General features: G+C 70.4%; 55 protein-coding genes (2 of these 55 only partly in view). 32 read left to right on the forward strand and 23 right to left on the reverse strand.

Annotated elements, in window-relative coordinates; all coding sequences use genetic code 11:
* Positions 1–1332, reverse strand: the 5' portion of a protein-coding gene (locus ACFXP5_RS10980) for an aminomethyl transferase family protein (RefSeq protein WP_394544639.1). Its footprint begins 33 nt before the window's first position; 1332 of the gene's 1365 nt are visible here — the first part of the coding sequence; the start codon lies at positions 1330–1332; its stop codon lies beyond the left edge, outside the window.
* A 272-nt stretch (positions 1333–1604) separates the two neighbouring features.
* Between ACFXP5_RS10980 and ACFXP5_RS10985 the strand changes: the two genes are divergently transcribed.
* Genes ACFXP5_RS10985 through ACFXP5_RS11005 form a run of 5 tightly spaced genes read left to right on the forward strand, consistent with a single transcriptional unit; the run spans position 1605 to position 6238 of the window.
* Positions 1605–2384: an ABC transporter ATP-binding protein gene (locus ACFXP5_RS10985; RefSeq protein WP_394528574.1), complete on the forward strand. Its 780-nt coding sequence runs from the start codon at positions 1605–1607 to the stop codon at positions 2382–2384.
* On the forward strand, positions 2371–3081 hold the full coding sequence (locus ACFXP5_RS10990; RefSeq protein WP_394528573.1) for an ABC transporter ATP-binding protein: 711 nt from the start codon (positions 2371–2373) through the stop codon (positions 3079–3081). Before ACFXP5_RS10985 ends, ACFXP5_RS10990 begins: the two co-directional genes overlap by 14 nt.
* Positions 3082–3084: 3 nt before the next feature.
* Positions 3085–3966: a branched-chain amino acid ABC transporter permease gene (locus ACFXP5_RS10995; protein WP_394528572.1), complete on the forward strand. Its 882-nt coding sequence runs from the start codon at positions 3085–3087 to the stop codon at positions 3964–3966.
* Positions 3966–4979 (forward strand): branched-chain amino acid ABC transporter permease, encoded by a 1014-nt coding sequence (locus ACFXP5_RS11000; protein WP_394544640.1) that lies wholly within the window; start codon positions 3966–3968, stop codon positions 4977–4979. Before ACFXP5_RS10995 ends, ACFXP5_RS11000 begins: the two co-directional genes overlap by 1 nt.
* Complete coding sequence (locus ACFXP5_RS11005; RefSeq protein ID WP_394528570.1) at positions 4976–6238, forward strand: ABC transporter substrate-binding protein; 1263 nt, start codon at positions 4976–4978, stop codon at positions 6236–6238. The genes ACFXP5_RS11000 and ACFXP5_RS11005 overlap by 4 nt, the downstream gene beginning before the upstream one ends.
* Positions 6239–6772: 534 nt before the next feature.
* Here the strand turns inward: ACFXP5_RS11005 and ACFXP5_RS11010 are convergent.
* Positions 6773–7429: a GntR family transcriptional regulator gene (locus ACFXP5_RS11010; RefSeq protein WP_394544641.1), complete on the reverse strand. Its 657-nt coding sequence runs from the start codon at positions 7427–7429 to the stop codon at positions 6773–6775.
* Between the two features lie 129 nt (positions 7430–7558).
* On the opposite strand from ACFXP5_RS11010, the gene ACFXP5_RS11015 reads away from it, so the two are divergent.
* Positions 7559–8740: an acyl-CoA dehydrogenase family protein gene (locus ACFXP5_RS11015; RefSeq protein WP_394544642.1), complete on the forward strand. Its 1182-nt coding sequence runs from the start codon at positions 7559–7561 to the stop codon at positions 8738–8740.
* Positions 8741–8747: 7 nt separating this feature from the next.
* On the opposite strand, the gene folE is transcribed toward ACFXP5_RS11015, so the two are convergent.
* From folE to ACFXP5_RS11040, 5 genes are all read right to left on the reverse strand, one after another.
* Positions 8748–9326, reverse strand: coding sequence for a GTP cyclohydrolase I (gene folE / locus ACFXP5_RS11020; protein WP_394544643.1), 579 nt, complete (start codon positions 9324–9326; stop codon positions 8748–8750).
* Complete coding sequence (locus tag ACFXP5_RS11025) at positions 9323–9919, reverse strand: PadR family transcriptional regulator (protein WP_394528566.1); 597 nt, start codon at positions 9917–9919, stop codon at positions 9323–9325. Before ACFXP5_RS11025 ends, folE begins: the two co-directional genes overlap by 4 nt.
* Positions 9920–10028: 109 nt before the next feature.
* Positions 10029–11432: a vanillate/3-O-methylgallate O-demethylase gene (ligM, locus tag ACFXP5_RS11030; RefSeq protein ID WP_394528565.1), complete on the reverse strand. Its 1404-nt coding sequence runs from the start codon at positions 11430–11432 to the stop codon at positions 10029–10031.
* A 54-nt stretch (positions 11433–11486) separates the two neighbouring features.
* Positions 11487–12362 (reverse strand): formyltetrahydrofolate deformylase, encoded by an 876-nt coding sequence (gene purU / locus ACFXP5_RS11035; RefSeq protein ID WP_394528564.1) that lies wholly within the window; start codon positions 12360–12362, stop codon positions 11487–11489.
* 35 nt (positions 12363–12397) lie between these two features.
* Positions 12398–13204 (reverse strand): methylenetetrahydrofolate reductase, encoded by an 807-nt coding sequence (locus ACFXP5_RS11040; RefSeq protein ID WP_394528684.1) that lies wholly within the window; start codon positions 13202–13204, stop codon positions 12398–12400.
* A gap of 387 nt (positions 13205–13591) precedes the next feature.
* Between ACFXP5_RS11040 and ACFXP5_RS11045 the strand changes: the two genes are divergently transcribed.
* From ACFXP5_RS11045 to ACFXP5_RS11065, 5 genes are read left to right on the forward strand one after another with little or no spacing between them, the layout of a single operon-like run.
* The gene (locus ACFXP5_RS11045; RefSeq protein WP_394528563.1) at positions 13592–14584 is read left to right on the forward strand and encodes an ABC transporter substrate-binding protein; all 993 of its coding nucleotides are present in this window, start codon (positions 13592–13594) and stop codon (positions 14582–14584) included.
* Between the two features lie 59 nt (positions 14585–14643).
* Positions 14644–15489, forward strand: coding sequence for an ABC transporter permease (locus tag ACFXP5_RS11050; protein ID WP_394528562.1), 846 nt, complete (start codon positions 14644–14646; stop codon positions 15487–15489).
* Positions 15486–16310: an ABC transporter permease gene (locus tag ACFXP5_RS11055; RefSeq protein WP_394528561.1), complete on the forward strand. Its 825-nt coding sequence runs from the start codon at positions 15486–15488 to the stop codon at positions 16308–16310. Before ACFXP5_RS11050 ends, ACFXP5_RS11055 begins: the two co-directional genes overlap by 4 nt.
* A complete protein-coding gene (locus ACFXP5_RS11060) occupies positions 16303–17103 on the forward strand; it encodes an ABC transporter ATP-binding protein (RefSeq protein WP_394528560.1) in 801 nt (266 codons plus the stop codon). Before ACFXP5_RS11055 ends, ACFXP5_RS11060 begins: the two co-directional genes overlap by 8 nt.
* A gap of 1 nt (position 17104) precedes the next feature.
* Positions 17105–17944: a PaaX family transcriptional regulator gene (locus ACFXP5_RS11065; protein WP_394528559.1), complete on the forward strand. Its 840-nt coding sequence runs from the start codon at positions 17105–17107 to the stop codon at positions 17942–17944.
* Positions 17945–17956: 12 nt separating this feature from the next.
* Here the strand turns inward: ACFXP5_RS11065 and menE are convergent, their stop codons facing one another.
* Genes menE through ACFXP5_RS11085 form a run of 4 tightly spaced genes read right to left on the reverse strand, consistent with a single transcriptional unit; the run spans position 17957 to position 21876 of the window.
* Complete coding sequence (menE, locus tag ACFXP5_RS11070; RefSeq protein ID WP_394544644.1) at positions 17957–19480, reverse strand: o-succinylbenzoate--CoA ligase; 1524 nt, start codon at positions 19478–19480, stop codon at positions 17957–17959.
* A 42-nt stretch (positions 19481–19522) separates the two neighbouring features.
* Complete coding sequence (locus ACFXP5_RS11075; RefSeq protein WP_394544645.1) at positions 19523–19975, reverse strand: MaoC family dehydratase; 453 nt, start codon at positions 19973–19975, stop codon at positions 19523–19525.
* A gap of 32 nt (positions 19976–20007) precedes the next feature.
* A complete protein-coding gene (locus ACFXP5_RS11080; protein ID WP_394544646.1) occupies positions 20008–20892 on the reverse strand; it encodes an amidohydrolase family protein in 885 nt (294 codons plus the stop codon).
* Positions 20893–20949: 57 nt separating this feature from the next.
* Complete coding sequence (locus tag ACFXP5_RS11085; protein ID WP_394528555.1) at positions 20950–21876, reverse strand: SDR family NAD(P)-dependent oxidoreductase; 927 nt, start codon at positions 21874–21876, stop codon at positions 20950–20952.
* 90 nt (positions 21877–21966) lie between these two features.
* Here ACFXP5_RS11085 and ACFXP5_RS11090 point away from each other — a divergent pair, with 90 nt between their 5' ends.
* Positions 21967–22425 carry a MarR family winged helix-turn-helix transcriptional regulator gene (locus ACFXP5_RS11090; RefSeq protein ID WP_394528554.1) on the forward strand — a complete coding sequence of 153 codons (459 nt, stop codon included), beginning with the start codon at positions 21967–21969 and terminating at the stop codon, positions 22423–22425.
* A 38-nt stretch (positions 22426–22463) separates the two neighbouring features.
* Here ACFXP5_RS11090 and ACFXP5_RS11095 read toward each other — a convergent pair whose 3' ends face one another.
* Both ACFXP5_RS11095 and ACFXP5_RS11100 read right to left on the reverse strand, forming a co-directional pair.
* On the reverse strand, positions 22464–23729 hold the full coding sequence (locus ACFXP5_RS11095) for an MFS transporter (RefSeq protein WP_394544647.1): 1266 nt from the start codon (positions 23727–23729) through the stop codon (positions 22464–22466).
* A gap of 8 nt (positions 23730–23737) precedes the next feature.
* A complete protein-coding gene (locus tag ACFXP5_RS11100) occupies positions 23738–25237 on the reverse strand; it encodes an aldehyde dehydrogenase family protein (RefSeq protein ID WP_394528552.1) in 1500 nt (499 codons plus the stop codon).
* Between the two features lie 254 nt (positions 25238–25491).
* On the opposite strand from ACFXP5_RS11100, the gene ACFXP5_RS11105 reads away from it, so the two are divergent.
* Positions 25492–26979 (forward strand): aldehyde dehydrogenase family protein, encoded by a 1488-nt coding sequence (locus ACFXP5_RS11105; protein WP_394544648.1) that lies wholly within the window; start codon positions 25492–25494, stop codon positions 26977–26979.
* Between the two features lie 20 nt (positions 26980–26999).
* Here the strand turns inward: ACFXP5_RS11105 and ACFXP5_RS11110 are convergent, their stop codons facing one another.
* Positions 27000–28190: a 4-hydroxybenzoate 3-monooxygenase gene (locus ACFXP5_RS11110; RefSeq protein ID WP_394544649.1), complete on the reverse strand. Its 1191-nt coding sequence runs from the start codon at positions 28188–28190 to the stop codon at positions 27000–27002.
* 135 nt (positions 28191–28325) lie between these two features.
* Here ACFXP5_RS11110 and ACFXP5_RS11115 point away from each other — a divergent pair, with 135 nt between their 5' ends.
* The 10 genes from ACFXP5_RS11115 (at position 28326) to ACFXP5_RS11160 (ending at position 37173) form a co-directional block, all read left to right on the forward strand.
* The gene (locus ACFXP5_RS11115; RefSeq protein WP_394544650.1) at positions 28326–29090 is read left to right on the forward strand and encodes an IclR family transcriptional regulator; all 765 of its coding nucleotides are present in this window, start codon (positions 28326–28328) and stop codon (positions 29088–29090) included.
* A gap of 79 nt (positions 29091–29169) precedes the next feature.
* Complete coding sequence (gene pcaH, locus ACFXP5_RS11120; protein ID WP_394544651.1) at positions 29170–30096, forward strand: protocatechuate 3,4-dioxygenase subunit beta; 927 nt, start codon at positions 29170–29172, stop codon at positions 30094–30096.
* Entirely contained in the window at positions 30096–30680 is a 585-nt protein-coding gene (gene pcaG / locus ACFXP5_RS11125; RefSeq protein ID WP_394528547.1) for a protocatechuate 3,4-dioxygenase subunit alpha, read from the forward strand. Before pcaH ends, pcaG begins: the two co-directional genes overlap by 1 nt.
* Positions 30670–32031: a lyase family protein gene (locus ACFXP5_RS11130; protein WP_394544652.1), complete on the forward strand. Its 1362-nt coding sequence runs from the start codon at positions 30670–30672 to the stop codon at positions 32029–32031. The genes pcaG and ACFXP5_RS11130 overlap by 11 nt, the downstream gene beginning before the upstream one ends.
* Entirely contained in the window at positions 32028–32816 is a 789-nt protein-coding gene (locus tag ACFXP5_RS11135) for an alpha/beta fold hydrolase (RefSeq protein ID WP_394544653.1), read from the forward strand. Before ACFXP5_RS11130 ends, ACFXP5_RS11135 begins: the two co-directional genes overlap by 4 nt.
* Entirely contained in the window at positions 32813–33238 is a 426-nt protein-coding gene (pcaC, locus tag ACFXP5_RS11140; protein ID WP_394544654.1) for a 4-carboxymuconolactone decarboxylase, read from the forward strand. The genes ACFXP5_RS11135 and pcaC overlap by 4 nt, the downstream gene beginning before the upstream one ends.
* Complete coding sequence (locus ACFXP5_RS11145; RefSeq protein ID WP_394544655.1) at positions 33235–33987, forward strand: 3-oxoacid CoA-transferase subunit A; 753 nt, start codon at positions 33235–33237, stop codon at positions 33985–33987. Before pcaC ends, ACFXP5_RS11145 begins: the two co-directional genes overlap by 4 nt.
* The gene (locus tag ACFXP5_RS11150) at positions 33984–34631 is read left to right on the forward strand and encodes a 3-oxoacid CoA-transferase subunit B (protein ID WP_394544656.1); all 648 of its coding nucleotides are present in this window, start codon (positions 33984–33986) and stop codon (positions 34629–34631) included. The genes ACFXP5_RS11145 and ACFXP5_RS11150 overlap by 4 nt, the downstream gene beginning before the upstream one ends.
* Positions 34632–34636: 5 nt before the next feature.
* Positions 34637–35806 (forward strand): thiolase family protein, encoded by a 1170-nt coding sequence (locus ACFXP5_RS11155; RefSeq protein ID WP_394544657.1) that lies wholly within the window; start codon positions 34637–34639, stop codon positions 35804–35806.
* A gap of 50 nt (positions 35807–35856) precedes the next feature.
* Positions 35857–37173 carry an MFS transporter gene (locus ACFXP5_RS11160; RefSeq protein WP_394528540.1) on the forward strand — a complete coding sequence of 439 codons (1317 nt, stop codon included), beginning with the start codon at positions 35857–35859 and terminating at the stop codon, positions 37171–37173.
* Positions 37174–37182: 9 nt separating this feature from the next.
* Here the strand turns inward: ACFXP5_RS11160 and ACFXP5_RS11165 are convergent, their stop codons facing one another.
* Positions 37183–38484: a condensation domain-containing protein gene (locus ACFXP5_RS11165; protein ID WP_394544658.1), complete on the reverse strand. Its 1302-nt coding sequence runs from the start codon at positions 38482–38484 to the stop codon at positions 37183–37185.
* Between the two features lie 64 nt (positions 38485–38548).
* Between ACFXP5_RS11165 and ACFXP5_RS11170 the strand changes: the two genes are divergently transcribed.
* Both ACFXP5_RS11170 and ACFXP5_RS11175 read left to right on the forward strand, forming a co-directional pair.
* On the forward strand, positions 38549–39370 hold the full coding sequence (locus ACFXP5_RS11170) for an alpha/beta fold hydrolase (RefSeq protein ID WP_394544659.1): 822 nt from the start codon (positions 38549–38551) through the stop codon (positions 39368–39370).
* A gap of 4 nt (positions 39371–39374) precedes the next feature.
* Complete coding sequence (locus ACFXP5_RS11175) at positions 39375–40067, forward strand: GNAT family N-acetyltransferase (RefSeq protein WP_394544660.1); 693 nt, start codon at positions 39375–39377, stop codon at positions 40065–40067.
* Between the two features lie 3 nt (positions 40068–40070).
* Here ACFXP5_RS11175 and ACFXP5_RS11180 read toward each other — a convergent pair whose 3' ends face one another.
* Complete coding sequence (locus ACFXP5_RS11180) at positions 40071–40259, reverse strand: multidrug transporter (protein ID WP_394528536.1); 189 nt, start codon at positions 40257–40259, stop codon at positions 40071–40073.
* A 26-nt stretch (positions 40260–40285) separates the two neighbouring features.
* Positions 40286–41098, reverse strand: a complete 813-nt coding sequence (locus ACFXP5_RS11185) for an SDR family oxidoreductase (RefSeq protein WP_394528535.1) — start codon at positions 41096–41098, stop codon at positions 40286–40288.
* 156 nt (positions 41099–41254) lie between these two features.
* Between ACFXP5_RS11185 and menC the strand changes: the two genes are divergently transcribed.
* From menC to ACFXP5_RS11200, 3 genes are all read left to right on the forward strand, one after another.
* Positions 41255–42388, forward strand: a complete 1134-nt coding sequence (menC, locus tag ACFXP5_RS11190; RefSeq protein WP_394544661.1) for an o-succinylbenzoate synthase — start codon at positions 41255–41257, stop codon at positions 42386–42388.
* A complete protein-coding gene (locus ACFXP5_RS11195; protein WP_394528533.1) occupies positions 42385–42888 on the forward strand; it encodes a hypothetical protein in 504 nt (167 codons plus the stop codon). The genes menC and ACFXP5_RS11195 overlap by 4 nt, the downstream gene beginning before the upstream one ends.
* Positions 42889–42951: 63 nt before the next feature.
* Positions 42952–44337: a glycine--tRNA ligase gene (locus ACFXP5_RS11200; protein WP_394528532.1), complete on the forward strand. Its 1386-nt coding sequence runs from the start codon at positions 42952–42954 to the stop codon at positions 44335–44337.
* A 59-nt stretch (positions 44338–44396) separates the two neighbouring features.
* Here the strand turns inward: ACFXP5_RS11200 and ACFXP5_RS11205 are convergent, their stop codons facing one another.
* The 3 genes from ACFXP5_RS11205 to ACFXP5_RS11215 all read right to left on the reverse strand — a co-directional run bounded on the left by ACFXP5_RS11205 (position 44397) and on the right by ACFXP5_RS11215 (position 46891).
* Positions 44397–44747: a hypothetical protein gene (locus ACFXP5_RS11205; protein ID WP_394544662.1), complete on the reverse strand. Its 351-nt coding sequence runs from the start codon at positions 44745–44747 to the stop codon at positions 44397–44399.
* A 48-nt stretch (positions 44748–44795) separates the two neighbouring features.
* The gene (locus ACFXP5_RS11210; RefSeq protein WP_394544663.1) at positions 44796–46241 is read right to left on the reverse strand and encodes an MFS transporter; all 1446 of its coding nucleotides are present in this window, start codon (positions 46239–46241) and stop codon (positions 44796–44798) included.
* A gap of 86 nt (positions 46242–46327) precedes the next feature.
* On the reverse strand, positions 46328–46891 hold the full coding sequence (locus tag ACFXP5_RS11215; RefSeq protein ID WP_394528529.1) for a TetR/AcrR family transcriptional regulator: 564 nt from the start codon (positions 46889–46891) through the stop codon (positions 46328–46330).
* Positions 46892–46952: 61 nt separating this feature from the next.
* On the opposite strand from ACFXP5_RS11215, the gene ACFXP5_RS11220 reads away from it, so the two are divergent.
* Positions 46953–48080: a hypothetical protein gene (locus tag ACFXP5_RS11220; protein ID WP_394544664.1), complete on the forward strand. Its 1128-nt coding sequence runs from the start codon at positions 46953–46955 to the stop codon at positions 48078–48080.
* 57 nt (positions 48081–48137) lie between these two features.
* Entirely contained in the window at positions 48138–48689 is a 552-nt protein-coding gene (locus ACFXP5_RS11225; protein WP_394528527.1) for a hypothetical protein, read from the forward strand.
* Positions 48690–48781: 92 nt separating this feature from the next.
* Here ACFXP5_RS11225 and ACFXP5_RS11230 read toward each other — a convergent pair whose 3' ends face one another.
* The gene (locus tag ACFXP5_RS11230) at positions 48782–49357 is read right to left on the reverse strand and encodes an HhH-GPD-type base excision DNA repair protein (protein ID WP_394528526.1); all 576 of its coding nucleotides are present in this window, start codon (positions 49355–49357) and stop codon (positions 48782–48784) included.
* A 136-nt stretch (positions 49358–49493) separates the two neighbouring features.
* Between ACFXP5_RS11230 and ACFXP5_RS11235 the strand changes: the two genes are divergently transcribed.
* Positions 49494–50516 carry an ATP-binding cassette domain-containing protein gene (locus ACFXP5_RS11235; protein ID WP_394528525.1) on the forward strand — a complete coding sequence of 341 codons (1023 nt, stop codon included), beginning with the start codon at positions 49494–49496 and terminating at the stop codon, positions 50514–50516.
* Positions 50513–51334 carry an ABC transporter permease gene (locus ACFXP5_RS11240; protein ID WP_394544665.1) on the forward strand — a complete coding sequence of 274 codons (822 nt, stop codon included), beginning with the start codon at positions 50513–50515 and terminating at the stop codon, positions 51332–51334. The genes ACFXP5_RS11235 and ACFXP5_RS11240 overlap by 4 nt, the downstream gene beginning before the upstream one ends.
* An 11-nt stretch (positions 51335–51345) precedes the next feature.
* Here ACFXP5_RS11240 and ACFXP5_RS11245 read toward each other — a convergent pair whose 3' ends face one another.
* Together ACFXP5_RS11245 and ACFXP5_RS11250 are read right to left on the reverse strand one after the other, a co-directional pair.
* Positions 51346–54222: an ATP-binding protein gene (locus ACFXP5_RS11245; protein ID WP_394544666.1), complete on the reverse strand. Its 2877-nt coding sequence runs from the start codon at positions 54220–54222 to the stop codon at positions 51346–51348.
* A gap of 44 nt (positions 54223–54266) precedes the next feature.
* Positions 54267–55557, reverse strand: the 3' portion of a protein-coding gene (locus ACFXP5_RS11250) for a glutamyl-tRNA reductase (RefSeq protein ID WP_394544667.1). 47 nt of this gene lie beyond the right edge of the window; only the last 1291 of its 1338 coding nucleotides appear in the window; the start codon falls outside the window, past its right edge — the gene reads right to left on this strand; it ends in the stop codon at positions 54267–54269.

A 55557-nucleotide genomic window follows, 5' to 3' on the forward strand; every position in this document is an offset into this window, starting at 1 on the left:
GTACGGCGCGGGGGCGACGGTCGCGCGGATGCGCACCTGTCGGTGGTCCTGGTCGACCGAATCCTTGCGCGAGATCGGATCCTCGCCCCACACCACCTCGACCTCGGTGCCGTCGGCGAGGTCGACGTCGACCGTCGCGAGCGACATGTACAGCTGGTCGTAGGCGATGTAGCCCGCGTCGGTCGAGATGCCCACCAGCGCATCATCGAGTCGCACCTCGTCCATCTGGTAGAGGCCGTAGCGCGACTTCGGGAAGTCGAGGAACTTGGCGGGCGTACCGGGCTCGAGCTGCGAGCGCACGACGGATGCGACATCCTCGGCGTTCCACAGCAGGGTCACCTTGCGGCGCCGCGGCGCCTCCGCGTGGCGCTCCAGCGCCGCCCGGCCGTGGAAGTCGTGGTCGAAGCGCACCGAGCGGCCGAGGCCGAGGTCGTACGGGGTCAGGTAGAAGTCGCGGATGTCGTCGGAGTACAGCGAGCCGGCGACCGAGCCGATGCGGGCGGCCGGGAGCCAGTCGCGGTAGTCGGCGAGGTCGTCATCGAACACGGCCGGGAACGGTGTGGGTACCCAGCCCGATTCGAGCGGGGTGGCCGAGTAGGCCTTGGCGCCGACCCGGCGGATGTCGAACTCCGCGCCGGCGTCGAGGATCGCCTCCAGCACGGCCTCGTTGTCGGCCCACGGTCCGAAGAACTCGAACCCGGGCTGTCCTGCCATGCCGTGGCGGAGACCGCTCACGGTGCGCCCGGCGATCTGGAATCCGCCGATGTGGAAGAACTTCACCTCGGGCGCCGGGCCGCCGAAGAGCTTCTCCATGACCTCGTTCGCGCGCGGCCCCTGCAATTCGTACCGGTAGAACGTGGGCGGGCCCTGGCGCATGTGCGAGTTGGGCTCGAGGCGGTGGTGCACGTCCTTGCCGGCCGCTTCCGCCTTTTCGACGTTGTAGCGGATCCAGTCGATCAGGATGTGGTGGCCCACGAGCACGAGGCCCTCCGGCCCCTCCGCGTTGTAGAACAGGATGCCGTCGCCGATCAGGTACCCGGCCTCGTTGACCGCGATCAGCTGCTTCGCGACACCGGGGCGGAAGGTCGCGAAGGTGTTGGGTGACAGCGATGCGAGCACGTCGAGCAGGTCGCTCCCGTCGAGGAACAGCTGCGTCATGTGGTGGGACTGGTCCATGAGCGCCACGGTCGTGCTCCACGACCGCTGCTCATCCCGCCAGTTCGTGAACTCGGGTGCCACCGGGAAGGTGAACGCCGGCCAGTTCTGATTGCGCATCAGCTCCACGGGGGAGCCGGCACGGGTGATCGCCTCGGAGAGGGATTCGGATGTCATCGTCGACTTTCCTTTCGTCATCTCCGATCGTGCGCGCGTCGAGACGGACCGAGCCGCTGACTTCCGATGAACGGAAATCGGATGCTGTCGCCTCGCCGCTCTGCCATCGTGAACGCAGGCTCGGAGCCAGGCGCCCGCGACGTTTCCATCACATTCCCGAAGTGCGCGCCAAAATCGTTGACAATCGGTGAGCGAATCCGTACCGTCCCAGGAAGGGCGCACAACGCCCGGTCTGTCGTAGGCGAAGAAGCAACGACGCGAAAAGGTGAGCAATGGCGGCTCGACTGACTCTGCAGGATGTGAACCTGCGCTTCGGTGGCATCACCGTGCTCGACGACGTCGGGTTCACGGTCGAACCGGGCCAGATCTTCGGCCTGGTGGGCCCCAACGGCGCGGGCAAGACCTCGCTGTTTAACTGCATCAGCGGGCACTACCGCCCGAGTTCCGGCTCGATCCTCATCGACGACGACGAGATGCTCGGCTCCTCGCCCGCCCGCCTCGCGCACCGAGGACTCGCCCGCACGTTCCAGCATCCTGCCCTGCAACTGCACGCCACGGTGCTCGAGAACGTGCTGCTGGGGGCGCACACCCGGTTGCCGGGCGGACCGCTGGAGTGGTCTGCGCGCGCGCCGCGCACCGTTCGCTCCGAGCGCGAACTGCGCGCGGAATCGATGGTGCTGCTCGAACGCGTGGGGCTGGAGTGGGCGGCGGATCTGCCCGCCGACGAGCTGTCGCATGGGCTGCACAAGAGCATCGAACTCTGCCGCGCGCTGCTGTCCCGCCCTCGCCTGCTGCTTCTGGACGAACCGGCCGCGGGGCTCCCGCACTCGGAGGTCGAACAGCTCATCGCGACCGTGCGCACCGTTCGCGACGACGACATCACGGTGATCGTGGTCGAGCACCACATGGGCCTGATCGCCGCTCTCACCGACCGGGTGGTGGTGCTCGATCACGGCCGCAAACTCATGGAGGGGACGGCTGCGGAGGCGCAGAAGGATCCCCGCGTCATCGAGGCCTACATCGGTAAGGACGAGGTCGATGGCGCTGCTTGAACTCGAGAACGTCACGGCGTTCTACGGACCGGTCCAGGTGCTCGACGGCGTCTCGCTGTCGGTGCCCGAGGGGGGCGCGGTCGGAATCCTCGGCGCGAACGGCGCGGGAAAGACCACGACCCTGCGCGCGATCAGCGGAGTCGTTCGGGCCGGCGGCAGCATCCGATTCGACGGCGCCGACATCCGAGGGATGCGCACCGACCGCGTCGCGGGAATCGGTATCGCGCACGTCCCCGAGGGGCGCGGCACGCTCGGCTCACTCACGGTGCGCGAGAACCTGAAGGTCGGCGCGTACCTGCGCAAGGACCGCAAGGCCGTGCAGTCCGACATCGACTACCTCCTCGAACTCTTCCCGAACCTGAAGGAGCGTTACCGCTCCCATGGCTCGGCCCTCTCCGGCGGCGAGCAGCAGATGCTGGCCGTCGCCCGCGCGTTCATGGCGCGGCCCCGGCTGCTGCTGCTCGACGAGGCCTCGCTCGGGCTCGCGCCCAGCACCGCCAGGAACGTCTACGACGCGATCGCCCGCCTCCGCGTGGAATCCGGCATCGCGATGCTCGTCGTCGAGCAGAATGCCAACCTCGCTTTCCGTCTCGTCGACACCGCGACCGTGCTCGAGACGGGGCGCAGCGTTCTGACCGGCACCTCGGCCGAGCTCAAGGGCATGGACGAGATCCGACGCGCCTACTTGGGAGGTTGACCGATGGGAACCTTCGTCCAGCTCGTCGTCGATGGATTGTCGATCGGATCGGTGTACGCGGCGCTCGCGCTCGCGATCGTGCTCGTCAACCAGACGACGGGCCTGATCAACTTCGCCCAGGGCGGGATGGCCGTGCTCTCGGCCTACATCGCGTGGTGGTTCACCGGCTTCGGCGTACCGCTGATCTTCGCGATCCTGCTCGCCATCGCGGCGTCGTTCGTGATGGGCGCCGTGATCGAGCGGTACGTGATGCGCCGCTTCGAGCAGGGCGACCCCGACACGGCCGTGGTCGTGACCATCGGCCTGTTGACGCTCATCACCGGCATCTGCGGCTGGCTGTGGACGTACAACAACCAGCAGTTCCCCTCCCTGTTCTCACTCGACACCGTCTCGGTGCTCGGCGCCTCGGTCAGCCTGCGCTCGATCGGCACGACGGTGGTGATCCTCGCGATCATGGCGCTGCTGCAGGCGCTGTTCCTCGGCACGAAGCTCGGACTCGCCCTGCGCGCGGTGGCGGTCAACCCGCAGTCGGCCTCGTTCTCCGGCCTTCCCGTCGGACGCCTGCTGATGGTCGGGTGGGGCCTCGCGGCCGTGCTCGGCGCGGTGGCCGGCGCGCTGCTCGCCCCGCAGCTCACGTTGACCCCCGGAATGATGGACAACGCGCTCGTCTACGCGCTCGCCGCCGTCATCCTCGGCGGGCTGTCGAGCCCGATCGGCGTGGTGCTGGCCGCCTGGATCATCGGCGTGCTCGAGAACCTGGCCGCGGTGTACGTGCCGTTCATCGGCTACGACCTCAAGGTGGCGGTGCCGTTCGTGCTGATCTTCGTGGTGCTGCTCGTACGACCCCAGGGCCTGTTCGGTCGGAAATCGGTGGTGCGCGTCTGATGTCCGCTGCAGCGTCGTTCTTCTCCCGCCGGTGGGTGCGGGTGGCGGTCACCGCCGTGGTGGTGGTCGCGATCCTCCTGCTTCCCCTCGCGCTTCCCGAATTCGCCAACCAGACCGTCGCGCGGATCGGTGTCTTCGCCGTCGCGGTCCTCGGTCTCAACGTCGTGATGGGCTACACCGGCCAGGTGTCGCTCGGGCAGATCTTCTTCCTGGGCTTCGGGGCATACATCACCGCCTACGGCGTGGACAACGACTGGAACATCGTGCTCGTCTTCGCCCTCAGCATCCTTCTCCCCGGGCTCGTCGGCCTCGTGATCGCCCTCGCCGCGGCCCGCCTCGGCGGACTCGCGATCGCGATGGTGACGATCGCGCTGCCCATCGTGGGCGTGCCCCTCGCCAAGCGGCTGTCGGAGTTCACCGGGGGCTCGCAGGGCACGTCGGCGCGCTTCACCGACGCGCCCGCCTGGACGGGGCTCTACGACGACCAGTTCCAGCTGTACCTCGTGATCCTGATCGGCGGGATCGTGTTCCTGCTGACCCGCAACCTCGTGCGCGGCAAGTACGGGCGCGCGTTCGCGATCGTGAAGGAGAACGAGGCGGTGGCAGCATCCATGGGCGTCTCGCCCTATCGCTACAAGGTGCTCGCGTTCACCGTGGCCTCCCTCATCGGCGGGGCCAGCGGCTTCCTGTACATGGTGGTCGTGCAGTACACCTCGCCCGAGACCATGAGCTTCGGCCACTCCATCCAGCTGCTGGCGGCCATGGTGATCGGCGGGGCGGGGAGCATCGTGGGCTCACTGCTCGGTGGCGCGTACTACGTGCTCGCGCCCCAGCTGACGAACCTCGTCGACCCGAACCTCACGGCCGTGCTGCAGGGTGCCCTCCTGCTGCTCGTGCTCTTCGTCCTGCCGGGCGGTCTCGCCTCGCTCCCGGCCCGGCTGCGGCGCCTCCGCCGTCGCACCACGCACGCTACGTCCACGCCCGAGACCAAGAGAGAAAGAAGTTCAGCATGAACCGGAACAAGAGGAGCAGGAGCGTCCTGGGCATCGTCGCCCTCGGATCGGCGCTCGCGTTGACGCTCGCGGGCTGTGCTCGCGACGGCGGAGGCGGGGGTGGCGAGGACGGAGCCGTCACGGCCAGCCCCGGCATCACCGACACGACCATCTCGCTCGGCATCACGACCCCGCTGAGCGGCCCGACGGCCGGACCCGGCACGTGCACCGTCGCCGGCATCACCGCCTACTTCGGCGCCAAGAACGCCGACGGAGGCGTCGAGTTCGGAGACGGCAAGACGCGCACGGTCGAGATCCAAGCCCTCGACGACGCCTACGACCCGCAGAAGGCCAAGGCCAACTACGACCAGCTCAAGGACAACGTCTTCGCGATGACAGCCGGTCTCGGAACGCCGACCAACCGCGCCTACCTCGAAGCGGCCGTCGCCGACGAGGTGCCGCAGGTGCTCGTCATGACGGGTGACCCGATCTTCAGCAACACCGAGGAGAGCCCGTGGCAGCTCGGGTTCGTGCCGATCTACCAGAACGAGGGTCAGGCCTTCGGCGAGTTGCTCGCAGCATCCAGTGAAGACCACAAGGTGGCCGTGCTGTACCAGAACGACGACTACGGCGAGGGGTACCTCGAGGGGTTCAAGACCGCGGTCGAGGGCTCGGACAACATCGAGATCGTCAAGGAACTGACGTACGAAGCCACCGACACGGCCGTCGACGCGCAGTTGACCGAGCTCGCCGCGACCGACGCCGACGTCTTCGTCAACGCCATGTCGATCACGCCCCTCGTGATCTCCGCGCTGCAGAAGGCGCAGCAGCTCGACTGGAAGCCGAGCTGGTTCCTGCCGTCCAACACCTCGAGCCCGACCGCGATCCTGCAGCCGGGTGGCGCCGACGCCTTCCCCGGCATCTACTCGGTGTCGTTCGCGAAGGCCCCGCAGAGCCCCGCGTTCGCCGAGGACGAGGATGTCGTGGACTACCTCGCCGCGCTCAAGGAGTACGGCGACTACCCCGACATGCCCGCGTTCCCGCACTGCCAGTGGAGCTGGATGGTCGGCGCCACGCTGGAGCAGGCCTTCGGGGAGATGACCGAACCGACGCGTGAGAACTTCATGGAGGCGCTGCGGTCGATCACCGACTTCCAGGCTCCGCTCATGCTGGAAGGCACGGCGGTGGACACCACCGTCGACGGCCAGCCCGCCGTCTCCTCGGTCGTGGTGCAGAAGTACAACGGCACCGGCTACGCGACGGTCGAAGACTTCGGCTAGATCGGGTTCCCCGACGGCGGTCCGGCCCTCCGGGGTCGGGCCGCCGTTCCGTTGTGCGTCCCGGGTGTCGTCCTTCGCCGGTGCACAACTTCGGAGGTTTCGGCCGAATCGACCAGATTCGGGGGCCGAGGGTGCCGGCCGGGCGGCTTTCTCCGAAGTTGTGCGCGGGGAGGTGGCCGGGGGGTCGGGCCGGGGGTTCGGGCCGTGGTTCGGGCCGTGGTTCGGGCCGTGGTGGCGCGGCCTCCGCCGTGGCCTCCCCCGTCGCATCCGCTCTCCTTCCGGGCACAACTTCGGAGGTTTCGGCAGAATCGCCCGGGTTCGGGGCGCTGCGGCCGGTCTCGGGCGGTTTCCTCCGAAGTTGTGCGCGGGACACGGGGCGGCTGGGATCGCCGCACCCGCCGTCGCATCCGCTCTCCTTCCGGGCACAACTTCGGAGGTTCTCGCCGACGCGCCGTGGTTCGAGCCCCTGCGGCGCCGCGCGGGCGAATTGCTCCGAAGTTGTGCGGGCCGTGGGGCCCGGAAAACCGGGCGGGGTCAGTCGAGGGTGCGGAGCACGTCGACGATCCCGGCGAGATGCGTGCGGGTGGCGGCCTCTGCCGCATCCGGATCCCGCGCCATCACGGCATCGATGATCGCGATGTGCTCGGGCGCCGACTGGGCGGCGCGGCCGGGAGCGAAGGCCAGGCGGAACTGGTGCCGCGCGGACTGGGCGCGGAGCCGCTCGAGTAGCTGGGTGGCCGTCGCGTGCCCGCTGAGCTCCCGCAGGCGGCGGTCCATGTCCTGGTTCAGCCGGGAGTACTCCACGAGATTGCCGGATGCTACGGCCTCGGCGATCTGCGTGCGCAACTCACCGAGCCACACCATGTCGTCCTCGTCGGCGTTCTCGGCCGCCTTCCGCGCGCACAGCGACTCGAGACCCATCCGCACCTCGACGATCTCGACCGCCTCGTCCACGCTGATCGAGCGCACGCGTGCGCCGCGGTTGGGAAGCCGTTCGACGAGACCCTCGCTCGCGAGCGTCAGCAGCGCCGCGCGCACGGCCGCGCGGGTCGCGTCGAAGCGCGCGCTCAGATCCGCTTCGATGAGGCGCTGGTGGGGGGCGAACTCCCCGCCGAGGATCGCCTCGCGGATCTGCTGGTCGACGGCGGGCCGGCCGGGGGCGGCGAGGTCGGCGGCGGGCAGAAGGCTCATGTTTCCACTCTCTGAGAGGTGTCGCGGCGACCGTGTCGCGAACGCTGGCCCCATTGTCGCCGATCCGGGCACCATTTCCGACGCCATTTCAATGATTGACTGGCGAGCACCGCCTCGAAGGAGAGTCTCGTGACAGCCCTGTATCCCGTCTCCGACCTCTACGGCTTCGCCGACGTCCTCACCGAGGCCGAGACCGACAAGCTTCGACGGCTTCGCGAGGTGCTCGAGTCGCAGCTCGTGCCGATCCTTCCCGATCACTGGGAGCGCGCCGCGTCGCCCGTGCACCTGCGCGGCCCCCTGCGCGACCTGCGGTTGGTCGACGATCCCGCACTGCTCGGCCCCGACGGGCGCTGCCGGGAGCTTTACACCGGCTTCCGCAACTTCGAGTTCTCGCGTATCGACGTCAGCACCGGGATGCTCTTCCACGGCCAGACCGCCATGTTCCGCGAACTCGTGCGCCAGGGCGGGAGCGCTGAACAGGTCGCCCGGTGGGATCAGCCGATCGTGTCTTTCGAGATGACCGGATGCTTCGCGCTGACCGAACCGGACCACGGGTCGGATGTGGCCCGCGGGCTCGAGACCACGGCGCGTCGGGAGGGTGACGAGTGGATCCTCGACGGGCGCAAGCGCTGGATCGGCAACGCCGCCCACTCGGAGTTCGTCGGCGTCTTCGCCCGCGACGTCGCCGACCAGCAGGTGAAGGTGTTCCTCGCGCGCACGGATGCGCCGGGGCTCACCCTCACCACCATCGAGCGCAAGGCCGCGCTGCGACTGGTCACCAACTCCGACATCGAACTCGACGCGGTGCGTGTCCCCGAGACCCACAGGCTTCAGCGCGTCTCATCGTTCGCCGACGTCTCGGCGTTGTTCCGCACCCTGCGCCCCGACGTCGCGTGGATCGCGGCCGGCGCCCAGGCCGGGGCCTACGAGGCCGCGCTCCGGTACACGCTGAGCCGCGAGCAGTTCGGCCGGCCGATCGCGGGCTTCCAGCTGGTGCAGGACAAGTTGGTGCGGATGCTGGGGAACGTCACGGCCTCGCTCGGGATGGCCGTGCAGCTCGCCCACCGGCGGCAAGCGGGCGTCTCGACCGACGAGGACTCCGCGCTCGCCAAACTGTGGATCGCTGATCGCCTGCGCGAGACCGTCGCCTGGGCGCGCGAAGTCGTCGGGGGCAACGGCATCCTCATCGACTACGACGTCGCCCGATTCTTCACCGACGCCGAAGCGGTCTACACCTACGAGGGGACCCGCGAGATGAACACGCTCATCGTCGGACGCGCGGTCACGGGCCTGAGCGCGTTCACGCGCTGAGGGCGGATCAGGCGCCGGGGGAGGCGAAGCGCCAGGTCGCGTCGGGGATCGTCCCGACGGTGGCCACCGTCACGGCGCGAGCGGATGCTGCGCCCGGCTCGAGGTGCGAGATGCAGCCGTGCGTGGCCTCGATGCGCACCGCGACCCCGTGCGGCTGCAGCACGGTCATGAGGGCATCCGCGATCTGCTGCCCCAGACGCTCCTGCAACTGCGGGCGACGCCCGGCGAGTTCGACGAGGGTGGCGATGCGGCTGAGGCCGGCGATGTGGCGAACCGGGGCGTAGTAGACGTCGACCGTTCCCTCGAACGGCAGCAGATGGTGCTCGCACACCGAGCGGAACGGGATGGCGGTGAGTCCGACCAGCTCGCCGGGGTGCTCGTTCTCGGTCAGCGCGACCGGGGCGCCCAGGGCGGAAGCCGGGTCGACGCCGAGCCCGGAGAACAGGTCGAGGAAGAGGTCGGCCACCCGCTCGGGGGTGCGCAGGAGTCCGAGGCGGTCGGCGTCCTCGCCCACGGCGGTGAGCAGTGCGCGGACGGCGGCCACGGCGCGGACGCGATCGACCTGGGTGGGTACGGTGGTGGTCACGGGGCCTCCTCGGCGCCTTCGAGCCGCTCGATCAGCTCGAGTCCGCTCCGCGCCCACTGGATCTCGCCGAGCGCGCGCTCGACCAGTCCCTCGTAGGCGAATCTCTTGTACGCGATCGTGCGCTCGCGATCGGCCTCGGGCGTCACGGCGAGTCGGCGCACGAGCATCGGATTGTCCACGGCGTCGATCCGTCGGATCTCGCCTTCCCACTGCTCGAGCTCGCCCTGCCACTGCGCCACATGGGCGTTCAGGAACGACCGCGCCTGGGCGGGCGTGGCGGCTTCGAGGTAGGCGGCACGCAGGTGCGCGGGGTCGCGCACGCGCTGGTAGTCGGGCGGGGCGGCCATCCAGTCGAGGAAGGCCTGCTCGCCCGCGGGGGTGACGTGGTACATGCGCCGGGTGCCGCGCTCGCCCCGGGTCTGCTCCTCGCTGCGCAGCAGCCCCTCGCTCTCCATCCGCCGCAGCTCGGGGTAGATCTGCGAATCCGGCGCGTGCCACACATGGCCGACCGAGACGCCGAACTGCTTCTGCAGTTCGTAGCCCGACTGCGGCCCCACGCGCACCAGCGCGAGCAGCGCATATCGCAGACTCATCGGACTCCTCGGATTTCACAACGGGAACGTTCGCCGACGCTACCGTCGGGCGGACGGGGGATGCGCCGAGGGGCCCGGGTGTTCTCCCGGGCCCCTCGGACAGCGGGGTTCAGTCGTTGTAGCCGGTACGCCATCCGCCCTGGTAGGTCTGGCGGGCGACCGTGGAGTACGGGACGGGGCTCACGATGACGCGCACCTCGGTCTGCTCGTGCTTCTCGACCGACGCCTTCGACGTGCCGCCGTCGGGCTCGCCCCAGATGACCTTGAGCTCGGTGCCCTCGGGCACGTCGGGGTCGACCACGCCGAGCGACAGGCCGCGCCGTTCGTTGGCGCTGTAGCCGGTGAACATCGAGAAGCCCACGCTCGTGCCGTCGGCGTCCACGATCGAGTCGTAGTTCGCCGAGCCGTAGTTGGCCAGCGGCAGGTCGAAGAACTTGTAGTTCGGGCCATCGACGTTCAAGAGCGAGCCCCAGACCTTGGTCAGGTCTTCGGCGTTCCAGGCGAGCGTGACCTTCTTGCGCTGGCTGGCCGGGTCGATCTTCTCCAGGGCGTCGCGGCCGATGAAGTCGTGGTCGAACTTCACGAACGAGCCGTAGCCCAACTCCCACGGCGTGAGGTAGTAGTCCTCGATGTCGTCCGAGACGAACGAGCCGGCGAGCGTGCCGGTGGCCTCGTAGCTGTCGGTGCCGAGCCACTCGCGGTAGGCCCGTTCGGCCTCGCCGGTGTAGATCGCCGGCAGGGGGGAGGGGATCCAGCCCGACTCCAGGGTGTTCGAGGGGTAGGCGCGCGAGCCGACCGGCACGAGCCCGAACTCCGCGCCGGCTTCGACGATGGCGTCGCGGATGACGCCGTGGTCGGCGTACGGTCCCCAGATCTCGAGTCCGGGGGCTCCGGCCATGCCGTGACGCAGGGTGCGCACCTGCTTGCCGGCGATGGTCATCGTCGACATGTTGAAGAACTTGAGCATCTCCAGCGGTCCGCCGTTGAGCTTCTCGATGACGGCCCACGCGTTCGGGCCTTGGATCTGGAAGCGGTAGTACTGGCGGGTCACCGGTGCGCCGTACGGGCGCGAGGGCGAACGGCGGTCGACCGTGATGTCGAGGTTCGAATACCCGCCGGTCTCGCCGTGGAAGAGCAGCCAGTTGGATGCCGGAGCCCGCCCGACGTAGGTGTACTCGTCCTCCGCTTCGCGGAAGAGGATGCCATCGCCGATCACGTGACCCGTCGAGGTCGTCGGCACGTACTGCTTGGCCTTGTTGACCGCGAAGTTCGCGACGGAGTTGATCGCCGTGTCGCTGATGAGCTGGATGGCGTCCGAACCCTTGAGGAACACGTTGTCCATGTGGTGCGACTGGTCGTACAGGACGGCGGTGTTGCGCCAGGCCTGCTGCTCCTTGATCCAGTTCTGGAAGTCGGCGGGAACGACGGGGTAGATGTACGAACCGATCTGCGAGTTGCGCAGCATCTCGACCGGGTTTGTCTGATCGAGCAGTCCTTGCAGGTTGTCAGCCACGAAAAGTGAACCTCTCTGTTCATTCGGGAGATGCCTCGGGTGAGGCACTCGGGGTCAGGTGAAGACGATGGTCTGGTTGCCGTGCCGGATGACGCGGTCCTCGGCGTGCCACTGCACGGCCCGCGACAGCACGGCGCGTTCGACGTAGGCGCCACGCGCCTGCAGGTCGGCCGCGGTGTGCGAGTGGTCGACGCGGGCGACGTCCTGCTCGATGATCGGGCCTTCGTCGAGGTCCTTCGTCACGTAGTGCGAGGTGGCGCCGATGAGTTTGACTCCGCGTTCCTTCGCCTTCTTGTACGGACCCGCGCCGATGAAGGCGGGCAGGAACGAGTGGTGGATGTTGATGAGGGGAACCTCGACACCCGTGATGAAGTCGTCCGAGAGGATCTGCATGTAGCGCGCGAGCACGACGAAGTCGACGTTGCCGTCGAGCAGCTTCAGGATCTCGGCCTCGGCCCCGGACTTGTCCGGTCCCTGCGAGGGCACGTGGAAGAACGGGATGCCGAAGGAGCGCACGTCCTCGGCGGTGTTGGTGTGGTTGGAGATCACCATCGGGATGGTGACGGGCAGCTCGCCACGGCGGTGGCGCCACAGCAGCTCGAGCAGGCAGTGGTCGCTGGTGGATGCGAGGATCGCCATCCGCTTGGGCACCGACTGGTCGGTGAGCTTCCACGTCATCCCGTACGGGTCGAGGGTCGCGGCGAACTCCGCCTCGAGGTCGGGCAGGGCGGCCGAGAGGTCGTCGCGGTGGAACACCACCCGCTGGAAGAACGCGCCGCCCTCGGGGTCGTCCGAGTACTGGTCGAGGCTCACGATGTTCGCCTTGTTCCGGGTGATGACCGAGGTCACCGCCGCCACCAGGCCGGGCTGGTCGGGGCCGTGGACGATCAGGCACGCGTGATCGCGAAGCGCCTCTGTGTGCAGGGACATGCGGTTCTCCTCAGGCCTCGGTCGCGGCAGTCATCTCAGGCGCGGCCGGTGAGGTAGTCACGGGCCCACTCGGATGTCGCCAGCAACCCACCGAACGTGTAGAAGTGCAGTTTGACATCGCCCGAGGCGGGGTTCTCTGCGAGCGCTGCGGCGAGGTCGGTCACGAAGCGGTCGGGGCCCGCCGTTCCCATGAGGTTGGTGAGCGAGAAACCGTACTTCTTGACGATCAGCGCGTTCGCCCCGACGCCGAACCGGCGGGCGAACGAGATGAGGCGCTTGATGCCGGCGGGGCCGGGGGTGCCGATGCGGATCTCGGAGGAGATCCCCCGACGACGCACCTCGTCGACCCACGCCGTGACGGGGTCGGTGTCGAAGGCGAACTGGGTGAGGATCACAGCATCCAGACCCCGCTCCTGAAGCGCCCGGTACTTGTCCTCCAGATGACGCCAGAGCACGTCTTCGGGGATGTCGGGGTGGCCCTCGGGATAGCCGGCGATCGAGACGTCGTTGGTGCCGTACTTCTCGAAGAGGCCGCTCTGGATCAAGGAGAGTGCGTCGGGGTACGGACCCTCGGGCTCGGCAGGATCGCCGCCGACCGCGAAGACGTGCTCGCTCGCGCCGACCTGCTGCAGGCGGTCGAGGTACTCCGCGAGCTGCGCTTCGGAGGCGAGCCGGCGGGCGGAGATGTGCGGGACGGGCACGAAGCCCATGTCCTTGACCGCCTTGGCCGCGGCGACGCGCATCTCGAGATCCTCGTTGCCGAGGAAGGTGACGTTGATCTTGGTGCCGGCGGGGATGGCGCTGCGCGCCTCTTCCAAACCGGGGATGTCCTTGCCGGTCATCTCCAGCGAGAAGCCTTCGACAAGACGGGTGGATGCTGCGTCGGCAGCCGGGTGCGATGACTGTGCCACTGATCGAGGTCCTTTCCACTCTCAGGGGGAGTGCGCTTCACTGCGACTCCGATCTGCACGTTACCTACGTTGATAGGTAATGGCAAGAGGTATCCACCCTGAGGATCCCCACGAGAGGGCGAGGCAACAGAAGCACAACGCCCGTCTCGCAATCAACGTTCCGGTGACGATCGTCACGAAATGCTTGACATGGCTCCGGTGATGGCAGACGATGACGGAGTCAGCACGAAGCGGTGCCGACCTGTGCCGGACCTGTCGGATGGCGTGGGGACCCCGCTCGCGTCGGCGTCCCACTCACCCGTACTGAGAGGCCTTTCAATGAAGAAGACCCTTGCCGCGTTCGGCCTCGTCGCCGTCGCAGCCCTCGCCCTCGCCGGTTGCAGCGATTCTGCGGCCACGCCGGCATCCACCACGTCCGCGTCGTCCGACGGCGGCGCCGGCGGTGAGATGCGCGATGTGCGCGTCGCCGCCCTCCCGATCGCGGAGTCGGGTGCCCTCTGGGCCGCCATCGACGCCGGCATCTTCGAAGAGCACGGCCTCAACGTCGAGGTGGTTCCCGCTCAGGGCGGCGCCCAGGCCATCCCCGCCCTCCTCAGCGGCGACATCGACTTCGCCATCGGGCAGCCGATGGGTCCGATCCGCGCCAGCCTGCAGGACCTCGGCGTCGTGATCTTCAGCAACTACGCCTCGAGCCTGCCCGAGGGCACCGACGTCAACTCCGTCGTCGCGCTCGCCGACTCGGGCATCTCCAGCCCCGCCGACCTCGCGGGCAAGCGCGTCTCGGTCAACAGCATCGGCGCGGCGGGCGACCTCACCATCCGCAAGGCCGTCGACGACGCCGGCGGCGACTCCTCCACGATCGAGTTCATCGAGGTCGGCTTCCCCGACGTGCAGGCACAGCTCGAGGCGGGCAACATCGACGCCGGCTGGGTGCCCGACCCGTTCCGCGGCCTGATCGTCAGCGGCGGCGGCGTCGACGTCATCTCGCCCTACCAGGCGACCATCCCCGGCCTCACGGTGCTGACGAACTTCACGACCGCCGAGAAGATGGAGTCCGACCCCGACCTCGTCACCGATTACGCGGCCGCGATGGCCGAGGCGCTCGACTGGGCGACGGACAACGAGGATGCCGTGCGTGCGGCGATCGTCACGAACCTCGAGATCCCCGAGGCCGCGGCTGCCGCGATCACGCTTCCGAACTTCACGTCGGATCTGTCGGATGCGGGTATCGAAGACCTCGGCGCCCTCGCGGTGGAGTACGCCTACATCGACGCTGAGCCGGATTACAGCACCTTGATCCAGCAGCAGTGATCACACCGGGGGCGCCGACCCGTCGGCGTCCCCGGCCCTCCCCTCCCGGAAGGCGTCTCATGACCCTCGCCCCACCCGCGCCGGTGCACACCTCGACCGTCGTCGTGCCGCGCACCCGCCGACGCTCCCTGCGTTCCCTGCGCAAGGCCGCGCTCGGAACGCTCGGGATCATCGGCTTCCTGCTCGTCTGGCAGCTCGTCGCGCTGGCGGGGCTGGTCAATCCGACCCAGCTGCCCTCGGCCCTGGACACGTTCGCGCAGCTGGGGAAGATGGCCACCGACCTGGAGTTCTGGCGCAACGTCGGACGCACCATGACCGCCTGGGCGATCGGTCTCACGATCGCCGCCGTCCTGGGCATCGCCCTCGGCGCCCTCGTGGGGATGATCCCTTTCCTGCGCAAGTCCACGCACACCGTGGTCGAGTTCCTGCGCCCGATCCCGTCGGTCGCGCTCATCCCGCTCGCGATCCTGACCTACGGCATCCAGATCCAGGCCGCCCTCGTCATCATCGTGTTCGCCTGCTTCTGGCAGGTCTTCGTGCAGGTGCTCTACGGCGTGGCAGACATCGACACGGTGGCCCGTGACACGGCCCGGAGCTTCGGTCTTCCGCGTTCCGCGCAACTGCGCAGCCTCGTGCTCCCCACGGCGTTGCCCTACATCATGACGGGGTTGCGTCTCGCGGCATCCGTCGCCCTGATCCTGGCGATCACCGCGGAGATGACGATCCAGAACCCCGGTCTCGGCCGCACGATCGTGCAGGCCTACAACGTGGGCAACATCACGACCGTCTACGCGATCGTGATCGTCACGGGGGTGCTCGGCCTCATCATCAACCTCGGCTTCCGCCTCTTCGAGCGGCGAGCTCTCGCGTGGCACCAATCGGTGCGCGGGGAGGACGTGCTGTGACCCTCTACACGAGCACCGTGCGCACCGCCCCGCCCCGGCGGGCGGTCTGGCCGGGTGTCGCCCGCAGCGTCGGTTTCGCGGTCGGCCTGCCGATCCTGCTGCTGATCCTCTGGGGGATCTGGGGCACCGTCGCGCCGGCGAAGTTCTTCCCCGGTCCCCTGAAGATCCTCGACGCGTTCGGGGAGACATGGATCGGCCCGGCGTTCCTGACCGACGTCGTGCCGAGTGTGGCCCGTCTCGCCCTCGCGATCGTGCTGGCCGTCGTGCTCGGTATCGCCGCGGGAACCGTGATCGGCCTCACCCGCTGGCTGCGAGAACTGCTCGAGCCGCTGCTGGAGTTCTTCCGCGCGATCCCCCCTCCCGTGCTCATCCCGGTGTTCGTCGCCCTGCTCGGGGTGACCGACACCATGAAGATCGTGGTGATCGTCTTCGGTTCGGTGTGGCCCGTGCTGCTGAACACCGTCGAGGGCGTGCGCGGCACCGACGCGGTCATGACCGAGACGGCGCGGTCGTTCTCGCTCACCCGGTCGCAGCGCCTGTTCAGCCTGGTCCTGCCCGCGGCGAGCCCGCGCATCATGGCGGGCGTTCGTCAGACCCTCTCGGTCGCGCTCATCATGATGGTGATCTCGGAGATGTTCTACTCCTCCTCGGGCCTCGGCTATCAGATCGCGTTCTTCCAGCGGAACTACCTCATCGCCGAGATGTGGAGCGGCATCGTGCTGCTCGGCCTCATCGGTGTGCTGCTGGCTGTCGTCTTCACTCTCGTCGAGCGCCGAGTCCTGCGCTGGTACCACGGAATCAAGGAGGTGGAGCGTGCCTGACACACTCCTGCAGGTCGAGCACCTGAAGAAGGTCTACGAATCGTCCACCGGTTCGGTCGAGGCGATCGGCGACATCGACTTCTCGATGAACCGCGGCGAACTCGTCTGCATCGTCGGGCCCTCCGGATGCGGCAAGACCACGCTGCTGAAGTGCATCGCCGGCCTGTTGAGCCCGACCGAGGGCCGGGTGCTGCTCGACGGCACGAAGGTGACCGGACCGCCGCCGAACATGGCGCTCGTCTTCCAGGAGTACGGGCGCAGCCTGTTCCCCTGGCTGACCGTGCGGGGCAACGTCGAACTCCCCCTCAAGCACAAGAAGCTCAGCGCCACCGAACGCAACCGGCTCATCGACGACGCCCTCGTCGCGGTCGGACTCGACCACGCCGCCAAGAGCTACCCGTGGCAGCTGTCGGGCGGCATGCAGCAGCGGGTGGCGATCGCGCGCGCCGTGGCCTACGAGCCCGAGGTGCTGATCATGGACGAGCCGTTCGCCGCGGTCGACGCGCAGACGCGCGCCGACCTGGAAGACCTCGTGCGGCGCCTGCACCTCGATCGCGGGATGTCGATCCTGTTCGTCACGCACGACATCGACGAGTCGGTCTACCTCGGCGAACGGGTCGTCGTGCTCTCGAAGTCTCCGACGTGGGTGCAGGAGGATCTCCCGATCGATCTCGCCCCCGAGCGCGATCAGATCACGACCCGCGCGCTGCCGCGCTTCACCGAGCTGCGCACCCACGTGTACGAGCAGATCCAGCGCGCCAAGCGCGGCGAGGCCGTACGGCCGGTCTCCTGACGTGACGACGATCACGCAGACGCGTGCGCGCGACGCCGACCCGACGCCCACGCGCAACCCCCGTCAGCTCCTGCTGGCGCTCCTCGGGGAACAACTGGACTTCGGGGTGCGCGGCCCGCTCCGCGCCGGGGTGTACCTCGACGTGCTCGAGGGCGCCGGTGTCGCCGGACCCACCGCCCGGGCGACGCTGGACCGCATGGTCCTCCGGGGCTTCCTCACGCGTGCCCGGGTCGGCCGCGGTGTGGAGTACGGACTGACCGATCACGGCCGCGAGGTGCTGCGCGAAGCATCCGATCGCGTGCACTCCGAGCATCCGTTCTCGCCCCAGGGACTCGGATGGACGCTCGTCACCTTCTCGGTGCCCGAGGGGCAGCGCACCTTGCGTCACCGCCTGCGCGCCGCGCTGACGTGGGAGGGTTTCGCGCCGGTCCGCGACGGGCTGTGGGTCGCGCCCGGGGAGGTCGACCTCGCCGGTGCGCTCGAGCCGCTGCGGGACGAACTTCCCGAATCCAGCGTCGTCGCGTTCCGGGCCCGCGACCTGCCCGAGTTCCCGCTGACGGGGTCGGTGCGCAGCGCGTGGGACCTCGCCGCGCTCCGCGGCGAGCACGAGCGGTTCCTCGACGCGTGGGCCGAGCCTCCCGCGGCCTCGGGGTCGGCGATGTCGACCCTCACGCTGCTCGTGTCCGATTGGCTCGCTCTGCTGCGCGCCGACCCGCGCCTGCCCGAGCCGTTCCTCGACGAGGACTGGCCGGCGGCGCGATCGATCGCGGTGTACCGCGCACGGCGCGCGGAGTTGCTCCCGGATGCTGTGACGGCATTCGCGGACCTCGCCAGGCGCTGAGCGCCGCCTCCCTCAGCGCCGGCCGAAGCGCGCGCGCAGGTCGGGCTTGCGCACCTTTCCCGAGGCGGTGCGGGGCAGCTCTTCCACGACCACGACGTTCTTCGGCAGCTTGTAGCGGGCCAGTACTCCGTCGAGTTCGGCGCGCACCGACTCGGTCGTGACCTCGGTGCCGTCGCGCACCGTCACCACGGCCCAGGGCACCTCGCCCCACCGCTCGTCGGGGACGCCGATCACCGCGACCCCGGAGATCCCCTGGATGTCGCTGATCAGGTTCTCGACCTCGGCGGGATAGATGTTCTCCCCGCCCGAGATGATCATGTCCTTCAGGCGATCGGCGATGTAGAGGTACCCGTCGGGATCGAGGTAGCCCAGATCGCCCGAGCGGAACCACCCGTCGTCGGTGAAGGCCGCCGCGGTCGCCTCGGGCAGGCCGTGGTAGCCGAGGAACACGTTCGGACCGGAGATCTCGATCTCGCCGACCGTGCCGCGCGGCACCATCCGGCCGTTCTCGTCCGCGATGCGCACGTCGGTGAAGAAATGCGGCAGACCGACGCTGCCCTGTTTCTCGCGGGTCATCGTCGGCGGGAGCGAGGTGGCGCCCGGAGAGGTCTCGGTCATGCCGTAGCCCTGGGAGAACGAGAGTCCGCGCTGTTCGAAGGCGTTCAGGATGCGGGTGGGCACAGCTGAGCCGCCGCACGTCAGCTTGTGCAGGCTCGAAACGTCGGTGGTGGCCCAGTCGGGGTGGTCGGCCAGCAGCTGGTACGTGGTGGGCACCCCGCTCAGCATCGTGACGTGGTGGGCCTGGATGAGCGCGAGCGCACGGCCGGCGTCGAAGCCCCGCTCCAGCACGATCGTCGCGCCCTTCATGAGCACGGGGAGCGCCCCCATCCCGAGGGAGGCGACGTGGAAGAGCGGCGAGATCATCAGCGCGACATCGCTCGAGACGACGTCGTAGTCGACGATGCAGTTCATCGCGCACCACGTGAGGTTGCCGTGCGAGAGCACGGCGCCCTTCGCTCGTCCGGTGGTCCCCGAGGTGTAGATGATCGCCGCCGGATCGTCGAGGGAGACGGCCGTGTCGATGTGACCGCCCGCGGCGCCCTCCGCCAGGCGGCTGAGCCCGGGGATGCCGCTGACGCCCTCACCCGTGAGAATCACGTGAGCGATGCGCGCCGCCTCGACGCCTCCGGCTGCCCGCTCGGCGAACTCGATGTCCTGGATCAGGATGCGCGCGTTCGCGTCGGTGAGCACGTGCGCGATCTCGGGCGGCGCGAGCCGGGTGTTCACGGGCACGAAGACCGCGCCCAGCTGCGCGGTCGCGAACAGCACCTGCAGGAACTCGGGGCTGTTCTCCCCGAGGTAGGCGACGCGGTCGCCCTTCTGGATGCCGCGTGCGGCGAAGAGACCCGCGATGCGGTCGGCCGCATCGGCGAGCTGGCGGTAGGTGAGCACGCCGCCGTCGAAGATGACCGCCGGTTTGTCCGGGGTCTTGCGGCGGCGGGCGGCCATCCAGGAGCCGAGTCCGTGGTTGTGCATCGGGGCTTCCTCTTCGTCGAGGTGCTGCGGGGGGTGTTCAGGTCAGGCGTAGAAGCGGTACAGCCCGCGCGCGACCACGGCGGGCTTCGTGGCGCCGTCGATCTCGATCGTCTGGTCGACGGCGAACTGGTAGCCGCCGGCGATCTCGGTCACCTCGGCGATCACGGCGCCGCCGCGGATCTTCGCGCCCACCTTCACCGGTGAGACGAAGCGCACCTTGTCGAGGCCGTAGTTCACCCGCGTGGTGACGTCGGTCAGATCGAACAGTTCCGACCAGAACTTCACCGTGAGCGAGAGCGAGAGGAAGCCGTGCGCGACCGCTGCGCCGAAGGGGCCGTCCTTCGCCCGCTCGGGGTCGACGTGGATCCACTGGTGATCGTCGGTGGCGTCGGCGAAGAGGTCGACCCGCTCCTGGGTGACCTCGATCCAATCGGTCCAGCCCAGGTCGGTGCCGGCGAGGCCGGGGGCATCCGCGTACGCGACGGTGGTGGTCATGAGTGCTCCTTGCGGGGTGTGGCGGGAGGGGGTCAGGTCAAGCCGAGCAGGCGAGCGGCGTTACCGAGCAGGATGCCGGGCATCACAGCCGGCTTCAGATCGATCTGCTCGACGTCGCGCAGCCAGCGGTCGGGGGTGAGCAGGGGGAAGTCGGAGCCGAACAGCACGCGGGTCTTGAGGAACGAGTTCGCGGCGCGCACCAGCTGCGGGGGGAAGTACTTCGGGCTCCACCCTGAGAGGTCGATCCAGGTGTTGTGCTTGTGGGTGGCCACCGAGATCGCCTCGTCCTGCCAGGGCACCGAGGGGTGGGCCATCACGATCTGCAGATCGGGGAAGTCGGCGGCGACAGCATCCAGCAGCATCGGATTCGATAAGGCGAGGCGGAAGCCCCGACCCCCGCGCATGCCCGCGCCGATGCCGGTCTGCCCGGTATGGAACAGCGCGACGACGCCCGCGTCCTGCAGCGTCTCGTACAGCGGGTACCAGGCCTCGTCGCTCGGGTCGAAGCCCTGCACGGTGGGGTGGAACTTGAACCCGCGCACCCCGTGGTCCTCGATCAGGCGTCGGGCGCGCTGCACCGCATCCTCGCCCCGCCGCGGGTCGACCGAACCGAACGGGATGAGCACGTCGTTGTTGCGCGCGGCGCCGTCGGCGATGTCCTCGCTCGACAGGGGAGGGTGACCCAGCGCGGTCTCGGCATCGACGGTGAACACCACGGCGGCCATCTCGCGCTCGCGGTAGTACCGCGCGATGGCGTCGATGTCGGGGCGTTCGAGGTCGGCGCTGAAATACGCCGACGCCGCCTCAGCGAGGTCGGGAGGAAGAGAGGAGTGACCGTGCGCGTCGACCTCGACGTGCACGTGCATGTCGATCGCGCGGATCGCGGTGAGGTCGATCGCTGGTTCGTAGCGGGACATCGATGCTCCGTTGCACGAGGGAAGAAGGGGATGCTGCGGTCGCCGCGCGCTCGGTCGTCAGGGCCGCGGGCGCTGCAGGTCTTCGGGAAGGGCGGGGAAGCGCTCTCCCACCGACTGCTGGTGCTCGCCGATGAGCGCGGGGAACTCCGCCGTGAGGGCGTCGACACTCCACCCGCCGTCGCGGTAGGCGGTGACGACGGGTTCGGGGTGCGACCAGAGCTGCAGGCGGTCGCCGCCCACCCCGATCGCCTGACCGGTGACGCCGGCCGCGTCGTCGGAGGCGAGGTAGGCGATGAGGCCCGAGACGTCGTCCGAGGTTCCGAAGCCGAGGTCGTGGCGGTAGAACGCGGGCATCGGCTGTCCCTCGGCGTCCGCCTCGACGGCGGCCGCGAAGTACGGCACGGTCGCGGTCATGGCGGTGGCGGCGACGGGGATGACGACGTTCGCGGTGATCCCGGCCTTCTTGAGCTCGAGGGCCCAGGTGCGCACCATCCCGACGATGCCCGCTTTCGCGGCGGCGTAGTTGGTCTGGCCGAAGTTGCCCCGCTGGCCGGTCGGCGAACCGATGCAGATGATGCGGCCGGGGATCTGCTGTTCGCGCATGTAGGTCGCGGCTTCGCGCACGCAGGTGAAGGTTCCCCGCAGGTGCACCCCGATCACGGTGTCGAAATCGTCGTCGCTCATCTTCCAGAGCACGGTGTCGCGCAGGACGCCCGCGTTGGTGACGAGGATGTCGAGTCGGCCGAAGGTGTCGACCGCGGTGGCGACCAGCTGCTTCGCCGTCTCGCTCGAGCCGACCGGGGCGACGACGGCCACGGCCTTACCGCCGGCGGCTTCGATGCTGGCGACGGCCTCGGCCGCGGTGGCCGCGTCGACGTCGTTGACGACGACCGCGGCGCCCTGGCGGGCCAGTTCTTGGGCGTACGCCAGTCCCAGGCCACGGCCCGATCCGGTGACGATGGCGACTTTGCCGTCCAGGGACATGTGGAGCTCCTTCGTTGGTCCTCCTATTGAACCGCCTCTTCGTTGAAAAAGTCAATTATTGATGTGCGCACGATTTGCTACGCTTCCGACATGACTCCGGGCGACACCCCTTTCGCCGACAGGCTCGAATCGGTCTCGCTCGCCGCCGACTCGAGCTTCCTGCTCGCGCGGGCGAACGCGCTCTCCCTCGCCGTCGGCAACACCGCCCTCGCGCCCCACGGTCTCAGCGCGCGATCCTTCGCCGTGCTCGCGCTCGCCGCCGACGACCTCCGCCCGACACAGCGCGAACTGGCCGCCTTCCTGCGGCTCGATCCCAGTCAGGTCGTCGCCCTCGTCGACACCCTGCAGGGCCGTGGGCTGGTGCAGCGCCGTCCCGACCCGACCGATCGCCGCGCGAACGTCGTCGTGGCGACCGACGAGGGACGGATGCTGCACGCCACCGCGGCCGTTTCAGTGCGCACCGCCGAAGAGGAGCTGCACTCCGGTCTCGACCCGGCGGAGCGCGACCAACTGGCCACGCTGCTCCGGCGCATCGCCTTCCTCGACTGACCCGCCTCGCGCCCCGAATTCTCGAGGCGCGGGCCGGGTCAGGCCCGCGTGAGCACGAAGCGGTCTCGACCGACCGCGATCCCGACCCCGACCTGCGCGAGGGCGACGGCCAAGAGCACGAGGAGGGACAGCATCCACTGTCCGTCGAGGCCGTGGAGGGCGCCGAACGTCGGCGGTCCGAGGGCGGCGAAGAGGTAGCCGACCGACTGCGACATCCCCGACAGCGCCGAGGAGGCCGCGTGGTCGCGGGCGCGCTGCGCCATGAGGGTCAGCGACATGTTGAGGGAGGCTCCGGCGGCGAGTCCCGCGCACAGTGCCCAGCCGGTCAGCGCGTCGGGTGCGAGGAGCAGCCCCAGCACGCCGATGATTCCCGCGACGGGGAGGGCTGCGGGCACCCACCGTCGCGCCCGGCCGCGGAGGAGCAGAGGAACGACGAGCGAGCCGACGACCGTCATGATCTGGAAGAGCATCACGTCGAAGCCGGCCGCCACCGCCGAGCGTCCGTGCGACGTGGCGAACGGGGCGAGCCAGGTGACGAGCATGTAGAAGAACGCCGACTGCAACCCCATGTAGGCCGCGACCAACCAGGCCACCGGGTCGCGCCAGATCCCCGTGCCGCGCAGCCGTGTCGCGGCGCTGACCTTCGGCCGCGGCGGCGTCGGAGCCTGCCCGTGGCGTCGGCGCGCGTCGGCCATCGCCCAGCTCCACAGCGCGATCGCGATGGGCAACAGCGCGGCCGTGCTCGCCAGGGCGATGCGCCACCCGTCCGCCCCGCCGCCCGCAGCGATCGAGATCGGCACGACGACGCCGGATGCCACGGCGCCGACGCCGCCCAGGAGTGCCGTGTACACGCCCATCATCAGGGGCACCCTGCCGGGGAAGTCGCGCTTGATCACGGCGGGCATGAGTACGTTCGCGACCGCGAGGGCGGCGCCGATGAGAATCGTGCCCAGCCACAGGTTCGCGCTGACGCCCGGCCACGACCGCCACGCGGTTCCCGCGCCCAGCACGATGAGTGAGATCAGCACCACGCGCGACATGCCGAAGCGGGTCGAGAGCGCGTGGGTCGCGGGGGAGACGATGCCCCACGTGATCAGCGGCACCGAGGCGAGCGCGCCGAGCGCGGCGGTGCTGGTGCCCAGGTCGTCGGCGATCTGATCCAGCAGCGGACCGACGCCCGTGATCGTCGTGCGCATGTTCGCCGCGATCACGCAGACGGCGGCCACGAGCAGCGCCACGCCGAGGCCGCGGCGCGGGGGAGAGGCGACCGTCGTCTGCCGCCCGTCCCCCGCGCCGTCGATCATGCCGGTGTTCAGTGGGCCATGCTCGCCAGGGCCTCGGGATCGATCGTGGCGATCGAGCGCGAGTCCTGGAAGGCACGGACGCCTTCGATTCCCTGCTCGCGCCCGAAGCCCGACTGCTTCAGACCCCCGAACGGCGCGCGCAGGTCGAGGCGCGTGGCGCCGTGGTCGTTGATCCAGACGTAGCCGCACACGAGCTGACTGCCCACGCGGTGGGCAGCCTCGGGGTCGGCGGTCCATACCGAACCGCCTAGGCCCGCCCAGGTGTCGTTCGCGAGGCGCACCGCTTCGTCCTCGGTGTCGAAGGGGATCAGCGGGATGACCGGACCGAACTGCTCCTCGGTCACGACGCGCAGCCCCAGCGGGGGATCGACCACGATCGCGGGGCGCAGGAAGTTGCCGCCGGCGAGGTCGCCGCCCGGCAGCTGGCCGAACTCGCGCACGTCGGCTCCGGCCTCCTTCGCCTCGCCGATGATCTGCTCCACGAACGCCTTCTGGGCGGGCTGGTGCAGCGGGCCCATCGTGGTGCCCTCGTCGAGGCCATAACCGAGCACGACCTTCTCGAGGCGCGCCGACAGCCCAGCGATGACCTCGTCGAGCCGCGAGCGGTGCACGTAGACGCGCTTGGCGTTCATGCAGATCTGCCCGGTCGTGTCGTAGATCGCGGCGTAGAGGCGGTCGAGGTGGGTGTCGTCGATGATCGCGTCCTCGAGGAAGACCGCCGCGTCGTTGCCGCCGAGTTCGAGCGTCACCCGGGTGAGCGAGCGCGATGCCATCTCCATCATCCGCTTGCCGCCGCCCACCGAACCGGTGAAGCAGACCTTGGCCACGTCGGGGTTCTGGATGAGCCCGGTCATGTTCTCGTCGGGCCCGGTGATCACGTTCAGCACGCCGGCGGGCAGCTTCTCGGCGATGCGCTGCACCACGCGCGTCGTCGCCAGCGGCGCCGAGGGCGGCGGCTTGACGATCGCGGTGTTTCCGGCGAGCAGGGCGTGGGGCAGGGCTGCGCCCAGGATCGCGATGGGCCAGTTGAACGGCACGATGAGCGTCACGACGCCGAGCGACTGGTAGGCCACCTCGGTCGACACCGGGATCGCGCCGGGGACGACCGGAAGGGTCTTGGTGGCGTCGACCTCGTCGGCGAGCAGGAGAGCGAGGTTCCACCGCAGCTCGAACACGAGCGCATCGACCCAGGCCTCGAAACGCACCTTGCCGTTCTCCTGCGAGAGGATCGCAGCATCCTCGTCCCGCTCGTCGGCGATGCCCTGGATGGCCTCCGCCATGAGCCGCCCGCGCTCGGTGCCGCTCAGCGCCGACCACGCGGGATAGGCCGCCTTCGCTGCGGCGACCGCGTCGGCGACGTCTTCGGTCGACGCGGCCGCGGCCTCGCCGACGATCACGCCGGGTTTGGCCGGGTCGGCGATGGAGAGCGTGTTCTCGGTGAACCGCTCCTCCCCGCCGATGTATAGACCTGTCCGCGCTCCGGCGGCGGTCAGAACGTCTTCAGTCATGTGACGAACACCTCTCTGTGAGTCAGTCTTTCGGGCGCGGTGGCCCGCTTACCGTCAGGGACGGGATCGCGGGGGAGCACCGCTCGGCCGGTTCGGGAGAAGTCGGCCGTCTGTGATGAGTCTGCGTGGTGGGCGCCGCGCCCACAAGCTCTGGTGTTCGGCGGCGCGGCGTCGCAAGATGGCAGCACACTGCCCGTCGGCGCGCAGAAGCGTTCGCGGTGCTGCACCCGACCCGACGACGAAGGGAAACGACGATGTCCACCCTCACCGAAACCACGCGGCCACTCATCGATGAGGCGGCGATCGCCGGCAGGATCTATCTCGATGGCGAGTGGGTGACCGGCGGCGGCGGTGCGGTCGATTCGTTGGCTCCCGCGACGGGAGAGGTGATCGCCACCGTCGGTCTCGCGTCTCCCGTCGACGTCGCCCGAGCGGCAGCATCCGCCGCCCTCGCTCAGAAGACCTGGGCCGCGACCCCCGCCGGCGAACGCGCGGCGGTCCTGCGGCGAGCGGGGCAGCTGTGGGAGCAGCACGCGGACGAGATCGCGGGGTGGAACATCCGCGAGGTGGGGGCGATCCCCCCGTTCGCCGGCTTCGCCCTGCACGTCACCGCGGCGGAATGCTACGAGGCATCCGCCCTGCCCACGGCGCCGCAGGGCGCGGTGCTCTCCAGCTCCGAACCGCGCCTGTCGCTGGCGCAGCAGGTGCCGGTCGGAGTGGTCGGGGTGATCTCGCCCTTCAACGTGCCGCTGATCCTCGGCATCCGCGCGGTCGCACCGGCGCTCGCGCTCGGCAATGCCGTGCTGCTCAAGCCCGACCCGCGGACGGTCATGACCGGCGGCGTCGCGATGGTGCGGATCTTCAAGGAGGCGGGGCTCCCGGCCGGAGTGCTGCAGCTCGTGCCCGGCGGGGCGGAGGTGGGCGAGGCGATCGTGACCGACGAGAACGTGCGCGTCATCGCGTTCACCGGTTCCACCCGCGCGGGGCGCATCGTCGGCGAACTCGCCGGCCGCCACCTCAAGCGGGCGCACCTCGAGCTCGGCGGCAACTCGGCGTTCCTCGTCCGGGCCGACGCCGACGTCGATCAGGCGGTGAACCTCGCCACGTGGGGGTCGTTCCTGCACCAGGGGCAGATCTGCATGACGGTCGGGCGCCACATCGTGCACGAGTCGCTGTTCGACGAGTACGTCGCGAAGCTCGCGGCCAAGGCCGACGGGCTGGTCGTGGGCGACCCCGCCGCCGGCCAGGTGCACATGGGTCCGCTCATCGACGAGGTGCAGCGCGATCGCGTGCACACGCTCGTGCAGGACGCGGTCGCGCAGGGGGCGACCCTTGCGGCCGGGGGCACGTACGACGGGCTGTTCTACCGCCCGACCGTGCTGGCGAACACCCCCCGGCACGCCGCGGCCTACGACGACGAGGTGTTCGGGCCCGTCGCATCCGTCGTGTCCTACGCCACCGACGACGAGGCTGTCGAACTGGCGGCGGACACCCACTACGGCCTGTCGCTGGGAATCGTCAGCCGCGATGCGCTCGCGGCGCTCGATCTCGCCCAGCGCATCCCGACCGGGATCGTGCACATCAACGATCAGACCGTCAACGACGAGGCCACGGCTCCCTTCGGCGGCGTCGGATCGTCGGGCACCGGGTCGCGCCACGGCGGGCCGGAGGCCAACATCGCCGCCTTCACCGAGACGCGGTGGATCACCCTGCGCCGTGAGCCGGGGCACTACCCGCTCTGAGACTCCGGCGGGGCGCACCATCAGACCAGCCGACTCTCCAGCGGCCACCCCGTGTAGGCCTCGGCGAGGTAGGTGCGCCCCGCCTCCGACTCCACGACCGAGCGCAGTTCGCCGAGCTGACGCCGCCGATCGAAGTCGGCGGCATCGGGGGTGGAGTGGAGCATCGTCGTCATCCACCACGAGAAGTGCTGCGCCTTCCAGATGCGGCGCAGGGCCACCTCCCCGTAGGCGTCGATGCCGCGCTCGTCGCCCTCGAGAAGCAGGGCGGTGAGCGCGGTGTGCAGGAGCACCACGTCGGCGATGGCCAGGTTCATGCCTTTCGCCCCGGTCGGCGGCACGGTGTGGGCCGCGTCCCCCATCAGCGCGACGCGGCCGCGCCGCAGCTCGGGGGCCACGAAGCTGCGGAAGCGCAGCACGTCCCGCTGGAACACCGGGCCCTCGACGAGGCTCGTGCCCGGAACGCGCTTTCGCAGTTCGTCCCAGATCTGCGCTTCACTCAGCGCCTCGGGGTCGGTGTCGGGGTCGCACTGGAAGTACATCCGCTGCACGGTGGGGCTCCGCTGGCTGATCAGCGCGAAGCCGTCGGGGGAGTTGCTGTAGATCAGCTCCTCCGAGCTCGGCGGTGCCTCGCACAGGATGCCGAACCACGCGAACGGGTACTCGCGGAACAGGTCGCCGCGCGTTCCTTCCGTCACGGCGGTACGCACGACCGAGCGGGAACCGTCGGCGCCGACGACGAAGTCCGCCTCGATCTCGAACGGCGCCCCGTCCGCGTCGGTGCCGATCACGCGCGGGCGGGCGCTGTCGGCGCCGTCGACCCGCTCGACCGTCGCCCCGAGCCGGAGATCCTGCCCCGCGGCCAGGCGCGCGGCGACGAGATCGCGCAGCACCTCGTGCTGGGGGTAGAGCCAGACGCTGCGGCCGACGAGCGCGGGGAAGTCGATGCGGTGCCCCTCGCCGGCGAACCACAACTCGATGCCGTCGTGCCGCCGGCCGTCGGTCAGCACGCGCGTCGACGCGCCGCTGGCGACGAGCAGGTCGACCGTGCCCTGTTCGAGGATGCCGGCGCGGATCGTTCCCTCGATCTCCTCGCGGGTACGGCGGTCGACGACGATCGATTCGATCCCGGAGGCCGCGAGCAGGTGCGAGAGCAGCAGCCCGGCGGGGCCGGCTCCGACGATCGCGACCCGGGTGCGAGCGGCTTCGGTCATGGCGTCTCCTTCGACAGGTGCTGCGTGCCCACGAGGGGCGGATGCTGTCGACCACTCTGCCGGGGCGCTCGGGGGACACGAGCCCCGTTCTCACTCACTGAGAACCACGCGCTAACCTCGGCCCAGGAGGACACGATGGCCGATGGGGTGCTGCGACGGGCGATGAGCCTGCTCCGCGTGTTCACCGACGACGAGCCGCAGCTCACGGCGAGCCAGCTGTCCGAGCGGTCGGGGCTGGCACTGTCGAGCGTGCACCGGCTGATCGTGATGATGCTGGAGGAGGGGATGCTGTCGCGGGCACCCGCCCATCGCTACGCCGTGGGTGCCCGGCTGTGGGAGATCGGGGAGCTGTCGCCCCTCGCGGCGACCCTGCGCGAGACCGCCCTGCCGCACATGGTGCGGTTGTACGAGGCGACCGGAGAGAACGTGCACCTCGCGGTGCTCGATGACCCGACGCCGGCCGAGGCATCCGCCGTCTTCGTCGGTCGCATCACCGGGCGGGCGTCGGTGCCGACGATCAGCCGCAGTGGCGGGCGCCACCCGTTGCACGCGACCGGGGTGGGAAAAGCGCTGCTGGCCACCCGCGACGAGGGCTGGCTCGAGGAGTACCTGTCGGCGCCGCTGCTGCTGGAGACCCGCCTGTCGATCACCGACCCCGCGCGCCTGCGCACCGAGATCGAACGCGCGCGCACCCGGGGGTACGCCACCACCCGCGAGGAGATGACGCTCGGCAACTTCTCGGTCGCGGCCGCCCTCGGCGCACTGGTGGGCCTCCCGCCCGCGGCGATCGGCATCGTGGCGCACCTGGGCGAGGCGCTCGACGAACGCCGCCTCGCCCCGCTCGTGATGCAGGCCGCGAAGGACCTCACCCGCGCCGTTCGGCACCCGGATTCCCAGTGAGTGAGAATGCCGGTGCCCGGGCGGTACTGCCCGGTGCGACCCTGAGGGGAACCACTTCTGGAGCGTCGAAGGAGACCCCATGACCGTTGCCGACTCCGAGCGGCGAGCCGAGGAAGCCTTCGCGTCGAGCGTGGTGCTCGATCCCGCCGTGTCGCCTCCGACCGGCTCGTCCGCTCCTGCGCCTTCACAGACCGCGTCTTCACACACCGCGGCGGCGCCCGAATCGCTGCTCGCCTCGCCCGACATGCCGACGCAGCGCGAGATCAGCGCCGAGATCGCCGCCCTGCACGAAGCGGCCGCCGAAGCCGAGGCCCGCGGCGAAGCGGTACCGCGCACCCTGTACGACTTCGCCTCGTACCGCTCGAGCGTGCTGCGGCACCCGACGAAGAACCCGCGGCTGGTCGATCCCGAGACCATCGAGCTGTACTCACCCGCCTACGGTCAACGAGACGTCGCCGCGATCGAGTCGGATCTGACGCTGCAGCACACCGGCGAGCCGCAGGGCGAGCGCATCACGGTCACCGGCCGGGTGCTCGACAGCTGGGGGCGCCCGCTCGCGAACCAGCTCGTCGAGGTGTGGCAGGCCAACGCCGCCGGCCGCTACATCCACCAGCGGGACCAGCATCCGGCGCCCCTCGACCCGAACTTCACCGGCGCCGGACGAACGGTGACCAACGACGCCGGCGAGTACTTCTTCACCACGATCAAGCCCGGCCCCTACCCGTGGAAGAACCACATCAACGCGTGGCGGCCCGCCCACATCCACTTCTCGCTCTTCGGCTCGGGCTTCACCCAGCGCGTGATCACGCAGATGTACTTCCCGGGCGATCCGCTGTTCGCGCTCGATCCGATCTACAACACCATCCGAGAGCAGAGCGACCGCGACCGCTTGATCTCTACCTACGACCACGACCTGACGGTGCCGGAGTTCTCCATGGGCTATCGCTGGGACATCGTCGTCGACGGCCCGGACGCGACGTGGTTCGAGCCCGAGGAGGAACACTGATGACCGAATCGACCCAGACCCGCGCCCGCCGCGGCGCCGCGCCGCTCGCGCCCACCGCCGGGCAGACGATCGGGCCCTTCTTCGCCTTCGGATTGCAGTACCCGAAGATGCACGAGGTCGCCTTCCCCCACTCGCCTGGAGCGATCGTGGTGGGCGGCACGCTGCGCGACGGCGCCGGTGCTCCCATCCCCGACGCGTGCCTCGAGATCTGGGGCGCCGACAGCGACGGCACCGTCTCGCGCGAGCGGGGCGCGCGACGCCGCGACGACCACACCTTCACCGGGTTCGGGCGCTCCTTCACCACCGACGAGGGCCACTTCGAGTTCTGGACTCGCAACCCCGGGGCAGCGCCCGGAAAGGCGCCCTTCTTCGCCGTGGTCGTCTTCGCTCGGGGGCTGCCCGACAAGCTGCACACGCGCATCTACCTGCCCGAGGACACCGCGGCCCTCGCCGCTGACCCCCTGCTCGCCTCTCTCGAGCCCGAGGAGCGCGCTACGCTCATCGCATCTCGCACGCCCGAGGGCCACCTCTCGCACGACATCCGACTGCAGGGCGAGAAGGAGACCGTTTTCCTTGCCTTCTGACGCGCAGCCGTTCGACGTCGGCCTCCTCTCCCCGGTCAGTGCCGGGCACGATGCGGCCGTCTCCGACGCCGCGCTGCTCGACGCCCTGGTCGCGGCCGAAGTCGCGCTGGTGCGGGCGATGGCCACCGTCGGCGCCGTCGACACGGCCATCGCGGACGAGGTGTCGGTCGCGCTCGGCTGGCGCGAAGCGGGGGGCGGATGCGAGGGACACGGCCTCGATCCGGCGGCACTGGCCGCCGCGGCCGTGGCGTCGGGAAACCCCGTGGTGCCCCTCGTCGCGCTGTTGCGCGAACGGGTGCCCGAGCGGGCGCGTCCTTTCCTCCACCGGGGCGCGACGAGCCAGGACATCCTCGACAACGCCCTCCTCCTGATCGCCCGGGCTTCCTCCGCCCGGGTGCTCACCGACCTGCGCCGCGCCGACGTCGCGCTGACGCGCTTCGCCGACGAGCACCTCGACCTGACCGCAGCAGCGCGCACCCTCACCCAGCACGCCGTCCCCACCACCGTGGGGGCGCGCGCGGCGACGTGGGTGCGCGGCATCCGGCGTGCCATCGCCCGCCTCGATGCGGCGCGCGCCGAGCTGCCGGTGCAGCTCGGGGGCGCGGCCGGAACGCTCGCGTCGTTCGTGGCAGATCTCGGAGCAGACCGCGCCGCTGCGCTCCCCGCCGCGTACGCCGCCGAGCTCGACCTCCGCCCGAGCGACGCTCCGTGGCAGACGAACCGCTGGCCCATCACCGAACTGGGCGACGCGCTCGTACAGTCCGTCGATGCGCTGGGGGTGCTCGCGGCCGATGTGGCGACGCTGAGCCGCACCGAGATCGCCGAACTGTCCGAGGCCGTGGGCGGCGCATCCTCCGCGATGCCGCAGAAGGCCAACCCGGTCGCCTCGGTCCTCATCCGCTCGGCTGCGATGCGCGCGCCGCAGCTCGGCGCGACCCTGCACCTCGCAGCATCCCTCACCGTCGACGAACGCCCCGACGGCGCGTGGCATGTTGAGTGGCCCACGCTGCGGGAAGTCCTGCGCCTCGCCTCGGGCGCTGCTGCCCACGCCGCCGATCTCGCGGAAGGGCTGCGGGTGCACCCCGACGCCGTGGCGCGGAATCTTGCTCTGACCGGCGGGCTCATCGTCAGCGAGCGGCTCGCGATCGTGCTCGTTCCGCTGATCGGGCGCGAACGGTTCGCCGGCCTCATCCGGGCAGCCTCCGACGGCGGCGATCTCGCCGCGCTGGTGGCGGCGCTGCCGGAGACCGCCGGCCTCGACCTCGACGAGCTGCTCGACCCCGCCGCCTACACCGGCCTTGCCCGACAGAGCGTCGACCGCCTCGCCGATCATCCCGGAGTCTCGTCGTGAGCGTCCCCGTGCTCACCGCGACCGCGCCGGTCGGGGCGTCCGACGCGCCCCTCCTCGTGCTCGGGCCGTCGCTGGGCACCTCGACCATCCTGTGGGAGCGGGTCATCCCGGTCCTCGCCGAGGAGTACCGGGTCATCGCGTGGGACCTCCCGGGGCACGGCGACGCGCCGGCAGCGAGCGGCCCGTTCACGGTCGACGAGCTCGCCGACGCCGTCGCCGACCTCGTCCGTCCGCTCACCGGTCGCCCGATCCGCTACGCCGGGGTCTCGCTCGGGGGCGCGGTCGGGCTCACCCTCGCCCTCCGCCACCCCGACCTCGTGGCGGCGCTCGCCGTCGTCGCCTCGGGCGCCCAGCTCGGCGACCCCGCGTCGTGGCACGCGCGCGCGGCGCAGGTGCGTGCCCAATCGACGTCCGCGCTGATCTCCGCGTCGGCCGGCCGCTGGTTCGCCCCCGCATCGATCGCCCGCGAACCCGAGCTCACCGGCCGGCTGCTGCACGCCCTGCAAGACGCCGACGACGACAGCTACGCGGCCTGCTGCGAAGCGCTCGCCGCCTACGACGTGCGGGCAGATCTGGGCGCGATCACCGCGCCCGTGCTCGTGATCTGGGGCGAACACGACCAGGTGGCACCCGAGGCGAAGGCCGACGAGGTCGCCCGAGGCGTCGGCCGGGGTCGCAGCATCCGTATCGACGGTGCAGCGCACCTTCCCCCCGCCGAGCAGCCCGCCGCGGTTGCGGCCGCTCTGGGCGATTTCTTCCGCAGCATCGATGAGGAGGCGGCATGACCCCCGCGCAGCGAGACGAAGGACTGAGCGACGGCGAGCGCCACGCCTGGGGCATGCGCGTGCGCCGCGAAGTGCTCTCCGACGCCCACGTCGACGCGGCGATCACGCGCACGACGCCGCTCACGGCCGACTTCCAAGACCTGATCACCCGCTACGCGTGGGGCGACATCTGGTCGCGGCCGGGCCTGGACCGTCGGTCGCGGTCGATCGCCGTGCTCACCGCGCTCATCGCCCTCGGCCACCACGAAGAACTCGCGATGCACCTGCGCGCTGCGGTGCGCAACGGTCTCACCGTCGACGAGATCTCCGAGGTCATCCTGCAGTCCGCGATCTACTGCGGTGTGCCCGCGGCCAACACCGCCTACCGGATCGCGACCGAGGTCTTCGTCGAAGAGGCCACGGACGGCGGGAGTGCCTCGTGATCGACAAGACGGTGGCGGATGCTGCGGACGCGGTCGCCGGGATCCCCGATGGGGCGACGGTGATGATCGGCGGGTTCGGTCGCGCCGGGCAGCCGGTCGAGCTCATCGACGCGCTCATCGCCTCCGGGTCGACGTGCCTCACGATCGTCAACAACAACGCCGGCAACGGCGACACCGGGCTCGCCGCGCTGCTGGATGCCGGGCGGGTGCGCAAGATCGTGTGCTCGTTCCCCCGCCAGTCCGACTCGTGGGTGTTCGACCGGCTCTACCGAGCCGGCGAGATCGAACTCGAGCTCGTGCCGCAGGGCAACCTGGCCGAGCGCATCCGCGCGGCCGGCGCCGGCATCGGGGCGTTCTTCACGCCCACGGGGGTCGGCACCCGGTTGGCGGAGGGCAAGGAGGAGCGCGAGATCGACGGGCGCCGCTACGTGCTGGAGTACCCGATCCGCGCCGACTTCGCCCTGATCTCCGCGCTTCGTGCCGATCGCTGGGGCAATCTCGTGTTCCGCGAGACCGCCCGCAATTTCGGACCGATCATGGCGACCGCGGCCGCGACGACGATCGCGCAGGTCGACGAGATCGTGCCCCTCGGCGACCTCGACCCCGAGACCGTCGTCACCCCCGGGATCTTCGTCGACCGGGTCGTCGCGGTCGGGGAGCGAGCATGGCTCGACGCCGGCGCGTTCGTCGGCGGGGTCGACCTCGAGGGTCATCCCCTCGCCCGCGAGTCCGCCGAGGAGGCGTCATGACCACCCGGCTCACCCGCAATGAACTCGCCGCGCGCATCGCGGCCGACATCCCCGAGGGTGCCGTGGTCAACCTCGGCATCGGCGCACCCACCCTGGTGGCCAACTTCCTCCCCGAGGGCGATGAGATCCTGCTGCACACCGAGAACGGTCTGCTGGGGATGGGGCCGGCCCCCGCCCCCGACGCGGTCGATCCCGACCTCATCAACGCCGGCAAGCGGGCGGTCACCGCCCTCGCGGGGGCGGCGTACTTCCACCATGCCGACTCGTTCGCGATGATGCGCGGCGGCCACCTCGACGTCTGCGTCCTGGGGGCCTTCCAGGTCGCCGAGAACGGCGACCTGGCCAACTGGTCCACCGGCGAGGAGGGCGCGATCCCCGCCGTCGGTGGCGCCATGGACCTCGCGATCGGCGCGAAAGACGTCTACGTCATGACCGACCTGCTCACCAAGAGTGGCGAGCCCAAGCTCGTTGCGCGCTGCACGTACCCGCTCACCGGTGTCGGCTGCGTCTCCCGGGTCTACACCGACCACGCCGTGTTCGACGTGACCGCCGACGGATTCTCGGTGCGCGAGCTGTTCGGCGACAACACCGTCGACGAGCTCGCCACGATCCTGGGCCTTGACCTCACCCCCGCGAAGGACTGATTCCCATGCCCAGCACCTGGATCTACGATGCCGTCCGCACCCCCTTCGGCCGCGCCGGCGGCGCGCTCGCCGGTGTTCGCCCCGACGATCTCGCCGCGCTCGTGATGGCAGCATCCGTCTCCCGCACCGGCATCGACCCGGCGCGCATCGACGACGTCATCTTCGGCGACGCCAACCAGGCCGGCGAAGACAACCGCGACGTCGCGCGCTTCGGCGCCTTGCTCGCCGGCTTCCCCTCGAGCGTGCCCGGGGTCACGGTCAACCGGCTCTGCGGCTCGTCGCTCGAAGCCGTGATCCAGGGGTCGCGCGCGATCGAGGTGGGCGACGCCGACCTCGTGCTGACCGGTGGGGTCGAGTCGATGAGTCGCGCGCCGTTCGTGGTGGAGAAGGCGTCCAAGCCGTACCCGGCGATCGGCAACCCCACGATGTGGAACACCGCGATCGGCTGGCGGATGGTCAATCCGAAGCTGCGCAAGGACTGGACGATCTCGAACGGCGAGTCCGCCGAGAAGCTCGCCGGCCTCTACGACATCGCGCGCGAGCAGCAGGACGAGTTCGCCCTCCAGAGCCACCAACGCGCAGCCGAGGCCTGGGCCGCGGGCGTCTTCGACGAGGAGATCGTGCAGGTGCCGGGCGCCGAGCTCGCGCGCGACGAGTCGATCCGTCCCGACACCACCCTCGCCAAACTGGCCGGTCTGAAGGCGCTGTTCGCCGCAGACGGCTCGGTCACCGCGGGCAACTCCTCCCCGATCAACGACGGCGCCTCGGCGGTGCTCCTCGGGGCGGAAGGGGCGCTGGATGCTGAGCCCCTCGCCCGTATCGCCGGTCGCGGTGTGTTCGGCAACGACCCCGACGTGTTCGGCATCGCCCCCGTCGAGGCCGCGAACCGCGCGCTCGCCCGCGCCGGCCGCACCTGGGCGGACGTGGATCTCGTCGAACTCAACGAAGCGTTCGCCGCGCAATCGCTCGCGTGCGCGAAACTGTGGACGGAGCTCGACCCCGCGAAGCTCAACACCCACGGCGGTGCGCTCGCGATCGGGCACCCCCTCGGTGCCTCGGGAGGCCGCGTCGTCGGTCGCGCCGCCCACGAGCTCGCCCGCCGCGGCGGTGGAGTCGCGGTCGTCGCCATCTGCATCGGCGTCGGACAGGGGCTCGCGATCGTGCTCGAGCGCTGAGGCGCGGCTTACGCTGGAAGCATCCCCCCGATGCTTCGAAGAGACGAATCGTGACTGCTCCTGTGCTTGCCCCCGCCCCGAGTTGGCGGATGTGGTTGGTGTGGGGCGTGGGCCTCGCGGGCTACGTGCTCTCGATCACGAACCGCACCTCGCTCGGAGCCGTCGGCATCGACGCCGCGACGCGGTTCAACGCCGATGCCTCGGCGCTGTCGATGTTCGCCGTGATCCAGCTCGCGGTCTACGGCGGCATGCAGATCCCGGTCGGACTGCTGCTCGACCGCTTCGGCGCTCGGCCGGTGATGACGATCGGAATGGTGCTCATGGCGCTGGGCCAGCTCGTCCTCGCCCTCACGAGCGACATCGGAGTCGGCATCTTCGCCCGCGTGCTGCTGGGCGCCGGTGACGCTGCGATCTTCCCGGGCGTCCTGCGCGTGATCGCGACCTGGTTCCCTGCCCAGCGTGCCCCCTTCCTCGTTCAGCTCACCGGTATCCTCGGTCAGCTCGGGCAGGTGGTGTCGGTCATCCCGCTCGCGGCGCTCCTGCACGCGACCTCGTGGAGCGTGGCGTTCGGCTCGCTCGCGGGACTCGGGATGCTGTTCGCCGTCCTGATCTTCGCCGTCATCCGCAATCGACCCCCTTCGCGGAGCGCCGACGTCGCGGTCAACACCGACACCGGCGCGATCACCGTCGTGCGCTCCTCGGCCGACCTGCGGCAGGGCTTCGCCGAGTCGTGGCGCCACCCCGCGACGCGCCTCGGGTTCTGGTCGCACTTCACCACCCCGCTCGCCGGCAATGCCTTCGTGCTGCTGTGGGGCTTCCCCTTCCTCACCGCGGGCGAGGGGCTCGAGCGGGGCGAAGCCTCGCTCGTGCTGACGGCGTTCGTGCTCTCCGGGATCGCCGTCGGCCCGTTCGTCGGCATGCTCTCGAGTCGCCACCCGTTCCGGCGGTCCCGGATGCTGGTGCTGCCCTCGGTGGGGCTGCAGGCCGCCGCTTGGCTCGTCGTCATCGCATGGCCGGGTCCGGCACCGCTCTGGATGCTGCTGATCCTGGCCTTCGCGATGGGCACCGGGGGACCGGCGTCGATGATCGCGTTCGACCACGCCCGCGCCTACAACCCGAGCCACCGCCTCAGCACGGCGACGGGCATCGTGAACGGCGGCGGGTTCCTCGCCGGCCTCCTGGCGATCCTCTTCATCGGCCTCGCGATGGACGCCCAGGGCGCGGGCACTCCCGAGACGTACTCCCTCGAGGCCTTCCGGCTCGCGTTCCTGACCCAGGTGCCGCTCTGGATGGTGGGGACGGCGTTCATCCTGATCGAGCGCAAACGCACCCGCCGCTACATCGGCCTCGACGCGCCGCGGCGCTGAACCGCGTCCTCAGCGCGCTGCCGCGTCCTCGAGTTCCGCCTCGATCGCATCCAGCCACGCCGACACGTTCGCTCGGGCCTCCGGGGTGTCGGGGTAGCGCGAGCGCAACTGCATCCCCGCCTCGGTGGCGATGAACCAGATCATCACGCCGTCCGTGGCGATCGCCGCCGACACGTGCTGGATCTCGAGCTCGGGCCCGATCGGCATCGCCATCCGGCGAGCGTCGAGCCACGAGATGGCGAACATGCCCGGCCGCACCGGCATGCCGCCGTAGGGCGCGAGGATCGGGGCGAGCGGATGGGAGCCGAGGGCCATCGCCTCGCGCACCGCCCGGGCGCAGGAGAGCGGATCGTCGTCGTCGCTCTCGATCACCGCGTTGGTGATGAACCATCCGACCGCGTCGTGCCATCGGTCCTCGTGGCGCGAGTGCACCGGGAAGACCGCGCGCAGGGGCGCATCGGCGAGCGTGCGGGTCACGCGGGTGAGCACGCTCATCGCGAGGGCGATCGGGCGCACGGCCGCTGCCGCCGCCGCGATGTCGAAGCGCCGCAGCTCGGCGGCGTCGAGCACGTCGCGCACCTCGACCACGGCGGGGCGGGGGTGCGAGACGTCGCCGAGAGGAAGGGGGAAGAGGGGCATGGAGCCTGCCTCGGCGGCCAGGATCTGCTCCCACCGACGGCTGACGTCGTCAGGCGCGGGAGGCATGGCCTCGAGCACCGCGCTGTGCTGGGCGAAGGAGGAGACCTCGCCGGGGAGAGGTGGGCGTCCCGCACGCACGTCGGCGATCGCGTCCAGCAGGTCGCGGATGACGACGTGCCACGACCACATGTCGACGTGCGAATGGTCGGCCCCGATCACGACCACGCCGCGGTCGGGCTCGTCGGTCGGCTCGAGCAGGCACAGCCGGTAGGAGGGGGATTCGAAGGGCGCGCACGCCTGATCGAACACGTCGCGCACGACTTCGCGCGCGGTGCGTCCGGGGGCGATCGGATGCTGCTCCCACCCGCCCGGCTCGACCGTGAGCTCGTGCAGGGTGAGCTCTTCGGCGTCGCTGCGTCCGAAGACGGTGCGGAAGGTGCCGTGCCGCGCGATCACCGCGAGCCACGCCGCGGCGAGCTCGTCGCGGGCGACACCGGCGGGCAGCCGGAACGAGACGGCCATCCAGGAGCCGGGCCGCTGCCCCTCCCCGACGTGGCGCCGTTGGTCGAACGAGACCGGCAGGCTCCGGCCGCGGTCGCCCGCGGTTCCGACGACATAGCTGTGGAGTCGCCCCGGGGGAAGGGTCATCCTCGTCACAGTGGTCAGGCGCATGGCGTCGTAGTCTAGGCGGACGATATCTCGCGCTGGTGACGCGCGGGCGGCAGGGGGAACGACGGTGGGGGTGCTCGATCTCGGCAACGCCGCGATCTCGTACGACGTCACGGGCGATTCCGGGCCGTTCGCCGTGCAGTTGCACGGGCTGACCTCCTCTCGCGCCCGCGACGCGCAGCTCGGACTCGATCTCGGTCGTGCGCTCGTCGGCCATCGGGTGCTGCGCTACGACGCGCGCGGGCACGGCCTGTCGACGGGCGATACCGACCCGGCCTCGTACGGGTGGGACCGTCTCGCCGACGATCTGCTGCACTTGCTCGATGCCGTCGCGCCGGGCCGGCGCGTGCACGGGGTCGGCCCGTCGATGGGCACCGGCACGTTGCTGCACGCTGCCGTCCGCGACCCGTCCCGCTTCCTCAGCCTGACCCTCGTCGTCCCCCCGACCACCGGGGTGACCCGTGCCGCTCAGGCCGAGACCTACCGCCGCAACGCGGCCTTCGTCGAGCGGGAGGGCGTCGATGCCCTGGTCGAGCTCGGCAGCTCCGCCCCGGTACCGCCGGCTCTCGCCGATGCGCCCGCCACCTACCCCGCGGTCCCGGCGGGCCTGCTGCCCACGGTGATGCGCGGCGCCGCCGCGACCGACCTCCCGCCGGTGGGGGCGCTGCGGCTCCTGACCCCGCCCACCCTGCTGCTGGCCTGGGCGGGAGACCCCGCCCACCCCGTCTCCACGGCCGAGAAACTGCGCGAGGTCATCCCCGGCAGCATCCTGGCCGTCGCCCGCTCGCCGCACGAGGTGCTGGGGTGGGCCGGACGTTTCGCCGAGCACGTCTCGGCCGCCGACCGTCGCGAGCTGCTGCGCACGCGCAGCCTGCCGCTGCCAGACTGACGTCATGTCCGAACCCCTCGGCATCCGGATCCTGCCGCTCACGAGCGTGGAGCAGGTGCACGCCGCGTCGAGCGTGTTCGACCGGGTCTGGCCGGGCGAGCGGTCGAGCATGCCGGCGAACATCCTGCGCGCTCTCGAGCACGCCGGCAATTACGTCGTCGGCGTCTACGAGGGGGAGCGGATGCTGGGGGCGTCTGCTGCGTTCTTCGGCTCCCCGGAGGATCGCACGCTGCACTCGCACATCACCGGGATCGTGCCCGAGGCGCAGGGGCGCGGCATCGGGCGCGCGATCAAGCAGCACCAACGGGCCTGGGCGCGCGAGCGCGGGATCGAACGCATCACCTGGACCTTCGACCCCCTGGTCTTGCGTAACGCCCACTTCAACCTGCGGGTGCTGGGAGCGGAGGTCGCGGAGTATCTGGTCGACCAATACGGCCCGATGGACGACGACATCAACCGCGGAGACGCGTCCGACCGGCTGATGGCGTCATGGCGGGTCGACGGAGCGCCAGAGCCGGGGGCTCACCTGGACGCCTCGGTCATCGTCGCGATACCGCGCGACATCGAGGCCATCCGCGCCCAGTCGCCCGCCGACGCTGCCCGGTGGCGGGTGCGCGTCCGCGAGCAGTTCCTCGCGCATCTCGAGGACGGGCTCGGCGTGGTCGGCTTCGACGAGCGCGGATACCTCTTCGGGTGAGGGTTACTCGCTCTCGGCGGCCGGGTCGCCTTGGCCCGGACCCGGGCGCACGGCCGCGTCATCGCGGATGTCGATGCGCGTGACGCCGTCGTGCTCGGTGACATCGATGCGGGGCGCGGCATCCGCCTCGGTCGCATCGGGCGCGCTGGTCAACTGGTCGTGACGCTTCTCGGCGTCGCTCATTTCCTTCATCGCTCTCCTTGGTGCGGGTCGTGCGGTTACCGGCCGGCGTCGCGCCAGGCGTCGCTGTCGAGGTCGGAGCCGGCTTGCGGACCCATCTGCAGCATCCCGCCGTCGACGACGAGGCTGGCGCCGGTGACGTACGCCGCGGCGGGAGAGGCGAGGAAGGCCACCATCGCGGCGACCTCATCGGGCGTGCCGGGGCGTCCGAGCGGGATGCCGGGGCGGTGGGTGCGCTCGGCGTCCTCGGGGTCCATGTCGTTGATCGGGGTCGCGATCTCGCCGGGGGCGACGCTGTTCGCCGTGATGCCGTAGCGGCCGAGTTCGAGCGCCATCGTCTTGATGAGTCCGCCCAGGCCGTGCTTGGCGGCGACGTACGCGGCGCTGCCGACGCGCGGCTGGTGCTCGTGCACGCTGGTGACGGCGATGAGGCGCCCGCCGTGACCCGCGGCGACCATGCGCTTCGCAGCGGCGTGCAGTCCGATGAAGGCCCCATCGAGGTTGAGCGCGATGTCTTGGCGCCACGCATCGAGGTCGAGGTCGAGGAACGGCCCGCCCGAGCCGCCGCCCGCGTTGTTCACGAACACATCCACGCCGCCCAGCTCATCCGCCAGGGCGTCGATGACCCGCCCGGCGTCGGCGAAGTCGGTCGCGTCGAAGCGGGCCACGACCGCGCGGGAGCCGCGCGCCCGCACCTGCTCGGCGGTCGCTTCGGCGCCCTCTCGGTCGGAATGCCAGGTGACGCCGACGTCGAGTCCGGCTTCGGCGAGGGCGACGGCGGTCGCCGCCCCGATACCGGAGTCCGAAGCGGTGACGATCGCATGACGGGGGAGGAAATCGACGGGAGCCATGACTCGAGGCTAGGCACGCATCGCCGAGCCCACCCCGGCCTTTACACGCCGGGGTGGGCTCGCTAGCGTGCGGATCCCGCCCCGCGGCAGGTGACGCTTCGGCAACGAAACCGGCCCCACGGCGGTCGCTCAGCCGGGCGTCGCTACCCTGGCAGCATGCCCCCCGCGCGACCTTCTGCTCCGGTGCGCTTGACCGGGTTCGACCTGCGCGTGCTGCACATGCCCCTCGTGAGTCCTTTCACGACGTCCTTCGGCACGGAGGACATGCGCGAAGTGATCATCGTGCGCGCGCGCACCGCCGATGGCGAAGGCTGGGGCGAGGTCGTCACGCAGTCCGCGCCGCTGTACTCGAGCGAGTACACCGAGGGCGCCTGGGACGTGCTGCGCCGCTGGATGATCCCCGCCCTCCTCGACGCTCCGTCGCTGGCCGCGGAAGACGTCGCCGGCGTGCTCTCTCCCTTCGTCGGGCACCGCATGGCGAAGGCGGGCCTCGAGACCGCCGTGCTCGACGCGGCGCTGCGGGTCGAGGGTCGTTCGTTCGCCCAGTACCTCGGTGCGGTGCGGGATCGGGTGCCGTCCGGAGTCTCGGTGGGCATCCAGCGTGATCCCGCCGCTCTCGTCGATGCCGTCGGCGGCTACCTCGACGAGGGGTACGCGCGCATCAAGATCAAGATCAAACCCGGGCGCGACATCGACGACACCGCCGCGGTCCGCGAAGCGTTCGAGCAGATCGCCCTGCAGGTCGATGCGAACTCGGCGTACACGCTCGCCGACGCCGAACTGCTCGCCGAGCTCGACCGGTTCCAGCTGCTTCTCATCGAGCAGCCGCTGCAGGAGGACGACCTCGTCGACCACGCCACTCTCGCAGGGCGCCTGCGCACCCCGGTCTGCCTCGACGAGTCGATCGTGTCGGCGAAGGCTGCGGCCGACGCGATCGCGTTGCGCGCAGCATCCATCATCAACATCAAGGCCGGCCGCGTCGGGGGCTACCTCGAAGCCCTCGCGATCCACGACCTCTGCCGTGCGGCCGACATCCCGGTGTGGTGCGGCGGGATGCTGGAAACGGGCATCGGGCGTGCCGCCAACGCGGCGCTCGCCGCCCTGCCGGGTTTCACCCTGCCCGGCGACATCTCCGCCTCCTCCCGCTTCTACGCGCGCGACATCGTGACCGAGCCGGCCGTCTTGGAAGACGGGCACGTGCGTGTGCCGGTGGGGGCGGGGCTGGGCGTCGAGATCGATCCCGTCGCCCTCGACGACTTCACGGTTGCGTATGAGGAGGTGCTCCGATGAGCGCTCGTTCCCCGCGCCGCGCGGCGGCGCTGTTCGCGATCGGGGCGCTCGCCGCCACCGTCCTCGCCGGCTGCGGGGTGACGCATCCCTCGCCGTCCGCCACCGCCCTGCCCTCCGGCATCACCGCCGAGCTCGTGCCGCTCACCTCCAAGATCGAGCTGCGCCAGGTGCAGGTCGAGATCCACAACACGAGCGAAGACCCCCTCGAGATCGGCCTGGTGCGCATCGAGGACCCCCGTTTCGCCGGCCGTGCCGGGAGAACGGTCATCCGGCCGAAGACCATCGCCCCCGGCGAGTCGGGGATCGTGCGCCTGCAGCTGCCGGCGATCGACTGCACGGTGCCGAACGAGGGGACCCCCACCGCGAGCGTCGGTTTCACGCTCGGCGCCTCCTCCTCCACCGCCGTCATGGCCCTGCCCGACGTGCAGGACGTGATCGCCGGGGTGTACACCGCCGAGTGCGGCACCCTCGCCGGCGGTGCGGCCAGCGCCGCTCAGTAGACTGGATGCTGCGGCCATCGCCGCCATCTCTCGCGCGTTCTGCATTCGACTTCTGGAGCCACCGTGGCCGAACAATCCCGCCTCGACAAGGTCATCGCCCTCGCCCGCCATCGCGGGTTCGTCTTCCAAGCGGGCGAGATCTACGGCGGATCCCGGTCTGCCTGGGACTACGGCCCCCTCGGTACCGAGCTCAAGGAGAACATCCGCCGCCAATGGTGGCAGACGTTCGTGCGCGGTCGCGGCGACATGGTCGGCCTCGACTCCTCGATCATCCTGCCCAAGCGCGTGTGGGAAGCATCCGGTCACGTCGCGACCTTCACCGATCCGCTGGTGGAATGCCTGCACTGCCACAAGCGCTTCCGCGCCGACACGCTGCTCGAGGACTTCGAGGCGCGCAAGGGGCGTGTGCCCGAGAACGGCCTGCTCGACGTGCCGTGCCCGAACTGCGGCACGAAGGGCCAGTACACCGAGCCCCGCTCGTTCTCGGGACTCGTGAAGACCTACCTCGGCGTCGTCGACGACGAGAGCGGGCTGTACTACCTCCGCCCCGAGACCGCGCAGGGCATCTTCGTCAACTTCACCAACGTGCTCACCGCCTCGCGCAAGAAGCCGCCGTTCGGCATCGGCCAAGTCGGCAAGGCGTTCCGCAACGAGATCACGCCCGGTAACTTCATCTTCCGCACCCGCGAGTTCGAGCAGATGGAGATCGAATACTTCACCGCTCCCGACGAGGCGCAGGAATGGTTCGATCACTGGGTCGAAGCATCCTGGAACTGGTTCGTCGATCTCGGCGTCGACCCCGCCAACATGCGCCGCTTCGACGTTCCGGAGGATGACCGCGCGCACTACTCCGACGGCACGATCGACGTGGAGTACCGCTTCGGCTTCCCCGGTAAGGAGTGGGGCGAGCTCATGGGTGTCGCCAACCGCACCGACTACGACCTCAACAGCCACTCCGAGGCCTCGGGCGCGAAGCTCAACTTCTTCGACCAGACCAGCGGCACCACCTACACCCCGTACGTCATCGAGCCGTCGTTCGGTCTCACCCGCGCGATGATGGCGTTTCTCGTCGACGCCTACCGCGAGGAAGAGGTGCCGAACGCGAAGGGCGGCACCGACACCCGCACGGTGTTGAAGCTCGACCCCCGCCTCGCGCCGGTCAAGGTCGCCGTGCTCCCGCTGTCGCGCAACGAGCGGCTGTCGCCGCTGGCGCGCGAGGTCGCGGATGATCTGCGCACCGACTGGAACGTCGATTTCGACGACGCCGGTGCCATCGGCCGTCGCTACCGTCGCCAGGACGAGATCGGCACGCCCTTCTGCGTGACGATCGACTTCGATTCGCTCGATGATCGCGCCGTCACCGTGCGCGACCGCGACACGATGACCCAGGAGCGCGTGCCGCTCGACGCGCTGCACGGCTACCTCGCCGAGCGCCTCCGCGGCGCCTGACACGCACGCCGAAGGCCCCCACGGATCACGCTCCGTGGGGGCCTTCGCCGTGACGGGGTTCAGCGCGCGCGTCGGGAGTGGAGCTTGATGAGGAGGACGGCGGAGATCACCGTGATGAGGGCGACGAACACGGGGCTCATGTCCTTCGACAGACTCTGCGCTCCGTCGTCGCGCAGCAGCCAGATCGCGAGCGGCGTCGCGTAAGCGGCCACCAGCAGGCCGGTCCACCACCGCAGCGCCCGAACGCGGCGGTCGGCGATGACGGCGATGGCGAGCACCGCCACCGGAATGATCGCGACCATCGAGAACTGGGTCAGCACCAGGATGGGCACGCTCCACGCCGCGATGCGGAAGGGCAGGGGGGTCTTCTGAGCGGTGGTCGGCGGGGTGGGGGTGAGTGTGGCGGTCATTTCGTGCTCCTTGCGTCGGGTGGTGCGGTCTGGCGGTGGATGCTGCGATCAGCGGGTGGTGCGGGCGGGGCTCCGGGTCAGCGCGGCCACTCCCGCGGCGACGAGGGCGAAGGCGGCGGCGCCGAGGAAGACCCAGGAGAACCCGGAGGTGAGGGCTTGTCCTGCCGGAGTGCCGGCCGCCTCGAGTGCGCCGGAACGGGCGGTGGCGAGGGAGGCCAGCACCGCGAGGCCGAGCGCGCCGCCGATCTGCTGGCTGGTGTTCACGAGTCCGCCCGCGAGGCCGGCCTCGCCGCCCTCGACGTCGTCCACCGACAGCTGCGTGGCGGTGACGAAGGCTCCGCCCAGTCCGATCCCGATCAGGATGCTGGGGCCGAGGATGTCGACGACGAACACCGCGTCTGCGGGGGAGGCGGCGAGCCACACCAGGCCACCCGCGAGGACGACGAGCGAGGCGATGAGGGTCTTGGTCGTACCGAGTCGGCCGACGACGCTGGGGGCGAGTCCGGCGGTGATCACGAGGGCGCCGGCCAGTGGCAGCTGCGTGAGTCCCGCGGCCAGGGCGTCGTAGTCGAGGACCGCCTGCATGTAGACGGAGAGGGCGAAGAAGAGCGCGACCATCGCGGCACCGACGAGCAGCATCACGATGTTGCCGACCGTGAGGTTGCGGTTGCGGAAGATGGCGAGCGGAACGAGCGGTTCGGCGCTCCGGCGCTCGATGACGACGAACGCGCTCCCCGAGACCACCGCGACCGCGATGAGGCCGAGGGTCAGCGGGTGCAGGAAGCCGACCTGCTCGACCGCGCTGAGGGCTCCGACCGCGGCGACGAGCGCGGCCGAAATGGTGGCAGCGCCCGGAAAGTCGAGTCGCCCGGCCGCGCCGGCCGTGTCCCGGGAGATCAGTCGGGGGATCACCGCGACGACGATCAGGCCGATCGGCACGTTGACGAAGAAGACCCCCTGCCACCCGACGGTGGCGGTGAGGACTCCACCGAGCAGAACTCCGGCGGCCGACCCGATGCCCGCGACGGCGCCCCAGATGCCGAGCGCCGTGGTGCGATCCTTCGCGAGGGGGAAGAGGTGGGTGACGAGGGCGAGTGCTGCGGGGGCGAGAAGAGCCGCTGAGGCGCCCTGCACCGCGCGAGCGCCGAGCAGCATCCCGCTGCTGACGGACAGGCCGGCGACGAGCGAGGCCGCGATGAAACCGATCGTTCCGATCAGGAAGATGCGGCGGTGCCCGTAGCGGTCGGCGAGACGCCCGCCGAGCAGCAGCAGCCCGCCGAAGGGCAGCACGTAGGCGGTGATGACCCAGGCCAGAGCGACCGTGTCCATCCCCAGCTGATCGCCGAGCACCGGTAGGGCGATGTTAACGATCGACGCGTCGAGCACCACGAGGAACTGCGCGAGGGCCAGGATGCTGAGGGCCAACCACCGGCGGGTGCTCCGCGGCGTCGGCGAACCGGTGGTGGGGGCGGACAGGGTGGAGGCGTGAGACATGAGAACTCCTTCAGCGGTGGAGCGGTAGAGAGTGAATGAACACTCACTCTTGAGGACAAACGAAAAGAGATGCAGGTGGCGGGTGTTCAGGACGGGTGCGTGATGCCGCGGGAGAGCAGAATGGCCCATGCCTCGGGGATCTCGTCGATACCGGTGGTCACGATGAGGTGGCAGAGCTGGCCGTAGGCGATGAAGCGTTGCACCGACTCGTCGTCGGCGCGCGAGCGGCTCTTGGCGAACTCCGTGACCCGGGCGAGCCCTGCGCGCAGGGCGTCGCCGATCTCGGGAACGCCGGCGACCGACTGCGCGTGTACCTGAAGCAGGAGAAGGGAGCGGTCGGCGATGAGGTGGGCATAGGCGTCACCCATCGCGTCGAGCAGCACGGCCGGGTCATGGCCGTGCGCCGCGTCGGCACCGGCCTCGAGTGCCCCGACGATGCGGGAGAAGCACGCCTCGAGGGCAGAAACGAACAGGCGCTCCTTGCTCGGGAACAGCTTGAACACGTACGCGGGTGAGATGCCCGCCGCGTGGGCGACGTCGGCGATCGTCGTGCCGTGGTAGCCCCCGCGCGCGAATTCCGCGATGGCGTGGTCGATGACGAGCGGTCGACGAACCTCGGCGGTGGAGAGGAGAGAGCTGCGGGAGGGCATGAGAGTGACTGTACACTCACTCTTTGCTCGGGCGCAAGACCGGGCCCGATACGCTGACGACATGGCCATCGATCGCCCCGCCCCGCCGCTTCCCGGTTCACCGCCGCCCGTCCCGCCTGCGACGGCGGTCGGACCGGCTGCGGCCGGAATCGCCCGGTTCGCCTGGGCGGTGTGGCCGTGGATGTCATGGCTGCTGCCGGTCTTCCTCGTGCTGCGCGGGTTCATCAGCGGCAGTGGCGGGTGGGAAGCGCTGATCCTGCTCTTCGCGTCGCCCGTGCTCGTTCCCGTTCTGGGGCTGCTCGGGATGCTGCCGTGGTTCCTGCTCCGACGGCGCGGGTGGCGCTCCACTCCGGCCCCGGTGATCTGGTTGCTCTTCCTCAACTGGTGGGGATGGTTCGGCTTCATCATCACCATCCGGGGGATCGGCGACTCCGGCGACATCCCGTCGATGTTGGTCGGGGCAGGCGAGGTCCGACTGTCTCAAGGGGCCGAGCAGGCCCTGTCGTTCGTCTGCCTCCTGCTCGCTGCTGGCGCGTGGGTCGCGATCCTGGTCATCGTGCTCGCCCACCCGCGGGTGTCCGCCGCTGCGTACGCGCGGTGGACCGTGGTCGCGTGGATCGCGGCGATCGCCGTGCCGGTGCTGCTCATCGCCGGCGTTCTCGGGGCGACGGCGGCCACCACCCAGCAGCGCGACGCGGCGGGCGACACCGTCGCCGAGGTCGAGAGCCAGCCGATCGACACCCAGCTCGAGCGGGCCGAGGCCCGCTACGACGAGCTGCAGCGCATGCTCGTGCCCCTTCGCGAGAGCTTCGGAACGAGCGGCTGGGAGGTGTACAGCAGCGGGTTCTCGGACTACGCCGGATCGTGCAGCGACGCCGAGGCGGAGTGTTACTCCGTCGAGGCCACGTTCACCCTCGATGCCGTCACCACGGGCGCATCGGCGGAGTCGTTCGCCGATCTGTTGCGCAGCGCCGGCTGGGAGACCGAGCAGGGCGGGTATGGCGCCAACGGCGAGAAGGACGGCTACGTCGTCGACGGTTCGATCGCCGAGGACGGCAGCGTCTGGCTCGAACTGAGCTCTCCGACGTGGTGGGGCGACCCCTCCGAGTTGCGGCAGGCGCTCGGCGAGATCGCACCGCGCGTAGAGGGCGAGCTCTACGCCTCCGACGAATGGCCGTCGCTGCGCTAAGACGCGGACTCCGCTTTCGCGGCCGCCTATGCTCGTCGTGTCTCGAAGGGGAAACCGATGCCCGAAGATCAGAAGCTCGCGGTGACACGACTGCGCGTGGCGAGTGTGGTGCTCTCGGTTGCCGCCCTCGCATTCTTCGCGATGGGCATGCTCCTGTCATGGTCGCGCGTGGCCCTGCTCATCGTGCCCGTGGCACTCGGTGTGGTCGCGCTCGTTCTCGCGATCAGGGCACGACGACCCGCGGCCGCCCGCCCTGGCCGCGTCGTCGCCTTTGTGATGTCCGCGCTGGCGATAATCACCCCCGTGGTCGCCGTCGTCGCGGTGCTCCTCGCGGAAGCTCTGGCCCCGTCCGCGGTCTACACGCTCAGGGTCGACTCGCCGGACGCCGTCAGTGTCATCATCAGAAACGGAGCCGATCGCACCGCCGCGGAGTGGGACTCGGGAGACACCATCACGCTCGACTCGAACCAGACGGTCATCGGGATCAATGCGAAGTCATCAACCCCCACCACGGTGATCTCGTGCGAGATCCGCCGCGACGGCAGGATTCTCGCCGCTGACGAGCGCGCCGGCTCGGTCGACTGCGGCTTCAATGAGGGCCGCGAGTAGCGACGCGGCCGGAGTCGCGCGGCGGGCGGTCGCGCGCTCGAACCAGGCGAATGCGAGGAGCGGCATCTCGCCTTCGGTGCCGTTGGTGGGCTTCAGGCTTTCGCTTCCTTGGCCGCGGCCTTCGCGGCGCGCTTCGTGTCGCGCACCCGGGCCAGCGACTCGGGGCTCGTGATGTCGGCGACCGAGCGATAGGAGCCCTCCTCGCCGTAGGGGGTGGACGCTTCGCGCCATCCGGCGCCCGTGAAGCCGCGCTGCTTGCCGAGCAGGGCCAGGAAGATCCGGGCCTTCTGCTCACCGAAGCCGGGAAGCGCCTTCAGCCGCTTCAGCACCTCGGCGCCCGTCGGCTCGCCCCGGGTCCAGATCGCTGCGGCGTCGCCGCCCCAGTCCTGTTCGATCGCCGCACTCAGTGCCTGCACGCGCGCTGCCATCGATCCGGGGTAGCGGTGCACGGCCGGTGGGGTCTTGAACGCCTCGGCGAACTTCTCCGGATCGGCATGGGCGAGCGTGGCGGCATCGATCGCGCCGACCCGTTCCTCGATCTTGAGGGGGCCGGCGAACGCGGTCTCCATCGCCACCTGCTGGTCCAGCAGCATCCCGATCAGAAGCGCCAGAGGGTTCTCGGACAGCAACGCGTCGGCGGCGGGATCGTCGGTGATGTGCAGGCTCATGCCTCCAGTGTGCCGCAGGCGCTCCCGTCACCGGATGCTCGCTGACAGCGCGGCGACAGCGCTGGAAGCACGATGACGGCAGCGTGACAGCGCGTGCGGCGCACTCTGGGGTCAGCCCACAGAAAGGCAGACATCCATGAGTTCATCCACTCGTTCGGGGCGCGTCCCCGCCGTCCGCGCCGAAGGTCTCGTGAAGACCTTCGGCAGCAATCGCGCCGTGGACGGGGTCGACCTGATCGTCGACGCCGGCACGGTCTACGGAGTGCTCGGCCCCAACGGCGCCGGCAAGACCACCACCATCAGCATGCTGGCAACGCTCCTGCGCCCCGACGCCGGGCACGCCGAGATCTTCGGTCACGACGTCGTCCGTGAAGCCCAGGTCGTCCGACAGCTGATCGGCCTCACCGGCCAGTTCGCCTCCGTCGATGAGACGCTCTCCGCCACGGAGAACCTCGTCATCTTCGGTCGCTTGCTCGGGCTCTCCCGCGCGGACTCCCGGCGTCGGGCGCAGGATCTGCTGGAGGAGTTCGGTCTGACCGAGGCCGCCCGCCGCCCGCTGTCGAAGTTCTCCGGCGGCATGCGACGCCGCCTCGACCTGGCAGCGTCCCTCATCGCCCAGCCGCCGCTGATCTTCCTCGACGAGCCCACCACGGGCCTGGACCCCCGCACCCGCGGCCAGATGTGGGACACCATTCGCCGCCTCGTCGCGACGGGCTCCACCGTCCTGCTCACCACCCAGTACCTCGACGAGGCCGATCAACTGGCCGACCGTATCGCCGTGATCGACCACGGTCGCGTCGTCGCCGAAGGAACAGCTTCCGAACTGAAAGCCTCGGTGGGGCAGGCCTCGCTGGTGCTGCGGTTGCGCGACACCGCCGAGCTGAACCTGGCGCGCGAGACCGTCGAGCGCGTGCTCGCCGTCCCGGTGATCGTCTCTCCCGAGGCCGCCCGTCTCACCGTCCCGATGAGCAACCCCGACCGGGTGACCGACCTGCTGCTGGCCTTCCGCGAGAACGGGGTGCACCTCAGCGAGTTCAGCGTGCAGCAGCCCACGCTCGACGAGGTGTTCCTCACGCTCACCGGCACCGAATCCGTGCCCGACCGCTCGGGCGACACCGACGGAGAGCTCACGACCGATCTGCAAGGAGCACCCGCATGACCGCCCTGTCCGCCCCCATCGTCCCGGTCGCCGAGCGCGACCTCCGAAACCACGCGAGCGTCGCCCAGACCGTGCAGAACACCTTCACCATGGCGTGGCGGGGGCTGTTGAAGATCCGCCGCACCCCCGAGCAGCTCATCGACGTGACGGTGCAGCCGATCCTGTTCACGCTGATGTTCACCTACATCTTCGGCGGCGCGATCGCCGGCGACGTGCAGAGCTACCTCCCGATCATCATTCCGGGCATCCTCGTGCAGACGGTCATCACGACCTCCGTGGTCACCGGCGTGCAGTTGCGCGAAGACATGGACAAGGGCGTGTTCGATCGGTTCAAGTCCCTCCCGATCGCGCGCATCGCCCCCCTGTCGGGAGCCTTGCTCGCCGACACCGTCCGCTACGCGATCGCCACCACGCTCACCTTCACGATGGGCTACATCCTCGGCTTCCGGCCGGCGGGCGGCCTCGGTTCGGTCGTCGTGGCGGGGCTCCTCGTCGTCGTGTCCGCGTGGGCGGTCAGCTGGATCTTCGCCTTCTTCGGCGTCGTCGCACGCACCGCCTCGAGCGTGCAGGGGGTGTCGCTGGTGATCCTGTTCCCGCTGACATTCCTGTCGAACGCCTTCGTTCCGGCCGACACGATGCCCGGCTGGTTGCAGTGGTTCGTCGACATCAACCCGGTCTCGCACCTGGTGACCGCCGTCCGCGAACTCGTGAACAACGGCACGGTGGGCTCCGACGTGATCGTCACGCTGCTCGGGGCGTTCGTGATCGTCGCGGTGTTCGCGCCCCTCACCGTGCGTACCTACATGCGCAAGGTCTAGCCGGCCACCACTCAGCGCAGCAGTGCGGTGAGCTCGACGAATTCGGCCGCGGCGTCCAGGATCTCCTCCTCGGGCGCCGCGGCCATTCGCGCGAGCATGCGGATCCGGAACGGGTCGGTCTCGTCGGGCCGGCCTCGCAGGCCCGACGAGACGGCGAACGCACGCCGGGCGGCAGCATCCTGTCCCGTCGCGACCAGCCATCCGGCGAGCGAGAGGGCGACGTCGGCCATGATCGGCTGATCCCCGCTGAGGATCGACGGCGGCACCGCCTCGAGCAGGGCCTCACGCGCCTCGTCCACCCGATCCAGCAGCACGAGCGCCTGAGCCAGCTTCGATCCCCGCCAGGCGGTGAGCTGCGGAGGCAGTCCCGCGCTCACCGGGTCGATACCGGTGAGGTGGCCCAGCGCCGCCTCACCGTCGCCGACGGCGATCTCGATCACCGCGTCGATCATCCGCACCTGCATCATCGCCCGCTCCGAACCGTCGCGGTCGGCGTAGTCCTCGAGTTCGAGCCTTCGCGCACGGGCCTCCTCGATTCGACCGAGGCGCAGCAGCAGCCCGACGGTCGAGGAACGCTGCTGCACGGCGTCGCTGGAAGAGGTGAGGCCCGTCAGTGCGGCCGTCGAGCGGTCGGCGGTCTCGAGCGCCTCCTCCAGCCGGCCCTCGAGCATGAGCCACTCCGATTTCAGCTGTCCGGCGAAGGCGATGCCCCACGGGTCGCCGAGCTCGCGGAACACGCGCAGTGAGCTTTCGCTCTGGGTCCCCAGCGTCTCGACGTCGCCGGCGTTCTGCGCGGCGCCGGCGCGCAGCGCGCTGAGGAAGGCGTGCGTCCACGGTGGCGCGTCGGCCGCAGGGCCCTCGGCGAAGGTGATGCCGTTCGCCCACGTGAGGTCCTGGGCGCGGTTCGCCACGGCGTCTCCGATGCTGCGCACGAGCGGGGGGAGCGCAGAGGACAGGTCGGACGGATGCTGACGCACGGCCGCGATGATCTGCTCGCCCCGCTCGGCGAACGCTCGCGCACCCTCCGCCCGCTCTTCCTGCGTGTTCGGCGGTTGCGCTCCCGCCATCACTATCGGGAAGGCGTCCGCGAGCAGCGCGAGCCCCGCCACGACGACGGCGGGTTCTGACTCGAGCGCAGTCTCGGCGTCGTCGAAAGCGATCGCGCTCGACGCGAGGTCTTCGACGCGCTCCCGGAGGACCCAGGGCCACAGGAGCGCTCGCACGAGGCGCACCCCGGTCACCCGTCGCCCGCTGTCCGCGCAGTACCGCAGGGCGCTCGCGAGGTTGTCCTCGTTGGCGTCGAACCACCCCAGACCCGCGCGCACCCCCGGGCCCCGCAGGGTCTGGTCGCGAGCGGCCGCCAGCTCGGCCATCGCCTCCGCCTGCGCTGCACGGAAGACCGCCTCGTCGCCGCCGGCTCGGAGGCGGTCGAGACCGTAGGCGCGCACGGTCTCCAGCATCCGGAACCGACCGTCGCGGCGTGTCAGCAGCGAGCGGTCGACGAGCTCATCGAACGCCGAGGGGGAGAGGTCGACGTGCCCGCCGACCACGGCGGCATCCGAGGCGGCGATGCCGTCGGGGAAGACGGCGACGGCCTGAAGCGCGGTGCGTTCGGCGGGGGAGAGCGTGTCCCAACTCCAGTCGATCAGTGCCCGCAGGGTTTGGTGGCGGGCGGGCAGGCCACGAGGACCGGCGCCCAGCAGGCCGAACCGGTCATCCAGACCGGCCGCGATCTCGGCGAGCGAGAGCGTGCGGGTCTTGGCCGCCGCCAGCTCGACCGCGAGGGGAAGGCCGTCGAGGCGCTGCACGATCCCCGCCACGGTGGCCGCGTCGCTCGCGTCGGGCGGTGCTCCGGTCGCTGCGCGCATGCGCCGCTCGAACAACTCGATGCCGTCGGAGATCGGCAGCGGTCCGAGGTCGACGAAGGCCTCCCCCGGCACGCCGAGCGGCTCGCGGCTGGTGGCCAGCACCCGGGATCCCGGCAGTGTCTGCAGCAGGTCGAGCGCGACCTCGGCGGCCTCGCGGGACACATGCTCGCAGTTGTCGAGCACGAGCAGCACCTCCCGCCCGGCGAGGGCCTGGATGACGCGGTCGCGTGCGCTGAGAGGGGTGACGGCGGAGTCGGGGAGACGCACCGTGCGCCCGACGGCACCGGCGAGGGCGCTCCACACGACGCCGGCGGCGACCGGCGCGAGTTCGACGAGGATCACTCCGGTGTGGTGACGCGCGGTCTCGAGAGCGAGCGTGGTCTTGCCCGCGCCTCCCGGGCCGACGATCGTGACGAGCCGCTCCACGGCGAGCTGCCCCTCGATCAGCGCGAGCTCGGGCTCGCGCCCGACCAAGGGGGTGAGTGCGGCAGGCACGGCGGATTCTCTGGGGGAAGGGGTGACCGCCCGCGGCCCGCCCGCGAGTCGCTCGGCGTGCGCCCGGTCTTCGAGAAGGTCGCGGACCACCCAGTCGAAGCCGTCGCCGGGGGTCCACGGGTCGCCGGCCCACACCGACAGCGCCCCCTGCGCGAGGGAGGCTGCATCCCCGGGGTCGGCGGCGCGTCGGGCCCGCGCGACGAGGTCGGCGAACCGGGTGATGTCGATGTCGTCGCGGGGGACGTTCAGGCGATAGCCGCCGGGGACGGCCTCGAGCGTGCCCGTCGGAAGGGCTTTGCGCAGCCGTGAGGCGAGGGAGTGCAGTGACGCACGGGGGTCGGCGGGAGCGTCGGTACCCCAGATGTCTTCGGCGAGCGCTCGGTAGGTCACGGTCGTCGAGGCGTCCACCGCGAGGCGGAACAGCAGGGCCTGTTGACCGCGGCCCGGGACGAGGGTCGGGGCGCCACCGTCGGTGACGCCCCCGTTGCCGTCCACGGCGATGCCCCCGAAGAACCGCAGCTTCACGTTGTCACCCTAGGCCCGCTGCCGGGCCGACGATTCGGCGCCGCTCAGGCCACGCCGGGTTCCGCGGCCGCATCGGGCGCTTCGGGCTCGGTGATCTCGAGTCCGTACAGCGTCGACAGCGCAGCGAAGTACTCGTCGGCGTGCCCCTCTTCGGCGAGCTCGTGAGCGCGCGCGGTCGGGGTGTGCAGGAGAACGCCGACCAGGTGACGCAGCGCGTGCTCCGTTCGGCCGTCCTCGTCGCCGCGCGCCTTCGCGCGGGCGATCTCGGACTCGAGCAGGCCGAAGACGTGGGTGCGCAGGGCGACGACGCCGGGGGTGACGCTCTTGCGCTCGCCGACCGTGGCGAAGCGGCGCGCGGCATCGCGCACGACTTCGCGCGCAGCATCCGTCGCCTGCAGCTCTTCGAGCGGCGCGTGCAGGCGCACCGTCTCGAGGTCGAGCAGGGTGATGCCCGGCACCGTGGCGACATCGGGATCGACGTTGCGCGGCAGGCCGAGGTCGATCACGAGACGGCGATCGGGGATCGACACGGGGCATCCGGCGGCGGCGGGAGCCGACTCGAGCGCAGTGTCGAAGGCCCCGCGCCCGGCTGCGAGCGTCGACGCGCTGAGCACGTGGTGCTCGGCCGTCGTGCAGGTGATGATGAGGTCGGCGTGCGCGGCCGCCGAAGGATAGCGCTCGGGCGCGACGGCGCGGATCCCGTGCTTCGCCGCGAAGCGGGTGGCCCGTCCGGAGGGGGAGTGCACCGAGATGTCTTCGGCGCCGTGATCGCGGAGGGCGGCGAGCGTGGCGGCGGCGTAGGAGCCGGTGCCGACCAGCAGCACCCGCAGGCGCGACCAGTCGGTGATGCGGCTGTCGGCGAGGTCCAGCGCGAGACGCACGAGCGAACGCCCGGCGCGGCCGAGGGCGGTGGCGTTCTTCACGCCGCGCTGCGCCTCGGAGGCGCGCTGGAACAGGCGCTCGAGTTCGCCGGAGGTGCTGCCGAGATGCCGCGACTCGATGAGGGCACGGCGCACCTGACCGGCGATCTCGCCCTCGCCCACGACGACGGATTCGAGACCCGACGCGACGGCGAACAGGTGCTCGGCCACCGCGTCGCCGCTGAGCACGCGATAGGAGCCGTCGAGTTCGCCGGCCGGAACGCCGGTCGCTGCCTCGATCGCGGCGAGCGTCGCTTCGAGGCCGATCGCGCTGGAAGCGGTGACCGGCTCGTCCATATCGACGTACGCCTCGAAGCGGTTGCAGGTAGCCACGACCACGGCGCCCTGCACGCACTCCGAGTGGGAGGCGATCAGCGGGGCGATCGGGGTGGCGGGTACGCTGAGGCGCTCGAGG

Origin of the sequence: Microbacterium hanjuni (genome assembly GCF_043556395.1) — a bacterium.
GTDB lineage: Bacteria > Actinomycetota > Actinomycetes > Actinomycetales > Microbacteriaceae > Microbacterium.

Excerpts from the sequence above, each read along its gene's own strand:
- ACFXP5_RS11075 (WP_394544645.1), bottom strand. The coding sequence starts at position 19,975 with ATGACCACCACCGTCGCGTACGCGGATGCCCCCGGCCTCGCCGGCACC.
- pcaC (WP_394544654.1), top strand. The coding sequence starts at position 32,813 with ATGACCCCCGCGCAGCGAGACGAAGGACTGAGCGACGGCGAGCGCCAC.
- ACFXP5_RS10995 (WP_394528572.1), top strand. The coding sequence starts at position 3,085 with ATGGGAACCTTCGTCCAGCTCGTCGTCGATGGATTGTCGATCGGATCG.
- ACFXP5_RS11095 (WP_394544647.1), bottom strand. The coding sequence starts at position 23,729 with ATGATCGACGGCGCGGGGGACGGGCGGCAGACGACGGTCGCCTCTCCC.
- ACFXP5_RS11000 (WP_394544640.1), top strand. The coding sequence starts at position 3,966 with ATGTCCGCTGCAGCGTCGTTCTTCTCCCGCCGGTGGGTGCGGGTGGCG.
- ACFXP5_RS11215 (WP_394528529.1), bottom strand. The coding sequence starts at position 46,891 with ATGCCCTCCCGCAGCTCTCTCCTCTCCACCGCCGAGGTTCGTCGACCG.
- ACFXP5_RS10985 (WP_394528574.1), top strand. The coding sequence starts at position 1,605 with ATGGCGGCTCGACTGACTCTGCAGGATGTGAACCTGCGCTTCGGTGGC.
- ACFXP5_RS11080 (WP_394544646.1), bottom strand. The coding sequence starts at position 20,892 with ATGTCCCGCTACGAACCAGCGATCGACCTCACCGCGATCCGCGCGATC.
- ACFXP5_RS11195 (WP_394528533.1), top strand. The coding sequence starts at position 42,385 with ATGAGCGCTCGTTCCCCGCGCCGCGCGGCGGCGCTGTTCGCGATCGGG.
- ACFXP5_RS11225 (WP_394528527.1), top strand. The coding sequence starts at position 48,138 with ATGCCCGAAGATCAGAAGCTCGCGGTGACACGACTGCGCGTGGCGAGT.
- ACFXP5_RS11045 (WP_394528563.1), top strand. The coding sequence starts at position 13,592 with ATGAAGAAGACCCTTGCCGCGTTCGGCCTCGTCGCCGTCGCAGCCCTC.
- pcaG (WP_394528547.1), top strand. The coding sequence starts at position 30,096 with ATGACCGAATCGACCCAGACCCGCGCCCGCCGCGGCGCCGCGCCGCTC.
- ACFXP5_RS11085 (WP_394528555.1), bottom strand. The coding sequence starts at position 21,876 with ATGTCCCTGGACGGCAAAGTCGCCATCGTCACCGGATCGGGCCGTGGC.
- ACFXP5_RS11010 (WP_394544641.1), bottom strand. The coding sequence starts at position 7,429 with ATGAGCCTTCTGCCCGCCGCCGACCTCGCCGCCCCCGGCCGGCCCGCC.
- ACFXP5_RS11185 (WP_394528535.1), bottom strand. The coding sequence starts at position 41,098 with ATGGCTCCCGTCGATTTCCTCCCCCGTCATGCGATCGTCACCGCTTCG.
- ACFXP5_RS11175 (WP_394544660.1), top strand. The coding sequence starts at position 39,375 with ATGTCCGAACCCCTCGGCATCCGGATCCTGCCGCTCACGAGCGTGGAG.
- ACFXP5_RS11090 (WP_394528554.1), top strand. The coding sequence starts at position 21,967 with ATGACTCCGGGCGACACCCCTTTCGCCGACAGGCTCGAATCGGTCTCG.
- menC (WP_394544661.1), top strand. The coding sequence starts at position 41,255 with ATGCCCCCCGCGCGACCTTCTGCTCCGGTGCGCTTGACCGGGTTCGAC.
- ACFXP5_RS11005 (WP_394528570.1), top strand. The coding sequence starts at position 4,976 with ATGAACCGGAACAAGAGGAGCAGGAGCGTCCTGGGCATCGTCGCCCTC.
- pcaH (WP_394544651.1), top strand. The coding sequence starts at position 29,170 with ATGACCGTTGCCGACTCCGAGCGGCGAGCCGAGGAAGCCTTCGCGTCG.
- ACFXP5_RS11110 (WP_394544649.1), bottom strand. The coding sequence starts at position 28,190 with ATGACCGAAGCCGCTCGCACCCGGGTCGCGATCGTCGGAGCCGGCCCC.
- ACFXP5_RS11220 (WP_394544664.1), top strand. The coding sequence starts at position 46,953 with ATGGCCATCGATCGCCCCGCCCCGCCGCTTCCCGGTTCACCGCCGCCC.
- ACFXP5_RS11105 (WP_394544648.1), top strand. The coding sequence starts at position 25,492 with ATGTCCACCCTCACCGAAACCACGCGGCCACTCATCGATGAGGCGGCG.
- ACFXP5_RS11025 (WP_394528566.1), bottom strand. The coding sequence starts at position 9,919 with ATGAGTCTGCGATATGCGCTGCTCGCGCTGGTGCGCGTGGGGCCGCAG.
- ACFXP5_RS11165 (WP_394544658.1), bottom strand. The coding sequence starts at position 38,484 with ATGCGCCTGACCACTGTGACGAGGATGACCCTTCCCCCGGGGCGACTC.
- ACFXP5_RS10990 (WP_394528573.1), top strand. The coding sequence starts at position 2,371 with ATGGCGCTGCTTGAACTCGAGAACGTCACGGCGTTCTACGGACCGGTC.
- menE (WP_394544644.1), bottom strand. The coding sequence starts at position 19,480 with ATGCACAACCACGGACTCGGCTCCTGGATGGCCGCCCGCCGCCGCAAG.
- ACFXP5_RS11150 (WP_394544656.1), top strand. The coding sequence starts at position 33,984 with ATGACCACCCGGCTCACCCGCAATGAACTCGCCGCGCGCATCGCGGCC.
- ACFXP5_RS11100 (WP_394528552.1), bottom strand. The coding sequence starts at position 25,237 with ATGACTGAAGACGTTCTGACCGCCGCCGGAGCGCGGACAGGTCTATAC.
- ACFXP5_RS11040 (WP_394528684.1), bottom strand. The coding sequence starts at position 13,204 with ATGACCGGCAAGGACATCCCCGGTTTGGAAGAGGCGCGCAGCGCCATC.
- ACFXP5_RS11235 (WP_394528525.1), top strand. The coding sequence starts at position 49,494 with ATGAGTTCATCCACTCGTTCGGGGCGCGTCCCCGCCGTCCGCGCCGAA.
- ACFXP5_RS11240 (WP_394544665.1), top strand. The coding sequence starts at position 50,513 with ATGACCGCCCTGTCCGCCCCCATCGTCCCGGTCGCCGAGCGCGACCTC.
- ACFXP5_RS11050 (WP_394528562.1), top strand. The coding sequence starts at position 14,644 with ATGACCCTCGCCCCACCCGCGCCGGTGCACACCTCGACCGTCGTCGTG.
- ACFXP5_RS11210 (WP_394544663.1), bottom strand. The coding sequence starts at position 46,241 with ATGTCTCACGCCTCCACCCTGTCCGCCCCCACCACCGGTTCGCCGACG.
- ACFXP5_RS11155 (WP_394544657.1), top strand. The coding sequence starts at position 34,637 with ATGCCCAGCACCTGGATCTACGATGCCGTCCGCACCCCCTTCGGCCGC.
- ACFXP5_RS11180 (WP_394528536.1), bottom strand. The coding sequence starts at position 40,259 with ATGAAGGAAATGAGCGACGCCGAGAAGCGTCACGACCAGTTGACCAGC.
- ACFXP5_RS11115 (WP_394544650.1), top strand. The coding sequence starts at position 28,326 with ATGGCCGATGGGGTGCTGCGACGGGCGATGAGCCTGCTCCGCGTGTTC.
- ACFXP5_RS11205 (WP_394544662.1), bottom strand. The coding sequence starts at position 44,747 with ATGACCGCCACACTCACCCCCACCCCGCCGACCACCGCTCAGAAGACC.
- ACFXP5_RS11230 (WP_394528526.1), bottom strand. The coding sequence starts at position 49,357 with ATGAGCCTGCACATCACCGACGATCCCGCCGCCGACGCGTTGCTGTCC.
- purU (WP_394528564.1), bottom strand. The coding sequence starts at position 12,362 with ATGTCCCTGCACACAGAGGCGCTTCGCGATCACGCGTGCCTGATCGTC.